This is a genomic window from Pseudonocardia sulfidoxydans NBRC 16205 (assembly GCF_007989085.1).
In the GTDB taxonomy this organism is placed as follows: domain Bacteria; phylum Actinomycetota; class Actinomycetes; order Mycobacteriales; family Pseudonocardiaceae; genus Pseudonocardia; species Pseudonocardia sulfidoxydans.
Genome location: NZ_BJVJ01000038.1, coordinates 1 through 57671 on the forward strand (window position 1 = coordinate 1; position 57671 = coordinate 57671).

Consider the following 57671-nt stretch of genomic DNA (forward strand, 5'->3'; position numbering starts at 1 on the left):
ATAGCGACTATCGCCACTCACAGGCTTCACGTGAGTCCGGACGCGGCCAGCGGGTCGTAGCCCGGAGCGGCGAGCATCGCCTGCAGCTGCCGGCGACGCACACCGACGTTGCTGCCCTCGATCACCGGGTAGGCCAGCGCCTCATGCAGCCGGCGCAGCAGCGGGAACGCCGTGTCGTAGGCGGTGACGCCGACGACCTGCACCAGGTCGTTGATCACCGACACAGCCGTCTCCGAGCCGAACACCTTGGCGTGCAACGCGAGCTCCGGCCCGGCCGGATCGCCGGACAGCGCGGCGTCGAGCGCCCGCCACGACAGCAGCCGGACCGCCTCGATGCGGCCCTTCGCGTCGGCGAGCAGATCGGCGACGGCCTGGTACTCGATGATCGGGACGGCGCCGCCGCGGGTCTGCGTCGTCGCGAACCGGTGCGCGACCGCGAACGCCTCCCGCATCGCCGCCGTCGCGAACGCGCCGATCGACGCCCCGCTGGCGACGAACGCGTTGCGCGTCAACGCCGCCCCCTGCCCCTCCTGGCCGAGCAGGTTGGCCCGCGGAACACGGACGCCGTGCAGCCGGACCCGCGCGGTCATGCACCCGGCGAGGCCGGGCAGGTCCAGGTACTCCTCGACCTCGACGTGCCCGGCCAGGTGCTCGCGCTCGGCGACCAGCAGCGAGATGCCGCCGGGTGTGCGGCACACGATCGTCATGAGGTCCGGGCCGTCGCCGTCCCAGCCGGGCAGGTGCGACGCCCACTGCTTGCGGCCGTCGACGACGAAATGGTCGCCGTCGGGGACCGCGACCGTCAGCGTGCCCCCGGCCGGGGGCGGGGCGTCGAAGTTGGCGCTGCCGTCGGGCTCGGAGAAGGCCATCGCCGCGACGGGCGCCCCGGAGTCGGCGAGGAACGGCGCGACGAACCGCTCGATCTGCTCGGGCGTGCCCACCTCGTAGACGGGGGCGAGCGCGATCAGCGGACCGGCCATGGAGATGACGAAGTCGGGGCTCTTCGCGGCCCACTCCTCGACGAGGATCGCGGCGTCCACGCCGTCGCCCGCGGCGCCGCCGAACGGCGCCGGGATCAGGCCCTTCAGGAACCCCGCGGCGACGGCCTTCTCGAACACCGGGCGCGCGAGCAGCGACCGGCGCAGGGGGTCGGGCTCCGCGCGCACGGCGTCGGCGAGCGGGCCCAGGTGCTCCTCGGCGAACTGGCGCGCGGCCTTCGTGAGCTGCTGCTGGGCGGGGGACAGGGTGAAGGAGACGGCCACGGGTGCTCCCTTGCATCGGCGTGGGGACCACTGTCCGGCGGTGCTCGCGCGCGCGTCCCGGCCGGGCGTGCGCCACCACTGTGCAGAACGTGCGGCCTCGTCGGGAGTCAGCGGCGGCGCAGCTCGCGCGGCGCGATGCCGTACTCGCGGCGGAAGGCGCGGCTGAACGCCGACGGGTCGAGGTAGCCGTAGCGGGCGGCGATCGCGGTGACCGTCGCGGTCTCGGCGGGGTCGCGCAGCGCACGGGCGCAGCGCTGCAGCCGCATGGTGCGCACGGCCGCGGCGAACGTCGTGTCGTGCTCGGCGAACGCCGCGTGCAGCGTGCGCGGCGACACGGCGAACCGGCGCGCCACCGACGCGACCGACAGCCCGGGGTCGGCGAGGTTCGCCGCGACGTGGCGCAGCACGGCGGCCCGCAGCACGTCGTGGCCCGGTTCCTCGCCCGGGGCGCCGAGGAACGCGGCCACGGCCGCCGCGAAGGACCGTTCCAGATCGTCGAGCGCCCCCGAACCGGGCGCGGCGACATGATCGTCCATGCGCCACAACGCCTGCACGAGCGTCGCGACGACGTGCCCGGTGCCCGAGCCACCGTCGACGGCGCGTCCCAGCAACGCCTGCCGTGGCCGCCCACCCAGGCCGCGGTGGGGGACGCGGAACGACAGCATCCGCCAGGGCTCGTCGAAGCGCAGGTGGTACGGCTCGGTGGTGTCCAGGACGACGAACTGGCCCGGCGCCACGACCGCGTCCACGTCGTCGGACCCGACCCGGTGCCGGACGTGGCAGTGCCCGCTGACCTGCAGGTTGACGAAGACGTACTCGCCGTCCGAGCGGGCCACCTCGCGCGGGCCGTGCGCGGTGAGCTGCGGCTGGGAGTCGATGCGGGCCCGGTTGACCGTCCCCAGCTCGCGGGTCTCCACCCGCGCCGGGAAACCATGCGCGTCCGCGGCGGTGCGGGTCGGGGTCAGCGGCACGAACGCACGGCAGATGACGTCGTGCCACACCGCGAACTGCTCCGCGGGCGGTCGCCGCGCGATGTCCCAGACCGGCATGTCACCTCCCGGGGTGCCGCGTCGAGGATGCTCCACGGCAGTGCACCGGACAAGGCAGTGCACCGGACAAGGCAGTGGACAAGGCAGCGCACCGGACAAGGCAGCGCACCGGACGAGCGGTCAGCCCGACGCCAGCTCCTTCTCCAGCGGCGTGCGGAAGCGCGGCACCACCCGCGTGCCGTCGACGTGCGCCGCGACGCGGTGGGCCGCGGCGTCGACCGCGGCGGCGGCCTCCGTGCCCACGTCCTCCAGCAGCCGGACGACGACCTCGCCGCCGTCGCGCTGCGCCCACCCGCCGACGACGCGACCCTCCCACCACACTGTCGGCCCGATGTTGCCGGTCCGGTCGAACAGCAGGTCGCGGTGCGCGCCGAGGAACCAGTCGCGCGACTGCCAGCCCATGGGTGTGGGGTCGAGCGCGGGGAGCAGCACCGCCTCGGCCGGCGGCTCGGCCTCGGGAACGGGGTCGTCGGCGAGCCGGATGCCGGGGGTGGCGCCGAGGTCGACGTCGACGACGTCGAGCGCCGCGAGCGCCCGGGTGGTCTCTCGCGCGGTCCAGCCGGTGAACCAGCGCAGGTCCGACACCGGGGCGGGTCCGAACACCGTGAGCCACCGGGCGGCGAGCCCGGCCTGCGCGGCCTCGACCGACGGCGCGGCGAGGGGGTCGCCCAGCCACGTCGCGGCCGGTGACCAGCGGTACTGCGTCGACGTCCACGACCCGCGCGGCCTGCCGCGGACGATGTGCCCGTCGACGGCCAGCTGCAGCAGCACCCGGGCGGTCGCGTTCTGCCCCGTGGCCGCGATCCGGGTGCGCAGCCGCGGGACGTCGGTGGCGAGCTCGGCGGCGAACGCCTCGCCACGGGTGTGCAGCGCGGCCAGCGTCTCGGCCTCGACCTCGGCCAGCCACGCCGCGGCATCGGGGATCCCGGACCCGTCGAGGTGCCCGACCAGCCGCCTGCGCTGCGTCGCGGCGACGGTGTGCGCGCAGCCGTGCTGCACGAGCGCCGCCGTGTCGCGGTCGAGGACCCACACCGTGCGCCGCATCCCGAGCATCCGCACGAGCGAGCGCTTCGTGTAGAGGGCGTCCTCGACGTCGGCGACGACCGCGCCGTCGGTGCGCGCCAGGGCGGACAGGTGCACCGTCGCCGGGTCGGTCGCGTGCAGGCCGAGGACCGCCGACGCCGCCTCGACGACACCGGCAGGGTCGCCCGATGCGCGGGTCGCGGTCGGCTCGCGCGACGCGCGGGTCGCGGCCGAGAGCCGGTGCCGGGCGACGAGCCGCGCCCGGCGCGCGGCGACCGTGATCCGTTCCACGGGCGACAGTCCATCACGACCCACCGACGGTCCCGCCCGATCACCCCGATCAGCCACGATGACGTCCGTACGGCCGTGTCCGACGCGACGTTCGTCTCCTACAGTCCGATTCGTGCAGCTGCTGGAACGCGAGCACCACCTGGGCGTGCTCGGTGACGGCGCCCGGCGTGCCGCCACCGGCGCGGGCTCGGTCGTCCTCGTCGCCGGCGAGGCGGGGATCGGCAAGACCGTCCTGCTGCGGGCGTTCGCCGAACAGGCGCGCGAGCAGCTGCAGCCGTTGTGGGGCATGTGCGACTCGCTGAGCACCCCGCGCCCCCTCGGGCCGCTGCGCGACGTCGCCCACGACCTCGGCGACCCGGTGCCCGACCTGCTCCGCGGTGCCGCCGCGCCGCACGAGGTCTTCACCGCCGTCCTCGACGCGCTGCGCGGCCGGCCGCGGATGCTCGTCGTCGAGGACGTGCACTGGGGTGACGAGGCGACACTCGACCTCGTCCGGTTCCTGGGCAGGCGGATCGCGGGGCTGCCGCTGCTGCTGGTGCTGTCCTACCGCGACGCGCTCGGCGTCGACCACCCGCTGAGCCCGGTCGTCGGCGACCTCGTCAGCACCCCCGACGCGCGGCGGCTGCAGCTGACCCCGCTGAGCCGCAACGCCGTCGCCGAGCTGTTCGCCGGCTCCGGCGCCGACCCGGCGGACGTCCACCACCGCACGGCGGGCAACCCGTTCTTCGTCAGCCAGATCCTCGCCCAGCCCGACTCCCCGCTGCCCGCGAGCGTGCGCGACGCGGTACTGGCCCGTGTCGCGTCGCTGGACGCGGGGGCCCGGCAGTGCCTGGAACTGCTGTCGTGCACGCCCGAGCCGGTGACGCGGGAGCTGCTCGGCGCGCTCGCGGTGCCGACGGCGACGGTGGGGGTGCTGGCTGCGACCGGCCTGGTCGACCGGCACGGCGACGGCGTCGCGTTCCGGCACGAGATCGCCCGGTCCGCGGTGCTGGAGGCGATCGCACCCGGCAGCGAGGCAGCCCTGCACGCGGTGATGATCGAGGCGCTGGAGGCTGTCGGCGGCGACCCGAGCGTGCTGGCCCACCACGCCGCGGCCGCGGGCGACGCCGAGCGGGTGCTGACGTATGCGCCGGTCGCGGGCGAGGACGCCTCGCGTGCCGGAGCGCACCGGGAGGCCGTCGCCTTCTTCGAGACGGCGCTGCGCCACGTCGCGGGTGCGCCGCGGGAGACCGCCGTCCGGGCGTGGCTGCTGGAGGCCATGGCGCTCGACCTCTACCTCTCCGATCGGCTACGGGACGCCATCACCGCCCGGGAGCAGGCGATCGAGCTGCGGGCCGCGGCAGGCAACACCGACGCAGTCGGTGCCGGGCACACCGCGCTGGCCGGCTTCTTCTGGGGCGCGGCCGACCGCGCCTCCGCCGAGCACCACGCCGACGCCGCGGTTGAGATCCTGGCGGCCGGCGACAACCGTCGCGCGCTGGGGTTCGCGTTGTGCAAGCAGGGTTTCCTCGCCGCCTGGCGCGGTGACGCCGGGGCGGTCGCACGCGCGGGGGAGCAGGTCGACGTGATCGCCGCGGAGCTGGGCGACGACGTGGTCCTGCGCAGCACGGCGTCGATCGGCACCGCGGTGACCCGGCTGCTGCAGGGCGACGTGAGCGGGCGCGCCGACCTCGTCGCGGCGATGCAGGTCGGCATGCGCCACCGCCTCGACGACCTGACGACGACGCCGATGGCGAACCTGTGCCACTACGACGTCGACCACGGGCGGCTGGCCGAGGCGGAGGTCTCGGTGGCCGACGGGCTGCGGATCAGCGAGGAGCGTGACGCCCCGATCTGCGTGGCCTACCTCAACGCGGTCCGGGCCCGGCTGAGGCTGCTGCAGGGCCGCTGGGCCGAGGCCGAGGACGACTCCCGCATCGCGCTCGCCGCGACCGACATCAGGCTGGGCTGGCTGTGGCCCAACCTCGTGCTCGGGCTGCTGGCCGCCCGCCGGGAGGCGCCGCCGCGCAACCCACACCTCGACGAGATGTGGCGGATCGCGAACCTGGTCGCCAGCCCCGGCATGGTCGCGGCCGCCGCGGAGGCGCTCGCGGAGAACGCGTGGATCACCCGAACCCCCGACCCGCGCCTCGACGGTCCCTTGGTCGTGGACCTGTACTGCCGCGACTACGCCGGCCGCGACGTCGTCGTCGCGCCGCTGAGCCGGTGGTTGCGCAGGCTGGCCGCCGCGGGTGTGCAGGAGAGCGCGGCGCCCGACCCCGGCCCGCTGCAGGCACCCGACGACCAGCCCTACGCGCAGGCGGTCGCCCTGTGGGACAGCGGGTCCACCGACGACCTGCTCGACGCCCTGCGCCGCCTCGACGCCCTCGACGCCCGTGCGGTCGCCGCGCTCGTGCGTTCCCGGCTGCGGGAGTCCGGGGTCAACGCGGTCCCGCGTGGCAGCTCGTCGACGACGCGGGCCAACCCGGCCGGTCTCACCGCGCGTCAGCTCGACGTGCTGACCCTGCTCGTCGACGGGCTGACCAACGCCGACATCGCCGCGCGGCTCGTGATCTCACCGAAGACCGCCGACCACCACGTGACGGCGATCCTCGCGAAGCTCGGGGTGCACTCGCGCAGCGAGGCCGCCGCGATCGGGCGCCGGCTCGGCGTCGTCGGAACCGCGCCGGCCTGAGCTCAGCTCCAGGCGCGCGCCGAGCGGGCCGCCCAGTACTGCTCGGGCGGCTGGGCGAGGTCGGAGAGCTCCTCGAGTACGGCGGTGTCGACGCCCCGCAGGTCGACGTTGGCCGCGGCCGCGTTGCTGCGGACCTGCGCAGCGTCGACACCGCCGGAGAGCACCCGCCACGCCCACGGCCGGGCCAGCGCCACCGCGATCGCGAGCCTGTCGAGGCCGACGCCGGCCTTCTCGGCGAGCGCCGCCGCCTTCTCCGCGACGGGCGAGCCGTCCTGACCGCCGGGGGCAAGCAGCCCGTTGGCCACCGGCTCCTTGACGATCACCCGCGCGCCCGCGGCCGCCGCCTCGGCCAGCGCCGGCCCGGCCGAGGGCTCCAGCACGTTCCACGTCGACTGGATCGAGGTGAACAGCAGCCGGCCGGTGACCCGGATCTCCAGGGCGCGCCGGATCGCGTCGGCCTGGCGGGGGCCCGACGTCGAGATGCCGACGCGGACGCCCTCGTCGCGCAGCGCCGCCAGTTGGGTGTGCATCGACGAGTCGGTCAGGATTCCGGTGTCGAGCGTCGCGGAGTGCACGTGGTAGACGTCGAACCGGTTGCCGAGGGTGGCGCGGGTGAGCGCCAGCTGCTCGGTGAACGCGGTGATCGAGTGGTCCTTGACCTCGTGGATGGCGGCGTCGGTGCGCCAGTCGCCGACGTAGCGGTACCCCCACTTCGACCCGACCTCGACCCGCGCGCCGGGGTGTGCGTCGAGCCAGCCCGCGAGGAACTCCTCGGCGCGCCCGTAGGAGCGGGCGACGTCGACGTAGTCGACCCCGCAGGCCACAGCGGCGTCGAGGACCTCCCAGGTGCGCTCGCGCAGCGTCTCGACGCTGCGTTCGGTGCCGAGGTCACGCGCGCGGCCCGAGGTGATGTAGGCCGGTCGCGCGACGGCGGCCAGCCCGATGCCCAGCTTGGCGGTCATGCGCTCGCCGCCGGCCGCTCGGTGACCGCGGGCGGCCAGGACGCGGCGCCGAGCTCGCGGGAGATGCTGCGGGCGGTGGCGCGCAGGGCGTCGGCGGCGGCGGGGTCGAGCGGCCAGTCGGCCTGTGTCACGACGAGCCCGATCGCGCCCACGACGGCGCCGCTGTGGTCCCCGACCGGGGCGGCGACGCCGTACTCGCCGAGCACGGCCTCCTCGGCCTCGGTGGCGATGCCGGCGGCGCGGACGGCGGCCAGCTCGTCGCGCAGCCGCGCCGGATCGGTGATGGTCTCGCCGGTCATGCTGCGCAACGTATCCGTCTCGGGCAGGGCGGTGTCGTCGAAGGCCAGCAACGCCTTACCGAGCGCACACGCGTGGGCGGGGACGACGATACCGACCTCGTTCATCTGGCGACCGCCCCCCGGCCTGGGCTCGTGGGCGACGACGATGACGTCGCGTTCGGGGAGGTCGCGGTCGACGCCGGCCAGGAGCACGGCGGTGCGCACGGCGACCCCGGTGCGGGCGGCGAGGTCCTCGGCCCACGGCACCGAGCGCGACCGCAGTTCGAGGGTGTCGAGGTAGACGTTGCCCAGCCGCAGCGTGGCGGGGCCGAGCCGGTAGCGGCCGGAGTCGCGCTCCTGGGCGATCATCCCGTGGTCGAGCAGGGTGCGGACGATCCCGTGCACCGTCGACGGCGCGAGCTCGAGCTGGGTGGCGAGCTCGCCGAGGCCCATCCGTCGGGCGCCCTGCAGCGCGGTGAGGATGCGCACCGCGCGGTCGACGGACTGGATCACGCCGGCCTCCTGCCACGTCGTTGCGGTCGGGTCTTGCCCTGTTCCGCGGGCGAGCGTAGCTTCCGATGCGCGTTCGGCATAGTCGAAATGTGTTCAGGTCGCCTGCACGTGCCGCCAGACCACGGTCGCGCCCAACGGAGGGCCCACGATGAAGAAGCTGATCAACGATCCGGCCGACGTCGTCGCCGAGGCGTTGCGCGGCATGGACGCCGCCCACCCCGAGCTGCGCGTGGACCACTCCGACCGCGTCGTCTACCGCGCCGACGCGCCGGTGCGGGGCAAGGTCGGGCTGGTCTCCGGCGGCGGGTCCGGGCACGAGCCGATGCACGGCGGCTTCGTCGGCCCCGGCATGCTCGACGCCGCCTGCGCGGGCGAGGTCTTCACCTCCCCGGTGCCCGACCAGATGGTCGCGGCCACCAGAGGTGTCGACGGCGGCGCCGGCGTCCTGCACGTCGTGAAGAACTACACCGGCGACGTCATGAACTTCGAGATGGCCGCCGAGCTGGCCGGCGCCGAGACGGGTGTCGAGGTGGCATCGGTCGTCACCGACGACGACGTCGCCGTCCAGGACAGCCTCTACACCGCGGGCCGCCGGGGGGTCGGCGTCACGGTGCTGCTGGAGAAGATCGCGGGCGCCGCCGCCGACGAGGGGCGCGACCTCGCGGCCGTCGCGGCGGTGGCCCGCAAGGTCAACGACCGGGGGCGCAGCATGGGCATGGCGCTCACCTCGTGCACCGTGCCCGCGGCCGGGCAGCCGACGTTCGAGCTGCCCGAGGACCAGATGGAGATCGGCATCGGCATCCACGGCGAGCCGGGCCGGCGCCGGGTGCCGATCGCGCCGGCCCGCGAGGTCGCCGCGATGCTCGTCGAGCCCGTCCTCGCCGACCTCGACTTCACCGGCCCCGACGGGGTCATCTGCTTCGTCAACGGCATGGGCGGCACACCGCTGCTGGAGCTGTACCTGATGTACAACGAGGTCGCGGCCCTGCTCGACAAGGCCGGCGTACGCATCGCGCGCTCGCTGGTCGGGCCCTACATCACGAGCCTGGAGATGGCGGGCTGCTCCGTCACCCTCGTGAAGGCCGACGACGAACTGATCCGGCTGTGGGACGCACCGGTGAACACTCCCGGACTGCGGTGGGGAGCATGAGCGCGAGCATCGACCAGCTCACGGACTGGGTACGACGCTTCGCGGCGGCGGTGCACGAGCACCGCGACGAACTGACCCGGCTGGACTCCGCGATCGGCGACGCCGACCACGGCTCCAACCTCGACCGCGGCATGACGGCCGTCGTCGCCGCGCTCGACGCCGAGCCGCAGCCCAGCGCCGCGGCGCTGTTCAAGAAGGTCGGGATGACGCTGGTCAGCACCGTCGGCGGGGCGAGCGGACCGCTGTACGGGACGTTCTTCCTGCGCGTCGCGACCGCGTCGGGCGAGGTCACCGAGCTCGACGGGCCCGCGTTCGCCAAGGCCCTGCGTGCGGGGCTGGAGGGTGTCGTCGCCCGCGGGAAGGCCGAGGCCGGTGACAAGACGATGTTCGACGCGCTCGCCCCGGCCGTCGATGCGCTCGACGCCGCGCTGGCCGACGGGGACCCGCTGGGGGAGTCGCTGCGGGCCGCGGCGACCGCCGCCGCGTCGGGCAGGGACGCCACGATCCCGCTCGTCGCCCGCAAGGGCCGGGCCAGCTACCTCGGCGAGCGCAGTGCGGGACACCAGGATCCGGGTGCGACGTCGGTGACGCTGCTCGTCGTCGCCGCGGCCGAAGCGCTGGCGTGACCGGCCCCGCCGGGGGGCTCGTCGGGATCGTCGTCGTCTCCCACTCGCGGGCGCTGGCCGACGCCGCCGTCGCCCTCGCCCGGGAGATGGTCCACGACGGCGGCCCGCGCATCGAGGTCGCCGCCGGCCTCGACGAGACCACCTTCGGCACCGACGCCGCCGCGATCACGGCGGCCGTCGAGGCCGCCGACGACGGCGCCGGCGTCGTCGTGCTGATGGACCTCGGCAGCGCCGTGCTCTCGGCCGAGCTGGCGCTGGAGATGGTCGATCCCGACCTCGCCACCCGTGTCGTGCTCTGCGCGGCGCCGCTGGTCGAGGGGCTGGTCGCGGCCGTCGTGACCGCCGCGGGAGGTGCCGGCGCCGCCGCCGTCGCCGCCGACGCGACCGACGCCCTCACGGCGAAGACGGCGCAGCTGGGCAGCGCCCCGGCCGGGGCGGACGAGGCCCCGGCGCCGCCCGACGTCGAGGGGCCGACCGTCACGCTCACCCTGCGCGACCCCCACGGCCTGCACGCGCGCCCGGCGTCGCGGCTCGTCGGCGCGGTGCGTGGGCTCGCCGCGGACGTGCAGGCGCGCAACACGTCCACGGGATCGGGCTGGGTCCCCGTCGCGAGTCTGTCGCGGCTCGCGACGCTCGGCGGGCTCGCCGGCCACGTGATCGAGGTCCGCGCGACCGGTCCCGACGCCGCCACCGCCCTCGACCGGGTGGTCGCCGCCGCAGCGGACTCGGGCCTGACCGGGGCCTTACTCGCTGCGCCGCAAGAGCTTCTCGTACCCGACACCCCGGCCCGCCCCCTGGGCGCCTCGCCCGGGATCGCCGTCGGGCCCGCCCGCCCGCTGCGCGCGGCAGCGTTCGAGATCGACGAGGACCCCGCCGGTGACCCCGCCGCCGAACAGGCCCGGCTCGCGCGTGCCCGCGCCGACGCCGCCCACGCGATCGAGGCCGTCCGCGACCACACCGCCACCACCGCGGGCGCCGACGAGGCCGCCATCTTCGACGCCCACCTCGCACTGCTCGACGACCCCGACCTGCTCGACGACGCCCACGCCCGCATCGCCGCAGGTCGCGCCGCGGGGCGGGCCTGGGCCGACGCCGTCGACGCCGCCGCCGCCGCGTTCGCCGCGCTGCCGAGGGAGTACCTGCGTGCGCGGGCCGGCGACGTCCGCGCCGTCGGCGACCAGGTGCTGCGCGCCCTCACCGGCGCGGACGGGCCCGCCGCCACACCCGGCGACGGGGTGCTCGTCGCCGCCGACCTCACCCCCGCCGACGCCGCGGGCCTCGACCCCGCCACCGTCACCGGCGTCGTCCTCGCCGCGGGCAGCCCCACCGCCCACGCCGCGATCCTGCTGCGCGCCAAAGCGATCCCGGCCGTCGTGGGGGCCGGGATGCACGTCCTCGACGTCGCCGCCGGGACCGTCGTCGCCGTCGACGGCACCACCGGCGAGGTCCTCGTCGACCCCACACCGGCGCAGGCCGAGCGGTTCGCCGCCCGCGCCGCCGAGCAGGCCGACCGCGCCCGCGCCGCCCGCGCCCGCGCGTGCGAACCCGCCGTGACCCGCGACGGCACGACCGTGCTCGTCGGCGTCAACGCCGGGTCGGCCGCCGACGCCGCCACCGCGACCGGCGCCGACCTCGCCGGGCTGGTCCGCACCGAGTTCCTGTTCCTCGGCCGCGACGACGCCCCCGGCGTCGACGAGCAGGAGGCGGCCTACCGCGACGTCGCCGCCGCGCTGGGCGGGCGCCGGATCACGCTGCGCACCCTCGACGTCGGCGGGGACAAACCGTTGCCCTACGTCCCCGCAGCTGCCGAGGCCAACCCGTTCCTGGGCGTGCGGGGGCTGCGGCTCGCGCTGCGCGCCCCCGACCTGTTCGCGACCCAGCTGCGCGCGATCGTCCGGACCGCGCACGCGACACCGGTCAGTGTCATGTTCCCGATGGTCTCGACGGTCGCCGAGCTGCTCGCCGCCCGCGCCGCCCTCGACGCGGCGATCGCCGCGGAGGGCAGGGGAGTCCCGCCGCAGCTGCAGGTCGGGATGATGGTGGAGGTGCCGGCGGCGGCGCTGCGGGCCGCGGCGTTCGCCCCGCACGTCGACTTCCTGTCGATCGGCACCAACGACCTCACCCAGTACACGCTCGCCGCCGAACGCGGCAACGACGCCGTCGCCGCCCTGGCCGACCCCCTCGACCCGGCGGTCCTCGCCCTGGTCGCGGCGACCTGCCGCGGCGCCGGGGACGACGTCCTCGTCGCCGTGTGCGGGGAGGTCGCCGCCGACGATGCCGCCGCGGCCCTGCTCGTCGGGCTGGGGGTGCGCGAGCTCAGCGTCGCCGCCCCCGCGGTGGCGGGGGTCAAACAGTCGGTCCGGGGGATCGACCTCGCCGCCGCCGCGGCGCTGGCGGAACAGGCCCTGCGCGCCCCCGACGCCGAGACGGTCAGAGCCCTGGCCGCCCCCGGGCACTGACACACCCGCGCGCAACCTCACCGCTGTCGACGGCGCTCCCGACAACCGTGAGGTTGCGGCCGGCTCTTCGCGCGCAACCTCACGGCTGTCGACGGGCCGGATCACGACAGTGAGGTTGCGCGCGGATGATCGCCGCACCTCACGGCAGCCCGACTGCTGCCCGCGAGGCTCAGACCTGCGGGGTGATCGCCTGCAGCGCGGCCGAGCCCCGCACGGCGCGGGCCAGGTCGGCGAGCGCGGAGCCGTGGGCCGCGGCGAGCGTCGCGCTCTCCTCGGTCAGCGTCGTCCGGTCGACGTAGGCGCCGTGGTCGAAGTAGAGACCCGGCGAGAGCACCTGCACCGCGAAGAACGACGCCAGCACGTTGCGCAGGTCGTTCACCGCGAGGAAGTGGTGCGCGCTCGCGCCCGTCAGCACCGTCGCGGCGACCTTGCCCTGCAGCGGCGCCGTCTTCTCGCCCCAGCGGCCGCGCTCGGTGCCCTCCAGCGCCGTGCGCAGCAGCGCGCTGAACGACGCCCGGTACACCGGGCTGCCCAGCACGACGCCGTCGGCGGCCTCGAACGCCGCCGCGATCTCCTCCTGCGAGACCTGGCTGATCTCCAGCAGCGACGTCGTCGCCCCCGCCTTCGCCGCGCCCGCGAGGATCCCCTCCACGGCGGTCGTGGTCCGGCCGCCGACGTCGGGCCCACCGACGAGCCCCACCAGCACCGGCGTCATCGGGCCTGCTCCGTCTCGGCCGCCGGCGCGATCAACGTGTAGGCGCCGCGGTGGAACAGCAGCGGCGAGCGGGACTCGTCGGCACCCAGGTGGTGGACGCGGCCGACGACGATCGTGTGGTCGCCGCCCTCGTACTCGTGCTCGAGCGAGCAGTCGATCCAGGCGGCGACGCCGTCGAGGATCGGCGCCCCGGACGGTGCGGCGCTCCAGGTCACGCCGGCGAACTTGTCGGTGCCCGACCGCGCGAACCCGGCGCTGTAGTGCTGGTGGTCGGAGGCGAGCACGTTCACGCAGAAGCGGCCCACCTCCCGGATCCGCGGCCACGTCGACGACGTCCGGGCGGGGCAGAAGTTCACCAGGGGCGGTTCCAGCGACAGCGACGCGAACGACTGACAGGTGAAGCCCAGCGGCCCGTCGGGGCCCGCTCCCGTCACGACGACGATCCCGGACACGAAATGGCCCAGCACGTCCCGCATGGTCGCGGAGTCGACCGGGTCGGGGTGGGCACCTGTACTCGAGAGCGAACCTGTCACCCGATCAACCCTAGGTGGCGGAGCGCGCCGCGACCATGGCAAAGCGTCACACCACGACGTCGACGGAGTGTGACGGCGGTCATTGCGGCCGACCCGGGGGTGGTGCCCGCAGGCGTGGCCGTGCCCGCCCGGGTCTCGTAGCGTTGCCGCGGAACGCCCGGCGACGTCGAGGAGGACGGTGGAATGGCGGATCTCGAGCACTTCCGGATGGTGATCGGCGGCAAGGCCGTCGACGCGATCTCGGGGAAGACGTTCGAGTCGGAGAACCCCTACACCGGGCAGCCGTGGGCGGTGCTTCCCGACGGCGGTCCCGACGACATCGACGCGGCGGTCGCCGCGGCGCGGGCCGCGCTGGACGGGGAGTGGGGTGAGCTGACCGGGTTCGCGCGCGCGGCGCTGATGCGCCGCCTCGGCGACCTCATCGCGGAGAACGCCGAACGGCTGGCCCGCCTGGAGGTCAACGACTCCGGCAAGCTGTACCGGGAGATGATCGGCCAGCTCAACGGCCTGGGCGGCTGGTTCCACTACTACGCCGGCATCGCCGACAAGCTCGAGGGCCGCCAGATCCCCTCGCCCAACCCGAACTTCCTCGTCTACACCCGCCGCGAGCCGGTCGGTGTCGTCGCGGCCATCACGCCCTGGAACTCGCCGCTGCTGCTGCTCACGTGGAAGGTCGCGCCCGCGCTGGCGGCGGGCTGCACGATCGTGGTGAAGCCGTCGGAGCACGCGCCGTCGTCATCGCTGGGGCTCGCGGAGCTGTTCGAGAAGGCGGGCTTCCCGCCCGGCGTCGTGAACGTCGTGACGGGCAACTCCCGCGAGGTCGGGGCGCACCTGGCCGGGCACCCCGGCGTCGACAAGGTCGCGTTCACCGGCTCGACGGCCACCGGCCGGGCCGTCGCGCACGCCGCCGCGGAGAACCTCAACAAGGTCACCCTCGAGCTGGGCGGCAAGTCGCCGCAGGTCGTGTTCCCCGACGCGGACCTCGAGGCGGCGTCCAACGGGCTGGTCGCGGGCGTGTTCGCGGCGACGGGCCAGACCTGCATGGCGGGGTCGCGGCTGATCGTGCACGAGTCGGTGCACGACGAGCTGGTCCGGCTGGTGGCGGAACGGGCGTCGCGGATCCGGCTGGGCGACCCCAACGACCCCGGCACCGAGATGGGGCCGGTCGCGAACCGGCCGCAGTACGAGAAGGTCCTCGGCTACCTGGAGACGGCGAAGGGGGAGGGGGCGACGGTCGCCTACGGCGGCGCGGCCGACACCGGGATGGGTGGGCTGTTCGTGCAGCCGACGGTGCTGACCGGCGTCGGGCCGGAGTCGACGATCGTGCGCGAGGAGGTGTTCGGCCCGGTCCTGTCGGCGTACACGTTCACCACCGAGGACGAGGCGATCACGCTGGCCAACGACACCCAGTACGGCCTCGCCGGTGCCGTCTGGACCAAGGACGTGCACCGCGCGCACCGGGTCGCCGCGAAGATCCGGGCCGGCTCGGTGTGGATCAACGCCTACCGCGTCGTCGCACCCAGCGTGCCCTTCGGCGGCTTCAAGAGCTCCGGGCTCGGCCGCGAGAACGGCATCGATGCGGTCAACGAGTACACCGAGAACAAGTCGGTGTGGGTCGAGCTGTCCGGCGGCACCCGGGATCCGTTCACTCTCGGCTGACGCCTGGTCACCCTCCGCCACTCGAACGGGGTGCCTGTCGCCCGCGGACGGCCGGACCCTGCGCGGTACAAAGACGCCGGAAGTCGTCGCCCGTCACTCGTGGGGAGCCCGGTGGGCGGCGGCGACCCGACGGTCGGCGACCGGGGGAACCGGTCGCCGACCGCGGCCTCGTCTCGAGAGGTCCTCGGGATCGCGCCGCAGGTGCGAGCGGTCAGCTCGCGTAGGCGCGCAACCGGTCGGCGCGCTCGCCGACCCGCAGCTTGCCCATGACCTCGCGCTCGATCTGGCGCACCCGCTCGCGCGAGAGACCGAACCGGCGGCCGATCTGGTCGAGCGTGCGCGGCTGGCCGTCGTCGAGGCCGTAGCGCATCCGGATCACGTTCTGCTCCCGCTCGTCGAGCGTCGCGAGCACGCGGCGCAGGTCGTCGTGGAGCAGGTGCGAGATCACGGTGTTCTCGGCGTCGGCGGCCTCGGCGTCCTCGATGAAGTCCCCGAGCGGGGCCTCCTCCTCGGCGCCGACCGGCATGTCCAGGCTCACCGGGTCGCGGGCGTGGTCGAGGAGGTCGGCGATCTTCTCCTCGGGCAGGCCCGACTCCTCGGCCAGCTCGGCGTGCGTGGCCTCCCGGCCGAGACGCTGGTGCATGTCGCGCTTGATTCGCGCCAGCTTGTTGACCTGCTCCACGAGGTGCACCGGGAGCCGGATCGTGCGCGCCTGGTCGGCCATGCCGCGGGTGATGGCCTGCCGGATCCACCACGTCGCGTACGTGGAGAACTTGAAGCCCTTGGCGTAGTCGAACTTCTCGACGGCGCGGATCAGGCCGAGGTTGCCCTCCTGGATCAGGTCGAGCAGCGGCATACCGCGGCCGGTGTAGCGCTTGGCCAGGCTCACCACGAGGCGCAGGTTGGCCTCGAGGAGGTGGTTGCGGGCGCGGGCGCCGTCGCGGCCCACTGCCCGCAGGTCGCGCGCGTAGTCGGCGTCGAGCTCACGGCCCTCGGCGGCCGCGGTGTCGAGCACGTGGCGGGCGAAGACGCCGGCCTCGATGCGCTTGGCGAGGTCGACCTCCTGGGCCGCCGTGAGCAGCGCGGTCTTGCCGATCCCGTTGAGGTAGACGCGGACGAGGTCGGCCGCGGGGCTCTGCGCGTCGAGCTCGTCGACCCGCGGAGCGGCGACGGTCGGCTCGGTGTCCCACACCTCGCGCTCGGGGGCGGTACGCTGCGACGGAACTGCCTTCGGCTTACGGGCGGTGGCTGCGGTCATCGTGGAATCCCTCCCTGCGCTGCCGGGGGGTACGCTGTGGCGTCTGCCGCCCCGGCTTCTGTTCGTTCCAACGCAAGGTCGTGGACAATCGTTCCCGGCCCAGCGCATCCGCCGTGCGGGTGACAACGTGGGTCTCGTCACTCCGGGAACGTCCGGGACCTCCCGCGGTGGTGGCCGGGAGCATCGGGGGCGCGGGTGGGGAAGTTGCACGACGTGGTGTCCCCGTCGTGGCTCGCGGCCCGGTTCGACCCCGTCGACGTCGTCGGCACCCTCGCCGAGACCGCGCGGTCGGTCGTGGCCGAGCCCGCCACGGCAGCGGCCGCGACGGCCCGGCTCGCCGGGGACAGCCTGCGTGCCCTGGCCGCCGCCGCCGCGCCGGGCGCGACACGAGAGCTCGATCCGCCGCCCGACCGTCGCCACTCCCACCCCTCGTGGGGCACCAACGCCTGGTACGCGCTGTGCCGTCGTGAGCACGCGCTGCTGGCCGAGTGGGCCCGCGCCGTCGCCGCCGGCACCGAGCTGGGGCCGGTCACCACCCGCAAGCTGGCGTTCGTCGTCGACCAGGTCGTCGCCGCCACCGACCCCGTCAACTGGCCGCTCACCAACCCCGAGGTGCCCGCCACCGCCCTGCGCACCGGCGGGCGCAGCCTGCTGCGGGGGCTGCGCAACCTCGCCCGCGACGTCGTCACCAACGGTGGGGCGCCGCTGCAGGTACCGCGCGGCGCGCTCGTCGTCGGCCGCGACATCGCCGCGACCCCCGGGAAGGTCGTGTACCGCAACGACCTCGTCGAGCTCGTCCAGTACGCGCCGACCACCGACGCGGTGCACCGCACGCCGCTGCTGCTGTCGCCGCCCTGGATCAACAAGTACTACGTCATGGACCTCGCCCCGGGCCGCAGCTTCGCGCAGTGGGCCGTCGACCACGGGCGCACCGTCTTCGCGCTCAGCTACCGCAACCCCGGTCCCGAGCACCGCGACCTCACCATGGCCGACTACCTCGACTCGGGCCTGCTCACCGCGCTCGACGTTGTCGAGGACGTCACCGGGGAACCACGCACGGACGTCGCCGCACTCTGCCTGGGCGGCACCCTCGCCACCGCGGGCGCGGCGTGGCTCGCCGCCCGCGGCGACCGCCGCATCGGCACGCTCACGCTGCTCAACACGATGCTCGACTACAGCGAGCCCGGCCCGCTGGGCGTGTTCACCGATCCCCGCGCCGTCGAACGCCTCGAGCGGCGGATGCGCGGCCCCGGCTATCTGCCCGGGTCGGCGATGCGCGCCACCTTCGACGCGCTGCGCCCCGACGACCTGATCTGGCGCTACGTCGTCGACGGCTGGTGGTTGGGCAACGAGCCGCCGGTGTTCGACCTGCTCGTCTGGAACGCCGACTCGACCCGAATGCCCGCGGCGATGCAGACGGAGTACCTCACGGGCCTCTACGTCGAGAACCGGCTCGCCACCGGCCGGATGGAGCTGGCCGGCGTGCGGCTGGACCTGGGCGCGGTCCGCCACGACACCTACGTCGTGGCGGCCGAGTCCGACCACATCGCGCCCTGGCGTTCGGTCCACGCCGGCGCGCGGCTGCTCGGCGGCGACGTCCGCTTCGTGCTGACGACGTCGGGGCACATCGCGGGCGTGGTGAACCCGCCGTCGCCGCGGGCCGCGCACCGCGTCGGCACCGGGCCCGTCCCCGCCGACGCCGACGCGTGGCGCGACGCGACCGGGCAGCGGCAGGGCAGCTGGTGGGAGGACTGGGCGGTGTGGTCGGCGGAACGGGCCGGCCCGATGCGTCCGCCGCCTCCGATGGGCAGCGCCGACCATCCGCCGCTCGACGACGCCCCGGGGCGGTACGTGCGCGAGACCTGAGGCGGGATCAGGGACAATGGGCGTGACCCGAGGAGAGTGATGAGCGCAGGCGAGCGAACGGACAGCGGGCCCTGGACCGAGCAGGTCAACGCGCTCGGCGACTTCATCCGCGGGCAGCGACGCCTCGCGAACCTGTCGCTGCGGGAGATGGCGTCGCTGACCAGCGTCTCCAACGCCTATCTGTCGCAGGTCGAGCGCGGGCTGCACCAGCCGTCGCTGAAGGTGCTGCGGTCGATCGCCGACGCCCTGCAGCTCTCCACCGAGCAGCTGCTGTCGCAGGCCGGGTGGTCCACGGCCGAGCCCGCCGCCGCGGCCCCCGAGCCGGAGCCGGTCGTGACCGGGACCGAGGACGCCATCCGCGCCGACCCCCGGCTCACCGACGACCAGAAGGCGGCCCTGCTCGGGGTGCTGCGCAGCTTCGTCGAGGGCGCGGCCCCCGCTCGGTAGTCGGAGCGCGGTGGTCAGACCTCGACCAGCACGGTGAACGGGCCGTCGTTGACCGACTCGACCTCCATCGGCGCCCGGAACACCCCGGTCTCGACGCTCGCGCCGCGCCCCCGCAGCTCCGCCACCACGGCCTCCACCAGCGGTGCGGCCGCCTCGGGGCGGGCCGCGGCCTGCCACGACGGGCGCCGGCCCTTGCGGGTGTCGCCGTAGAGCGTGAACTGGCTGACGACGAGCAGCGGCGCGCCCGTGGTCGCGCACGACTGCTCGTCGCGCAGGATCCGCAGCTCGTGCAGCTTGCGGGCCATCGTCGCGGCGTGCTCGGCGGTGTCGTCGTGGTGCACCCCGAGCAGCACGAGCAGGCCCGCGCCGATCTCGCCGACCGTCTCGCCCTCGACGCGGACCGCGGCCCGGGTGACGCGGGCGGCGACGGCCCTCACGCGCCGGTCCCGTCGGCGGGGAGCAGCAGCCCGTGCCGGACCAGCTCACGCACCGCGGGCAGCGTCGCGTCGACCAGCGCGTCGTAGGGGCGGTCGTGGGCGAACGACAGCAGGTGCAGCAGCTCGTCGAGCGGCAGCTCACCGCGACAGCCCGCGAGCAGCGCGGCGGCCGGCTCGTCGACCTCGTGGCGCCACGGCGGCCCGTCACGACGGCTGACCGCGGCCCCCGCGTCCTCCCAGCCCTGCGCGCCGGGCACCGCGAACCGTTCCAGCGTCGCGGCCGGGGTCAGCCGCAGCGTCGCGGCGAGCAGCGCCTCGTCGCGGGCGTGGGCGCGCAGCCAGTCGACGCGGTCGAGCCAGCCGTCGGCCTCCGGCCCGAGCGGCCCGCCCGCCTCACCGACGAGGTCCTCGACGACGATCGTCGGCTCGGCGTCGGTGCGCCGCAGCAGCAGGTGCCCGAATCCGATGCCCTCGACGTCACGGCTGTCGGCCCAGTCCAGCCACTCACCGGCCTGCGCGCGGGCCGCCGGGGAGGTGAGGTCGAGCCCGGCGTCGCGCTGCCACGTCCCGACGTGCATCGCCGGGTCCACGGCCTCCCGCTGCAGGATCCAGGCGTCGCAGCCCGGCGGCAGCCACCTCCGGACCCGGTCGGGCCAGTCCTCACCGCGCACGTGCAGCCACGACCCCAGCAGCTGCGCCACCCCGCCCGGCTCCAGCACCGAGGGCAGGTCGGCCAGCAGCGCGGCGAGGGCGTCGTCGCCGTCGGCGCCGGAGTCGCGGTAGACGTAGTCGACGCGCGCCGGGCCCGGGACGAACGGCGGGTTGGACACGACGTGGGAGAACCGCCTGCCCGCCACCGGCGCCAGCCACGGCCCCTCGAGCAGCTCGGCGCGGACCCCGGACAGTGCGAGCGTCGCCGCGGCCATCGCCAGCGCCCGCGGCGCCAGGTCGGTCCCGACGACGGCGCCGGAGTGCCTGCTCGCATGCAGCGCCTGCACACCGCAGCCGGTGCCCATGTCGAGCGTCGACGCCGTCGGCCGGCGGATCGCGGCGGCCGCCAGCGTCAGCGACGCCCCGCCGACACCGGTGACGTGGTCGCGGTCCTGGCGCGCCGCGGGGGTGTCGAGGTCGGACACCACCCACCAGGCGTCGTCGGCGTCGCCGGACCCGGCGTCGTCGGCGTAGGGGCGGACGTCGAGCGCCGCGGCGAACCCGTCCCCGTCGCGGCGCAGCAGCCCACCCGCGACGAGCGGCTCCGGGTCGCCGAGCGCGGCACGCACCGCCGGCGCGGGCTCGGTGCCGCCGAGCAGCAGCAGCCGCACGACCACCCCCAGCTCGCCGCCGTCGCGGCTCGCGCGGAACGCGGCCTCGGGCTCGCCGCGGGTGAGCGCGTCGTGCGCGGCGTTGCCGAGCAGGGCCCGCACACCGTCGACGGTGTAGCGGTGGGTCAGGAACGACGCGCGCAGGCCCGGCGCCGCCGGGACGAGATCGGGGAGCACCCGCCCATCCTTCCTCCCCACCCGTTCGGGCCGGTCGGCGCCGGTCCGAACGGCGCTAGGCTCATCCGTGTGACGCTCTGCCTGGCCCAGGACACCGACGCCGACGCGCTGCTCGACCGCGACCCGCTCGCGCTGCTGATCGGGATGCTGCTCGACCAGCAGTTCCCGATGGAGCGGGCCTTCGCCGGGCCCGCGCTGGTCGCGCAACGCCTGGGCGTGGACCGGCTCGACGCGCGCGAGCTGGCCGAGTACGACCCCGACGCGCTGGTCGCGGTGTTCACCGGGCCGCCCGCGGTGCACCGCTACCCGAAGTCGATGGCGCAGCGGGTGCAGGCGCTCGCCTCGACGATCGTCGACCGCTACGACGGCGACGTCACCGCCCTCTGGTCCGACGCCGCCACCGGCAAGGAGCTGTTCACCCGGCTCGCGGGCCTGCCCGGGTTCGGCACCCAGAAGGCGCAGATCTTCACCGCGCTGCTGGGCAAGCAGCGCGGCGTCACCCCCGACGGCTGGCGCGAGGCCGCGGGTGGCTACGGCGAGGACGGGGTGCACAAGTCGGTCGCCGACGTCGTCGACGCCGCCACCCTGGGCAAGGTCCGCGACTACAAGCAGGCCGCCAAGGCAGCGAAGAAGGCCGCGGCGGGCTGAGCGATCGGCCGGATCGGACGAGCGCCACACCGCAGGTGTGCGCATACATTCAATCGGACCGACTAGCATCGGCGACGTGCACAAGGTCCCCAACGATCGCCAGGGCCTGCGCGTCGTCGACCCGGACCAGGTCTGTGACGCCACGGCAGTCCTCGCCGACCACGACGAGCTCGCCCGCGCAGCCACCGTGCTCGACGCGTTGGGCGAGGTCAACCGGCTCAGCATCCTGCTCGCGCTCTACCACGCGGGCGACCTCTGCGTGTCCGATCTCGCCGTGTCGGTCGGCATGAGCGACAGCGCGGTCTCGCACGCCCTGCGGCTCCTGCGCGCCCACGGGATCGTCACCGCGCACCGCGAGGGCCGCCTCGTGCGGTACCGGGTCGCCGAGGGCACGGCGCGCAAGCTCCTCGAGGTCGTCTCCGAGGAGGCCGTCGCTCCCATGACGCTGCACGCGCACGGCCACACCGACCCGCAGGACGTCGTCATCGGCTGACCGCCGCGCACCACCCGCGCCCTGTCCGGTTCACCTACCGACAGGCGTTTCGTCCCTGCCGCCGGGCGAAGATCCCACCTGTATCTGCAGATGGACGGGCGCCGACGCCGTCGCGGTGCAACCATGGTGCAGGTCGCCGGAGAACATCCCCGGCGACAGCGAGGGAGATGTCGTCGTGACCGAGCCGCAGCGGAGCAGCCAGGACCAACCAGTACTCATCACCGACGCAGCGATGTCCTACGAGCAGGAGCTCGCCGTCCGCAAGCGCCGCTACAAGGTCATGATGCTCATGCGGATCCCCTGCATGATCGCCGCGGCCGCCTGCTACCAGATCCCGTGGCTCGCCGTCGGGCTGCTCGTCCTGTCGATCCCGCTCCCGTGGATGGCCGTCCTCGTCGCCAACGACCGGTTGCCGCGCAAGGCCGAGAAGCCCAACCGGTACGCGGCCGACCGGCGCGCCATCGAACCCGGCGAGCGGCCCGTCATCGAGGGCTGAGCCGGGCGCGGTCCACGGCCGCCAGCGCGACCGCGACGTCGGCGGCCAGCCCGGCGTTGGCCGTCACCAGGGCGACGTTCGTCGCCAGGCTCGCCCCGCCGCTGCCGGTGTGGAAGTGCTCCAGCAGCGCCGGCGTCACGTCCTTGCCGACGATCCCGCGCTCGGCCACCATCGCCAGCCCCCCGCCGAGCAGCCGGTCGTGCAGCGCCTCGTCGAGCTCGTCGGCCACCGGGACGGGCTGGGCCACGACGAGCCCCGACCCCGTCGCCCGGTGCGCCGCCCACACCGCCGCCACCTGGGCCGGGGTGTCGGCGCGCCACGGCACCGGGTGCCCGGAGTCGCGGCGGTAGAACCCGGGGAAGGTGTCGGTCCGGTAGCCGAGCACGCCGACCGAGTCCGTCTCCAGCACCTCGAGGGTGGCGCCGACGTCGAGGAGCGACTTCACCCCCGAACACACCACCGCCACCGGGGTGCGGGCCAGCACCCCCAGGTCGGCCGAGACGTCCCACGACTCCCGGGCGCCGCGGTGCACCCCGCCGAGCCCACCCGTCGCGAACAACGCGATGCCGGCCGCCGCGGCGAGCCACGCCGTCGCCGCCACCGTCGTGGCACCGTCGCGGCCCAGCCCGGCGGCGGCGCCGAGGTCGCGCACCGACAACTTCACCAGGTCGCCCGCGCACACCCGGTCCAGCGCGGTGGCGTCGAGCCCGACGCGGGGCCGGCCGTCGAGCACCGCGACCGTCGCCGGGACCGCGCCCCGCGCCCGGACCGCGCGTTCCAGCACGTCGGCGGTCTCGCGGTTGCGCGGCGCCGGCAGCCCGTGGGCCAGCAACGTGCTCTCCAGAGCGACGACGGCCCGCCCCTCGGCGAGGGCGTCGGCCACCTCCTGCGACACGACAGGAGCCAGAGGGGAACGGGGGACGACGTGCTCGGTCACGTGCGGCATCATGGAGGACATGGCCACCCAGACGCTGCCCGAGGTCGACACCCGCCCGGAGGGCACCGACTCCACGGGTAACGACGAGCCGAAGATGTTCCACTACGTGAAGAAGGCCAAGATCGCCGAGAGCGCGGTCATGGGCAACCTCGTGGTGGCGCTGTGCGGCGAGACGTTCCCCGTCACCAAGTCGCCGAAGCCCGGTTCCCCGGTGTGCCCCGACTGCAAGAAGATCTTCGAGTCCCTGCCTCCCGGCGGCGACGACTGAGCAGGTCAGTCCGCGGTCCCGGTCTCGCCCTCCTCGGGTGAGGCCAGGAACGCGTCGACGACCGGGGCCAGCTCATGGGGCTCGGTCAGCAGCGCCAGGTGCCCGCCCGGGTGCACGTGCAACCGTGACCCGGCGATGCCGCGGTGCAGGATCCGCGCGTTGACCAGCGGCACGATCGGGTCGTCCTCACCGGCGACGACGAGCGTCGGCACGCGCAGCAGCGGCAGGAACGGCAGGCTCGTCCAGCTCGCCGCCGCCAGCAGCTGGTAGCGGTAGCCGCGGTCGCCCGGCCCCGCCGAGCGCGCCGCGCCCAGCACCTCGGCGGCCTGCTCCGGCCGGGTACGCATCGTCCCGCCGTAGATGCGGCCGGCGACCTCCCGCGCGTGGTCGGGGTCGCGGTAGCGCCGGCCCGTCAACATCCGCGCCAGCACCGACGGCGGGCCCGGCACCATCAGCGCGCCCGTCCCCGTCGCGACGAGCACGAGACGCCGCACCCGGTGCCGCGCCGACAGCGCGAGCTGCTGCGCGAGCGCGCCGCCCCACGAGAACCCGAGCACGTCGACGCGCCCGTGGCCCAGCCTCGTGAGCAGGTCGTCGGCGACCGTCGCGAGCCCCGCCAACGGGTACGGCAGCACCGGGGCCGGGGAGCCGCCCACCCCGGGCGGGTCGAACCGGATCGTCTCGAGGTCGTCGGGCAGCGCGGCGACGAACGGGTCGAACAGCCCCAGCTCCGCGCCGATGCCGTTGACCAGCAGCAGCGGGGTGCGCCGCGACCCGGCGCCGGCGTGGCGCACCGACACACGCAGCGTCAGCCCGTCGACGGCGACGTCGGCGACGTGCTCGGATCCGCCGGCCGGGGTGCTCACCGGGCCGAGACGTACTCGCCGGGCGACGGCGCGAGCGCGTGCATCCCGCGCCCACCCAGCTCGGCGGGAGCCTCGCACCGTTCGCCGGTCCGGGTGTCGAGCCACTCCGCGAGCGTGGCCCACCAGGAGGCCGGGGGCGCGACGAACGCCTCCGCAGGGGCGTCGACGACCTCCACCGCGCCCTTTCCGGCCAGCCCGGCCCACGCGCCGGCGTCGGACGACGCGACGACGAGGGTGTCGCGGTCGACGACCGCGGAGTCGAGCGGAGTGCCGAGCAGCTCGCCCGGCAGCTCCACCGCAGCGGCGGGGGCAGCGCCGGCGGCGTCGGCCAGCCACTGCCGCAGGTCGCGCGGCACAGCCGTCCCGGGGCCGGCGTCGCGCGGGTCGAGCCCGACGAGCACCGCGCCCGCGACCCGTTCCTGCAGCCCGACCGCGGCCAGGTGGGCCAGCACGGCGGCGGTGAGGACGGCACCGTCACCGATCCCGAGCAGCACCGTCGACCCGGCGCGGGAGATCCGTTCGACGGCGTCGAGGGCGTCGAGGAGTGCCTGTCCCCGCGCGTCGGCGCCGGCCGCCGCGGGGTGCCAGCTCACCAGCAGCACCTGTGTGCCGCCGTGGACCAGGTGCTCGACGAGGCTGCGGCCCGGGGACAGGTCGGCGAGGTAGCCGGGCAGGCCGGGCGCGGGCACGACGAGGACGGGGAGCTCGTGGACCTCGCGGGTCTGCGGCAGGTAGTGCACCAGCTCGAACGCGTCGGTGCGCAGCACGACGGCGCCGGGGGAGGCGGCGACGTCGTCACCGAAGGCGAGCCGCCGCGTCGCCGGGGCCGGTGGGGTGGGCAGCGGGACCTCGACGTCACCCGGCTCCCGCGGGGCGGCTGTGAAGCGGCGGGCCGCCAGCGCCCGCAGCACCGGGTTGTTGCTGGGCGCCACGACGTCGGCGACCGACTCCACGACGGTGCGCAGCAGCGCGTCGTCGGCCGGGTCGAGGCCCGCGTCGTCGAGCATCGCGGTGGCCGCACCGGTCGTCGCGAGATGGGTCTGGACGGCGCGGCGCAGCAGGGGATCGGCCGACCACGCGGGGGCGGCGAACCGGTCGTCGCCGGGGTCGGGGGAGAGCGCCGAGCTGCCGAGGCCGATGCGGGCGAGCTCACCGGCCAGCGCGACGGTGTGACGGGCGACGTCGACGGGCCGGGCCATCAGCGCCGAGGCCAGCCGTGACCCGGCGGCCGCCAGTGTCGGGGCGCCGGGGTCGAACCGGTCGGCCCCTGACTCGGTGCTCACATGATCTCCTGACGTGCTCGGTCACCGCCCGCCGTCACGGCCGGCCGGTGTGATCGTCCCCCGTCAGCATGGGGGGACGGCTCGGGGGCGGGCAACTCGCCCGCGCCGATGTCACGAACCGTCGCCTGCGCGGGGACCACCGTCGTCTGGCGGACCGCCGCGACGGCCCGCGCCCCGGCGTCCCGGGCGGCCGCCGTCCCCACCGCCGCGGCCCGCGCCGCCCTCCGCGCCGCAACGGCGCGCATCGCCCGCAACCGCCGCAGCCGGCGCTGACGCCGTGTCGGGCGGGCCGGCCACGTCTGCTCGACCGCGTTGTTGAGCTGTGCCCCGAGCACGATCGCGAAGCCGAGCAGGAAGCCGAACAGCAGGAACGCGATGGGCGTCGCCAGCGCGCCGTAGGTGTAGCCGGTCGCCGTGATCAGCGTGAGGTAGACGCGCAGCCCGGTCGTCGACACGACGAAGACGACCATCGCGAGCAGCGCGCCGGGCAGCAGCCGCCGCCACGGCGGGCTGTGCGGCAGCGCCACCTTGTAGAGCGTCGTGAGGCCCAGCACCAGCCCGACCCCCACGGCCGGGTAGTAGAAGGCGTCGACGGCCGAGGTCACGGCGGGCTGCCACGCGACGGGGAACACCCGCGGGAGCAGGTCGGGACCGAGCGCGACGACGGGCAGTGCGAACACCGCCACCACCAGCGCCACCAGGTACACGCCGAGGGCGACGAGCCGCTGCCACACCGGGTTGCGGACCTCGTACTGGCCGTGGGCCTCGGTGACGGAGTCGACGATCGAGGCCACCGCCGACGAGCCCGCCCACAGCGCGATGAGGAACCCGAGGGAGACGATGTCGGCGCGGCCACGGGTGAGGATCGCCCCGGCCGTCGGCGCGATGATCTCCTCGACGACCTCGGGGGTGAACACCGTCCGGGAGAAGGCGACGATCGCCGCCTCGACGCTGTCGACGGTCCGCGGCCCGAACCAGTCTCCGACGTAGCCCAGCGACCCCAGCAGCGCCAGCAGCAGCGGCGGCAGCGACAGCGCCTGCCAGAACGCGGCCTGCGCCGACATGGAGAAGATGCCGTCGTCCCACGCCTTCACCACCGTGCGCCCCGCCACCCGGCGCACGAGCCGCCGGCGCCGGGGCGCGGCGGCCGCGGGGGAGGCAGCGGCGGCGGAGTCGGCGGGGGAGTCGCCGGGCGGGTCGTCGCCGTGGGGGTCGGGGGACGTCATCGCCGCTCAGCATGGCCCGCGGGCTCCCGACGGCGGGTCACGACGCGCCGCCGCAACCGCGCGGGCTACCCTCGTCATGGTCCGCGAGCGCGGGGGCCCCGACCCCGTCCCATCCCCGACGTGGACCCGGAATGACCGTCCGACCAGGGAGTTGTGTGTCGCAGGCAGTTGAGCGCAGCCCCGGGATCCCCCTCGAGCAGCGTCCCCTGCGGGCCTGGCAGCGCAGCGCGCTCGCCCGCTACCTCGCCGGATCGCCGCAGGACTTCCTCGCGGTCGCGACGCCCGGCGCGGGCAAGACGACGTTCGCCCTGAGGGTGGCCGCGGAGCTGCTGAGTGACCGCAGGATCGACCGGGTCACCGTCGTCACGCCGACCGAGCACCTGAAGTACCAGTGGGCGGAGTCGGCCGCGCAGGCCGGGATCCCGCTCGACCCGGAGTTCCGCAACTCCACCGGCGGCACGTCGGCCGACTACACGGGCATCGCCGTCACCTACGCCGGTGTGGCGGCGCACCCGATGCTGCACCGGGCCCGCACCGAGACCCGCCGGACGCTGGTGATCCTCGACGAGATCCACCACGCGGGCGACGCGAAGTCGTGGGGCGACGCGGTCAAGGAGGCGTTCGACCCGGCGGCGCGCCGGCTCACCCTCACCGGGACGCCGTTCCGCTCCGACGACAACCCGATCCCGTTCGTCGACTACCTCCCCGACGCCGAGGGTGCGCTGCGCAGCCGCGCCGACCACGCCTACGGCTACGCGGAGGCGCTGGCCGACGGCGTCGTCCGGCCCGTGGTGTTCCTGGCCTACTCCGGCACGTCGAGCTGGCGGACCAGCGCGGGCGAGGAGATGACCGCGCGGCTCGGTGAGCCGATGACGGCCGAGCACACCGCACGGGCGTGGCGCACGGCGCTCGACCCGGGCGGCGAGTGGATCCCGGCGGTGCTCGCGGCCGCGGACAAGCGGCTCACCGGGCACCGGGCGGGCGGCATGCCCGACGCCGGTGGGCTCGTCATCGCCTCCGACCAGACCGCGGCCCGCGCCTACGCCGCGATCCTGGAGAAGATCACCGGCACCGCGCCCGCCGTCGTCCTGTCCGACGAGAAGGGCTCGTCGAAGCGCATCGCCGACTTCTCCGCCTCCGACGCGCGCTGGATGGTCGCGGTCCGCATGGTGTCCGAGGGTGTCGACGTGCCACGCCTCGCGGTCGGGGTCTACGCCACGAGCGCGTCGACCCCGCTGTACTTCGCGCAGGCCATCGGCAGGTTCGTGCGGTCGCGGCGGCAGGGCGAGACGGCGTCGGTGTTCCTGCCGAGCGTCCCGGTGCTGCTCGGGCTGGCCAGCGAGCTCGAGGCCCAGCGCGACCACGTCCTCGGCAAGCCGCACCGCGCCGCCGAGACGTGGAACGACGAGGAGCTCGCCGCCGCGCAGCGCGTCGAGGACGAGCCTGGTGAGGACGAGAAGGCGTTCACCGCGCTGCACGCCGACGCCGAGCTCGACCAGCTCATCTACGAGGGCACCTCGTTCAGCGCCGACGAGGAGGACTACCTGGGGCTGCCCGGGCTGCTCGATCCCGACCAGGTGCGCACCCTGCTCAACCAGCGCCAGCAGGACTGGATGCAGCGCGGCAAGACCCGGTCCGGCGCGCAGGCCCGCGCCACGCCGGCGCCGCCGCAGCCCCCGGCCGAGCGTCCGCAGCTGTCGGTGCGCGAGCAGCTCAACGCGCTGCGCAAGGAGCTGAACACGCTGGTGGCGATGTATCACCACCGCACGAACAAGCCGCACGGCGCGATCCACAACGAGCTGCGGAAGTCGTGCGGGGGGCCGGTCACCGCGATGGCGACGATCGAGCAGCTGGAGGAGCGCATCGCGACGCTGCGTTCGTGGCGGTGACTCCCGTGACAGGACCGCGCTCGTGACGGGTTTCGACGTCACCCGGGTCAGGGCCCAGTACCCGGCGCTGGGCGACGGCCGGGCGTGGCTCGACGGCGCCGCCGGCACCCAGGTGCCGGAGCAGGTGGTCGAGGCCGTCGCCGCGGCGATGCGGGGCGGGCTGGCCAACCAGGGCGGGGTTTTCCCCGCGGCGCGGCGCGCCGACGCGGTGGTCGAGGCGGCGCGGCGTGCGTTCGCGGCGTTCACCGGCGCCCCCGACCCGGCCGGTGTCGTACTGGGTCCGACGTCGTCGGCGCTGTTGGTGCGGCTGGCCGCAGCGCTGGAGCCGACGTGGGGGCCCGGTGACGAGATCGTCGTGACCGAGGCCGACCACGAGGCGAACGTCGCCCCCTGGACGCGGGCCGCTGCGCGGGCGGGCGCCACGGTGCGCACCGCACGCCTCGGCGCCGACGGCGGGCTGCCCGCCGAGGCGGTGACGTCGCTGATCGGGCCCCGCACCCGGCTGGTCGCCGTCACGGCGGCGTCCAACCTGACGGGGGCGCGCGTCGACGTCGCCGCGGTCGCGGCCGCTGCCCGTGAGGCCGGGGCGACGAGCGTCGTCGACGGGGTGCATCACGCCGCGTACTCCCACGTCGACGTCCGTGCCCTCGGTGCCGACCTCTACGCGACGAGCGCGCACAAGTGGGCGGGCCCGCACGTCGCCGCGCTGGTGGCGGCCGACCCGGCGGTGCTCGAGACGCTCGACCCGCCGCGCCCGGCCGGGGCACCCACGGCGGGGCCGGCCCGGTTCGAGCAGGGCACCAACCCGTTCGCGGCGCTGGCCGGGGTGGCGGCCGCGGTGGCGCACTGGGCCGCGATGACCGACGACGACGACCCCCGCGCCGCACAGCGGACGGCGGCCGCGCACACGGCGGCGCTGGGGGACCGCCTGTGGTCGGCGCTGGGCGGGATGGCGCACGTGCGGCGCTACGGACCCGACGGCTCGGCGGACGTGCGCACCCCGATCGCGGCGTTCCGCGTCGCCGGACGGACACCGGCGGAGGTGGTCGCCGCGCTGGACGCGGCGGGGGTCAACGCCTGGGCCGGGTGGGCCTACGCGTGGGGTGCGGCCGGGGCGCTGGGCGTGCGCGACGACGGCGGCCTGGTGCGGCTGAGCCCGAACCACTACTCCCGGGCGTGGGAGGTCGACAGGGCCGCCGAGGTGCTGGGCAGCCTCGCGCCCTGACCCGGTCCCGGACGTGCCGCAGGGCGGGAACCGAGGTGGTTCCCGCCCTGCGCTGGACGACTGGGTGACCGGCTACCGCCGCCGGTGTGTCAACTGCCGGACTGGACGTCCGCCTCGAGCTCGCGCAGCTTGTCCGCGTGGGCCCGGGCGTGGTGCCCGCAGAAGAGGAGCTCTCCGCCGGTGGGGAGTACGGCGCGAACCTTGGCTGCCGCTCCGCAACGGTCACAACGGTCGGCGGCGGTCAACTCGGGGCGGGTAAGGGTTCCGGGCTGCATGGCGGTCTCCCTCCGTCGCGACACCGGAACATCCGGTGCCCGTGCACTGGACGCCCGCTCGCGCGGTGCGCCCCACTCTCTTGCAGACGTACAGAACCCCTGTACGTGTTCCCGACCCGGAAGCGACGACCGTCACGTTCGACCACTCGGGGCCGGTGAGACGTCGTTCCGGTGTACGCCGGGGAACCTCTGCGCATTCAGTTGACGACGAGTGAATGATGCGGTGCCGCTGGTGGCCTCGCAAGGTCAGGTGCGTTAACTCTCGTCGGGTCACGACTACTCTTCGCAGTCGTGGTGAACGAGCGTCCGGCGTGACGTCGACGGGCCTGCGCCGGGTCCCGGCGCCTGTCCTGTTCGTCGTCGGCGGCGCCTCGATGTACGTCGGGGCGGCCGTCGCCGTCGGCCTGTTCGATGATCTCTCGCCGGCCGTGGTCGCCGCGTTACGGATCATGGCGGCGGCGCTGGTGCTGCTGGGGTGGCGACGGCCCGGCCGGGAGGCGTGGCGGGGCCGGCGGGTGGTGTGGGCGGGGGTGTTCGGGCTCGCGACGGCGGGCATGAACGTCGCCTTCTACGAGGCGGTCGCGCGGCTGCCGCTGGGCACCGCGGTGGCGGTGGAGTTCTGCGGCCCGGTCGCGGTCGCGGCGCTGGCCTCGCGCCGCCCACGGGACGTGGCCGCGGTGGTGCTCGCGGCGGCCGGGGTGGCGTGCATCGCCGATGTGCGCTGGTCAGGAAGTCCCGCCGGGGTGGCGTGGGGGCTGGCGGCGGCGGCGCTGTGGGCGGCCTACATCGTCGTGGGGAAGCGGGTGGCGCTCGCCGGGAACGGTCTGGACGACATGGCGGTGGGCTTCACGATCGCGTCGGTACCCCTCGTCGGGGTGCTCGTCGCCGACCGCGGGGGCGTGGGCGCGCTGTCGTCGCCGTCGGTCCTGGCGCTCGCGGTGGGGGTCGGTGTGTTGTCGAGCGTCGTGCCGTATGCACTCGATCAGGTGGTGCTGCGCAGGCTCGGCCGGGCCCGTTTCGCGGTGCTGCTCGCGCTGCTGCCGGTGACGGCGACCGTCATCGGTCTGGTGTTCCTCGGGCAGGTTCCGGGGGCTCTGGAGGCGGTGGGGATCGTCGCCGTCGTGGCGGCGGTCGCGCTTCGTTCGCGGGACGGCGACGAGCCGGCGGCGGACGCTCCGCCCCCCTCCTGAGCGGCCCATTCTGCTACGCACAGTGATAACCCAACGTGTGACGTCGCGTGACCATCGGTCGCGCGAACGGGTGATCTCACGATCTCCGTCCGTCCGATTTCGCCCATATTGTCGCGTTGACGGGACCTCTGGTGAGGAATTCGGCCTCGTGTGGCGGCGCGATCGGCTCAATGCCGGGTCGCGCGACGGGTCGGTCGCCGAACGGCACGGCAACGGCCCGGAACCACACTGTCGGCTCCGGACCGTTCGGGCGTGTCGCACTGCGGCCCCGCTCGGTGACCGGGTTCACGACATTCAGCGGTCGTCGACAACAAATTCCGCGGAGCGTGACCTAAATGTGATGATCGGTGGCGACCTGGACCGATCCAGTGTGCTTCCCGTCACCTGGGTCCGGGTCATACGTTGTCGCTCGCAACATTCGGGCGCCGCGACGGCGGCCCACGACGACGTGGAAGGACATCGATGCGCATACGGAGAACGGCCCTCGCCGTCGTCGGCGCGGGCCTGGCGTTCGCGCTGGCGGCATGTGGCCAGAACGCCGCCCCGTCCACCGGAGGCAGCACCGGGGACAGCACCGCCCCCGCGGCCGGCGGCGTGAAGGTCGGCGTGATCCTGCCGGAGACCGACTCGTCGGCCCGCTGGGAGGGCTTCGACAAGCCGATGCTCGAGAAGGCCATGAAGGCGCAGGGGCTCGACCCCGACATCCAGAACGCCCAGGGTGACGAGCAGAAGTTCTCCACCCTCGCCGACGGGATGATCTCCAGCGGGGTGAAGGTCCTCGTCATCGCCTCCATCTCGTCCGACGGCGGCAGCGCCGTCGCGGCCAAGGCCAAGGCGCAGGGCATCCCGGTCATCGACTACGACCGGCTCAACCTCGGTGGCACCAGCGACTACTACGTGTCGTTCGACAACGTGAAGGTCGGCGCCCTGCAGGGCCAGGGCCTCGCCGAGGCGCTGCAGAGCAAGCCGGGCGCCCAGGTGATCGAGATCGAGGGCGCGCCCACCGACAACAACGCGACGCTGTTCTACAACGGTCAGCAGACCGTGCTGAAGCCGCTCTACGACTCGGGCGCGCTCAAGCTCGTGCAGAAGCAGGCCATCGACAAGTGGGACAACCAGGTCGGTGGCACCACCTTCGAGCAGATGCTCACCGCCAACGGCGGCCAGGTCGACGGCGTCGTCGCGGCCAACGACGGCCTCGCCGGCGCGATCATCACCGTCCTCACCAAGAACGGCCTCAACGGCAAGGTCCCCGTCACCGGCCAGGACGCCACCGCCGACGGCCTGCAGGCCATCCTCCGCGGCGACCAGTACATGACGGTCTTCAAGCCGATCCAGGAGGAGGCCGACGCCACCGCCAAGCTCGCGGCGGCACTGGCCAAGGGTGACACCGCGGCGGCCGACGCCGTCGCGACACAGACCACGGACGACCCCAAGGGCAACCGCCAGGTCAAGTCCGTCCTGCTCACCCCGCAGCTGATCACCAAGGACAAGGTCAAGGTCGTCACCGACGCCGGCTACGTGAAGGCGAGCGAGATCTGCGTCCCCGCGACGCAGGCCGCCTGCACCGAGCTCGGGATCAAGTGACCCGCTGACCCGTCCGGCCGAGCACGCGGCGCCGGCGTCGAGACCCGACGCCGGCGCCGCGTCCCGGCCCCGACCACGAGAGGAGCGCGAGTTGTCCGAACCGATCCTGCAGCTGCGGGCGGTCTCCAAGAGCTTCGGCGCCGTGCGGGTCCTGCACGACGTCGACTTCACAGTGCGGGCCGGCGAGGTCACCGCGCTCGTCGGCGACAACGGCGCCGGCAAGTCCACCCTGGTCAAGTGCGTCGCCGGCATCCACCCCATCGACGGCGGGGAAATCCTGTTCAACGGGGAACCCGTCACGATCCACGCGCCCGCCGACGCGTCCGCGCTCGGCATCGAGGTCGTCTACCAGGACCTCGCGCTGGCCGACAACCTCGACATCGTCCAGAACATGTTCCTCGGCCGCGAGCGCGGCAAGCCCTGGCTGCTCGACGAGTCCGACATGGAACAGGCGGCCCGTCGCACGCTGGCGTCGCTGTCGGTGCGCACCGTCACCTCGGTCCGGATGCCCGTCGCGTCGCTGTCCGGCGGGCAGCGCCAGACCGTCGCCATCGCCAAGGCCGTCCTGTGGGACTCGAAGGTCGTGCTCCTCGACGAGCCGACCGCGGCACTCGGCGTCGCCCAGACCCGGCAGGTCCTCGATTTGGTCCGCCGCCTCGCCGAACAGGGGCTCGGCGTCGTGCTGATCAGCCACAACATGGCCGACGTCTTCGAGGTCGCCGACCGGATCGCGACCCTCTACCTCGGCCGCATGGTCGCCGAGGTCCCGACCAAGGACGTCACGCACGGCCAGGTCGTCGAGCTCATCACCGCCGGGCGCTCCGGCGAGCTGGGCCTCGCCCGCCCCGAGGCGGCGGGGGCGGGCCGGTGAGCAACCACTCCGGCGGCGGCGACTCGCCCGTCGACATCTCCAAGGACGCGCCGGCGGCCGAGACCGCCACCACCACCTCCACCGAGCACCCGCCCGGCGCGGCCGAACGGGCCGGGCCCGGCGGGCGCCAGGGCGACTTCGGCATCGACACCACCGCCCGCACCACCGGCCAGGCCCTGCGCGACTACGTCGTGCGGCTGCGCTCCGGCGAGCTCGGCTCGCTGCCCGCGCTGCTCGGCCTGCTCGCCCTGTTCATCCTGTTCACCGCGCTCGACCGCGCCGGCGTCTTCCCCAGCCTGCTCAACCTCGCGAACCTGCTCCAGCAGGGCGCCGGGCGCACCATCATCGCGATGGGCCTCGTGTTCGTGCTGCTCACCGGTGAGATCGACCTCGCCGCCGGCACCGCGTCCGGCCTGGCCGCCTCGCTGATGGCGCTGCACCTCGTGTCGGGCGGCAACATGCTCGGCGCGATGGGCACCATCGTGTTCGTCCTGTTCGTCGTCGTCATGCTGGCCGCGGCCGCGCTCGCCGCGTACCTGCGGATGTGGTGGGCAGTCGCGTTGAGCGTGCTGGCCGCCCTGCTGCTGGTGGTCGGCTTCCCGCAGAACGCCTGGCTCGAGATGCTGCTCGCGGTCTGTGTCGGCGTCGTCATCGGCGTGCTCACCGGATTCCTGGTGGCCAAGGTCGGGATGCCCTCGTTCGTCGTGACGCTCGCGCTGTTCATCACCTGGCAGGGCGTGATCCTGCAGCTGATCGGCGACGGCGGCACCCTCGGCCTGCGCGACCCCGTCATCAACGCCGTCGCCAACGGCAACCTGTCGACGCTGGGCAGCTGGCTGCTGTTCGTCGTCGGCGCCGGCGGGTACGCGGCCGTCCTGCTCAACCGGCAACGCACCCGCCTCGCCAAGGGACTCGTCGCCCAGCCGACGGGCCTGGTGCTGCTCAAGATCGGCGCCGTCGTCGTCCTCGGCGCGGTCGCCACGTACCTGTTGACGCGCAACAGATCAGCCGGTATCACCGAGATCGCGGGCGTGCCTTATGTTGTGCCCGTGGTCCTCGTGCTGCTCGTCGCCGGGACCTACGTGCTCGACCGGACCCGCTTCGGCCGCCACGTCTACGCCGTCGGCGGCAACCGCGAGGCCGCCCGCCGCGCCGGTATCGACGTCGTCCGCATCCGGGCCAGCGTGTTCGTCATCAGCTCGGCATTCGCCGCCATCGGCGCGATCGTCTACTCGTCGAAGGTCGGCTCGGTCTCGCCCGCCGCCGGTGGCGGCAACACGCTGCTGTTCGCCGTCGGTGCAGCCGTCATCGGCGGGACGTCGCTGTTCGGTGGCCGCGGCCGGATCAGCAACGCCGTCATCGGCGGTGCCGTCCTCGCGACCGTCGAGAACGGCCTCGGCCTGCTCAAGCAGCCCGCGGCCGTGGTCTTCGTGATCACCGGACTCGTGCTGCTCGTCGCCGCCGGCGTCGACGTGCTGTCCCGGCGTCGATCGGCCTCCGCAGGCCGGTGACCGCCCCCACGTCCGGAACCCGGCCCGACGACGCGCGACGGCACAACCGCTCGGCGCTGCTGCGCCGGCTGCACGTCGACGGGCCCTGCACCCGGGCGACCCTCGCCACCGAGCTGGGGCTCAACCGCAGCACGATCAAGGCGGTCGTCGACGGCCTCGCCGAGGCCGGCGTCGTCACCGAGGCCGTCCCGTCCCAACGCAGCGGGGCGGGACGGCCCTCCCTGATGGTGCTGCCGCAGCCGCAGTCCGCGGTCGTGCTGGCCGTCGACATCCGGGTCGACCAGGTCGCCATGGCGATGGTCGGCATCGGCGGGCAGATCCTCGGCAGGCACAGCTGGAACCTGCACCGCACCACCCGGCTGCCCGGCGAGGTCATCACCCACGTCGTCGAGTCCGCCCAACTGCTGCGCGACGAGCTCGCCGTCGTCGTGTCCGCGGCCGGGGTGTCGGTGCCCGGCGTCGTCCGGCGCGCCGACGGGTTCGTCCACGAAGCCCCCAACCTCGGCTGGCGCGACGTCGCGCTCGGCCGCCGGCTCGGGTCGGTACTGCAGCTGCCCACCCTCGTCGGCAACGACGCCGAGCTGGGCGCGCTCGCCGAGCACGTCCGCGGCGTCGCGCGGGACTCCAGCGACCTCGTCTACCTCTCCGCCGACGTCGGCCTCGGCGGTGGCGTCATCGCCGGCGGGCGACCGCTGCGCGGCACCGGCGGCTACGTCGGCGAGATCGGGCACATCCAGGTCCGCCCCGGCGGACGCGCCTGCTTCTGCGGCGCCCAGGGCTGCTGGGAGACCGAGGTCGGCGAGCCCGCGCTGTGCCGGGCACTCGGGCTGCCCGAGGACACCCCGCGCGGCGCGCTCGTCGCCGAGCTCCGGACCCTCTCCGCCGCGCCCGACCAGATCGAGCGCAAGCTCGGCGAGTTCACCGAATGGCTCGCCACCGGCCTGGTCACGCTCGTCAACATGCTCGCGCCCGAGCTCGTCGTCCTCGGTGACCTGCTCACCGCGCTGCCGCCGCGCGTCGTCGACCGGGCCCGCGCGATCGTCCACGAGCGCAGCCTGGTCAGCCGCGCCGTCGGCGGCACCCGGATCACCATCTCGCCGCTGGGCCGCGACGCGCGCCTCGTCGGTGCCGCCGAGCTCGCGTTCGAACAGATCCTCGAGTCGATCTGAAACCGGGGGCGTGCCCCGGCCGTCCGGGGGGCCCACCCCCTCGTCCCTGCGCGCCCGCCGCGGGAGCCTGCGGTCACCCGGGCCAGCGCCCGCGCCCGGGCCGACCCGGGGGAGACGACCATGGACCCGACCGCCGAGCTGCCCGAACGTGCCCGCAACTGGGAGAACGTGTGGGACGACGCCGTGCGCCCCGACCTGCTGCCCCACGGCGCCGAGCTGCGCCGCCTCGACTCCTGCGGCCCCACCCGCCCCGACCCGTACGTCCTCTGAGCTACTCCTGCCGTCGGATACGGCGTGGCACTCGGCGGTCGGCGCGTGGGTTTCGCGCTCGCCGCGCGGTCAGCGCGAGGTGCTGCGACCTGACAACCCGCGCGGGGACTCTCGCGGGAGGCGCGACCGCCGTCGCGGCGCGTGGGTTCCGTGGGCGGCGCGTGGTGTCGAAGGTCGACGCATGGCCTCCAGGACGTGCCCCGATCCGACACGGTGCGCGGCGACGGGCGAGTTGGCATGGTCCTGACCGCTCGGACGCGGGGCGACCTGGGCGCACGCGGCGACGGGCCGACTCCCCACAGCGCGCGGACTCTGCGGTCGGCGCGCGGGGATCGCATTCGGTGCGCTGCCAGGAGGCGGGGCGTTGACTCAAGAACCTGCGTGGCGACGAGAGGCTGCGCGCGTCGACCTGGACGTGCTCGCGGTGACGGACCACCGTCACGGCGCGCGGGCACCAGGGTCGGCGCGTGGGTTTCGCGGGCGGCGGGCGGGTGTCGCGGTGGGTTTCGTGGGCGGCGGGCGGGTGTCGCGGATGGTGCGCGGCCTGCGTGAGGTGCATCGACTCGACAACTTGCGTGGGGACGAGGGCGCCCGCGCGCCGACCTACCCACGCGAGCGATGCCGGCCGACTTCGTGGCGCGGGCTCCCGCGGCGCGCGGGCTCTCGGGTCGGCGCGTGCGTTTCGCGATCGGCGCGCGACCTGCGCGGGGTGTTCCGACCCGACAACCCGCGCGGCGACGGGAACGTCGACGCGAGCTCGCGGCGCCGGGGGCGTCCGCGCGCTGCAGAGGCAGCGCGGGCTCTGCGGTCGGAGCGAGCCCCTCGCGGTCGACCCGCGTCGTGCAGGACGTGTGCCGACCCGAGACCCTGCGCACCGCCCCTGAAGACCGCGCCGACCTCGAGCGCGCCGACCCCGAGCGCGCCGACCCCGACAACCATCGACGTCGACCCCGCCGGGTGGCCGAACAGGAGGGGCCCGGCGGAACAGGCGGAAGGGAGTGCCCTACCCGAGGTCGGGGGAGGACACCCGGACCGCGGGGGATCGCACCATCGCCGCGGACCGGTCGTCGGCCGCAGTCTCGATCCCGAGTCCCGGACAGACCGGGCGGGGGGACCATCGAGGAGAAGTCATGGCAGCGCGAAGGAGCGGGGAGTCGGCACCGCGATCCATCAGCGGGCCGCAGGCGCCGCTGGTCTGGAAGTTCGGCGGCACGTCCGTCGGCGACCAGGAGCGGGTGCGCGCGGTCGCCGAACGGATGGTGGCCGCCCAGCGCAGCGGTCGCGGCGTGGTCGCGGTGCTGTCGGCGATGGGGAAGTCGACCGACGCACTCGTCGCCCAGGCCGCCGCTATCTCGTCGAACCCGCCGCTGCGCGAGCTCGACGCCCTGCTCTCGGTCGGTGAGCAGATCTCCTGCGCGCTGACCGCGATGGCGATCGCGTCGCTGGGCGGTCACGCCGTCTCGCTGACCGGGGGCCAGGCCGGTATCCGCACCGACGCCACCCACGGTAGCGCCCGCATGCTGGGCATCGACCCCTCCCGGATCCGCGCGGCCCTCGACGAGGGCGCGATCGTGCTGGTCACGGGCTTCCAGGGGGAGTCGGCGAACGGTGACACGACGACGTTGGGCCGCGGTGGCTCGGATGCCTCGGCCGTCGCCGTGGCCGCGGCTCTCGGGGTGCGGGAGTGCGAGATCTTCACCGACGTCGCGGCCGTCCACACCGCCGACCCGCGTGTCGTGCCCGACGCGCGCCGGCTCACGACGATCCGCCCGCAGGAGATGCTCGAGCTCGCCGAGGCGGGCGCGGGTGTGCTGCAGCCGCGGTCGGTGGAGCTGGCGATGGCGCACGGCGTCGACATCCATCTGCGGTCGAGCTTCGGCACCGAGGAGGGCACCTGGATCCGTGGCGGCGCAGGTGATTTCGAGGTCGCGGGGACCGCGTCGGTGGCCGGGGTGGCGCACCGCCGCGACGAGCATCTCTACACCGTCGACGCTCCACTGACCGCGGTCGCGGCGGCGCTGGCCGGGCGCGGGCTGGCCCTGGGCACGGTCGTCCCCGGCGCGTCGACGGCCGTGACCGTCCCCGGCGCGGACCCTGCCGCGGTGGCCGCTGCGCTCGACGCGGCGGGTATCACGGTGCGCGACCGGGAGGATCTCGGTTCGGTCGGTGTGGTGAGCCTCGGCCTGGCGCGCGCGCCGGAGGTGCTGGCCTCGACGCTGGACGTCCTCGCCGCGGCCGGGATCACCCCGCGCCTGGTGACGACGACCCCGTCGCGGGTGGGCGTGCTCGTCGCCGCGGACCGGGTCGACGACGCGGTCCGCGCCCTGCACGCCGCGCTCGTGGGCGGCGAGTCCGCCGGAGCGGGCCGCACCGCCGCCTGAGGACGCGTTCCCGCAGGCCAGACCCTGTGAGTGGCAATAGTCGCTATAGCGACTATTGCCACTCACAGGTGTATCGGGGGGAGAACCCCACACCTCCTCGGGGGGCGGCCCCGCCGGCTCGGGGGAGCGCACCATCGAATCGGACATCCGCGGTCGGCAGGCTTGTGACCAGCAGAGAAAGCCCCCAACTCCAGCCAGGAGCGGATCGTGACCACGCTGCAGGAACCCGATGCGCCGCCCACAGCGGCGTCCGACGCGCCGGCCCTTCTCGTGGCCGCCGACTACGCCCAGGGCTCACGGGCCCGCACCGGTGAACGCCTCGACCACGTCTTCGAGGAGCAGGCCGACTGGATGCGGGCCTACGGCCGCGCCGGTCACCTCGCCGTCGACACCGGCGACGTCGCCCTGACCTACTCCGAGCTCGACGAGCGCGCCAACCGCCTCGCCCGCCAGCTGCTGGCCTCCGGAGCCCGCGCGGGCGACCGGATCGCGCTGCTGTTCGACCAGGCCGTGCACTCCTACGTCGGCATGCTCGCCGTCATGAAGATCAACGCCGCGTACGTGCCGCTGGACGTCGCGTTCCCGGCCGACCGGATCGCCTACATCCTCTCCGACGCCGGTGTGAGCACGGTGCTGTCGCTGTCGCACGTGCCCGAGCGCGTCGTCGGCCTGGAGGACTTCGCCCCCGGCCTGATCTACGTCGACCGGCTCGCCGCGCAGATCGAGGCGCAGTCCGGTGCCCGGCTGACCGAGGCCGAGCGCGGCACGACCGTCGAGGACCTCGCCTACCTGATCTACACCTCCGGGACGACGGGCCGCCCCAAGGGCGTCGCGATCGAGCACGCCAGCATCTGCAACTTCGTCCGTGTCGCCGCCGAGGTCTACGGCCTGCGGGCGAGCGACCGCGTGTACCAGGGCATGACGATCGCCTTCGACTTCTCCGTCGAGGAGATCTGGGTGCCGTGGATGGCCGGTGCCACGCTGGTCCCGAAGCCCGCGGGCATGTCGTTGCTGGGCATGGACCTGCACGCCTTCCTGACCGAGCGCCGCGTCACCGCGATGTGCGTCGTCCCGACGCTGCTCGCGACGATCGAGGAGGACCTGCCCGCGCTGCGGTTCCTGCTCGTGTCGGGCGAGGCGTGCCCGCAGGACCTCGTCGCCCGCTGGCACCGCGACGGCCGCCGCTTCCTCAACGTCTACGGCCCCACCGAGGCCACCGTGACCGCGACGTGGACCGAGGTCCACCCCGACCGGCCCGTCACCATCGGGCAGCCGCTGCCCACCTACACCACCGTCGTCCTCGACCCGGACAACCCGTACCGGGCGCTGCCGCACGGCGAGGTCGGCGAGATCGGCATCGCCGGCATCGGCCTCGCGACGGGCTACCTCAACCGCGAGGACCTCACCGACAAGTCGTTCATCGAGGACTTCCTGGGGATCGCCGGCAACCCGTCGGGGCGCATCTACCGCACCGGCGACCTGGGCCGTGTCAACGACCAGGGCGAGATCGAGTACATGGGCCGCATCGACCTGCAGGTCAAGATCCGCGGCTACCGCATCGAGCTCACCGAGATCGAGTCCGTGCTGCTGCAGGTGCCCGGGGTGTCGGCGGCGGTCGTCGACACCTTCGAGCCCACGCCCGGCCAGGTCGAGCTCGTCGGCTACTACAGCCTCAAGACGGGCGTCGCCCCGCTCGACACCGACGCCGCCCACGCGCACCTGCGCGAGCGGCTGCCCGCCTACATGGTGCCCGCCTACCTGGAGCACCTCGCCGCGATCCCGATGACGACGTCGGACAAGGCCGACCGCAAGGCCCTGCCGCCGCCCACCATGCGCCGCGCCGGCGGGCCCGCGGGGGAGATGGTCGCCGCCGAGACCGCGACCGAGGAGATCCTCGCCGCGACCCTGGCGAGGACGATCGGCCTCGACACCGTCTCCGTCGACTCCAACTTCTTCGACGACCTCGGCGCGAACTCCCTGCTCATGGCCCGCTTCTCCGCGGCGCTGCGCAAGGAGACGTCGCTGGCGGCCCCGTCGATGCGCGAGATCTACGCCCACCCGACGATCCGCGAGCTCGCGATCCACCTCGGCGGGGAGGCGCCCGGCGCGTCCGCCGCGGTCCGCACCGGCCCGCTCGTGCGCACCAGCACGATCGGCTACCTGACGACGGGCCTGCTGCAGCTGCTGGCGTTCCTGGGCGTGACCTACGGCGGGATCTTCCTGCTGGAGAACGGCTTCATCTGGGCCACCGAGGCCCCCGACATCACCCAGATCGTCGAGCGCACCGTGCTCTACGGGGTCGGGGTCTACCTGGCTGCGTGCCTGTTGCCGATCGCGCTGAAGTGGTTGCTCGTGGGCCGCTGGAAGCAGCGCGAGATTCGGCTCTGGGGCCCCGCCTACCTGCGGTTCTGGCTCGTGCGGACGCTCGTCCGGGTCAACCCGCTGGTGCTCTTCGCGGGCTCGCCGCTCTACACCCTCTACCTGCGTGCCCTCGGCGCGAAGATCGGCCGGGGCGCAACGGTCCTGTCGCGGACCGTGCCGGTCGCCACCGACCTGATCACCATCGGCGAGGGCGCGATCGTCCGCCGCGACAGCTCGTTCACCGGCTACCACGCTGTGGCGGGCGCCATCCGGACCGGGCACGTCACCATCGGCCGTGACGCGTTCGTCGGCGAGGCCACCGTGCTCGACATCGGCACCGCGATCGGTGACGGCGGCCAGCTCGGACACTCGTCGTCGCTGCACACCGGGCAGGCGATCCCGGCGGGCGAGCGCTGGCACGGCGTCCCTGCCGAGCCGACGACGACCGACTACCGCACGGTCCAGACCGGCCGCCCGGCCACCCTGCGCCGCGTCGTCTACAGCGCGCTGCAGCTGCTCGTCGTGCTCGTCGTCGGGCCCGCCGCGCTGACCGGGGTCGTGCTGCTCGCCAGCTCCGTCCCGGCCGTGACGACGGCCCTGACCACCTACTCGCTCACCGACCCGGCCTTCTACCTCGTCGTCGCGCTGCTCTCCCTGGCCGTGTACGTGATGGCCCTGCTGCTCGCGGTCCTGGTGATGGTGACCGTGCCGCGGCTGCTGCGGCGCGTCGTGCGGCCCGGGCGCACCTACCCGCTCTACGGCGTCCACTGGGCCGTGCAGCGCACGCTCACCCGGCTGACCAACTCGCGGTTCCTGATGCTGTTGCTCGGCGACAGCTCGTTCATCGTCGGTTTCGTCCAGGCGCTGGGCTACGACCTGCGGCGCGTCGACCAGACCGGGTCGAACTTCGGTACCGAGATGCACCACGACACCCCGTACCTGACGACGATCGGCTCCGGCACGATGGTCTCCGACGGGCTGTCGGTGATGAACGCAGACTTCTCCACGACGTCGTTCCGGGTCTCGCCGGTCACGGTGGGGGACAACAACTTCCTGGGTAACAACATCGCCTTCCCGACGGGGGCCGCGGTCGGCGCGAACGTCCTGCTGGCCACCAAGGTCATGGTCCCGATCGACGGGCCGGTCCGCGAGAACGTCGGCCTGCTCGGCTCGCCGCCCTTCGAGATCCCCCGCGGTGACGCCCAGGACGTGCCGCACCCCGCGATCACCGACCTGGCGCTGCGCCGCCGCGTGCTCGTCCGCAAGAACCTGCACAACGCGTCGTCGATGCTCGTGGTGCTGCTGCTGCGCTGGGTCGCCTTCACCGCGACGATCCTGTTCGCCGCCGCCGGCCTGCGGCTGTTCGCGACGTACGGCACCGCGGCGCTGGCCACGAGTGTCGTCGCGAGCCTGCTGTTCACGACGCTGTACGGCGCGCTGCTCGAGCGGGCGACGCTCGGGTTCCGGCGGCTGCGTCCGCGCGTCTGCTCGATCTACGACCGCTACTTCTGGCACCACGAGCGGCTGTGGAAGCTGTATGTGACGCCGCGCTTCACCGGCACCCCGTTCGGCAGCCTCGTGTGGCGGCTGGCGGGCGTGCGGATGGGCCGGCGGGTGTTCGACGACGGCGCCGCAATGCCGGAGAAGTCGCTGGTCACGATCGGCTCGGACGTCGTGCTCAACGCGGGCAGCGTCATCCAGTGCCACTCACTGGAGAACGGCTCGTTCAAGTCCGGCGCCACCGTCGTCGGCGACGGCGCAACGCTCGGCGTGAAGGCGTTCGTCCACTACGACGTCACGATCGGCGACGGCGCGATCCTCGAGGCCGACGCGTTCCTGATGAAGGGCGAGGTCGTCGAGCCGCACGCCGTGTGGCGGGGAAACCCGGCCACCGAGCTGCGGGAGCGCCGCACCCCGGCGCCGCCGGCCGCCGCACCTACCGCCGCCGTGCCGGCCGCGGTCGTGCCGGTCGTGGTGACGCGCTCCGACGCCGACAAGGCCGCCATGCTCGCCGCCTACGCCGCCGGTTCGGTGCCGAACCTGGACCTGGACCGCCCGGCGCCCGGCCCGGTGTTCACCGGCCCGGCCCGGCACGTGGCCGCCGTCGAGGCGACGGTCGTGCTGCCGACGCGCCGCATCCCGGTCGGCGCGCTCCCGGCCGGCGCACCCCCGCCCGCCCCGCAGCACCGGCCGGCCCCGCGGCACCGTCCCGCCCCGCAGCACCGTCCCACCCCGCCGGCACCCGCCGCGCGGCCCGTCACCGCGGCCGTGCCGCGCGACAACCAGGAGTCCGTCATGACCAGCACCACCACCGGCACCGCCCGCCCGCCCGCCGCCGTCCCGGCCGTTCCCGCGCCGACGGCCCCCGCGCCCGCCGCCCCGGTCACCCAGCCCGGCTTCGTGTCCGGTCCCGCGACCGGGCCACGCCCCGTGCCGCGTGGCGCACCCGCACCCCGGCCGCCGGTGCAGCCCGTCCGGGCCGCCGCACCCATGACCGGCCCGTCGGTCACCACGCCGCTGCCCGGCCCGCGCTCGGCCGAGCTGCTCGCCCGCCAGGCCCGCCGCGAGTCCAACGCCCGCGTCTACCCGCGACACTTCCCGTTCGCCGTCGCCGAGGCGCAGGGCTCGTTCATCCGCGACCTCGACGGCAACGTCTTCGTCGACTTCCTCGCCGGCGCCGGCGTGCTCTCGCTGGGGCACAACCACCCCGAGCTCGTCGCGGCCGCCACCGAGCAGATGGGCGTGTTCACCCACGGCCTCGACATGGCCTCGCCGGCCAAGGACGCCTTCACCGACGCGCAGCTGTCGATGCTGCCCGTCGCGATGCGTGACCGGATGCGCATCCAGTTCTGCGGCCCCACCGGCGCCAACGCCGTCGACGCCGCGATCAAACTGTGCAAGACGGCCACCGGCCGCGGCCAGGTCGTCTCCTTCCAGGGCGGGTTCCACGGGTCGTCGCACGCCGCGATGGCCCTGACCGGCAACGTCTCGCAGAAGCGTCCGGTCGCCAACGGCATGCCCGGCGTCCAGTTCTTCCCCTTCTCCTCGTGCAGCCGCTGCCCGCTGGCGCTGGACCCGCAGACCTGCCAGACCAACTGCGTCTCGTTCCTCGAGCGCGCCCTGAACGACCCCAACGGCGGCCTGGAACTCCCGGCGGCGGTCATCATGGAGCTGGTCCAGGGCGAGGGTGGCGTCATCCCGGCCCGGCTGGAGTTCGTGCAGCGCGTCCGCCGGCTCACCCGCGAGCTGGGCATCCCGCTGATCGTCGACGAGGTGCAGACCGGCTGCGGGCGTACGGGCACCTGGTTCGCGTTCGAGCAGTACGACATCGAGCCCGACGTCGTCGTCGCGTCGAAGGCGTTGTCCGGCATGGGTCAGCCCGTCGCGATCATCATGTACGACGAGAAGCTCGACACCTGGGCGCCCGGTGCCCACACCGGCACCTTCCGCGGCAACCAGCTCGCCTTCGCGGCCGGCGCGAGGACCGTCGAGATCGTGCGGCGCGACGGCGTGCTCGGCAACGTCGTCGAGCGCGGCCGCCAGGTCGCTGCGCGGCTGGGGGGCTTCACCGCCCACCCGGCGGTGCTGGAGGTCCGGGGGATGGGCCTGATGTGGGGCATCGAGCTGGTCGCCCCCGCCGACGGCCGTACCGTCACCGAGCTGGCCGAGGACGTCCAGGCGCGGGCCCTGCGCGCCGGGCTGATCGTGGAGCTCGGCGGCCGTGACGACTGCGTCGTCCGGATGCTGCCGCCGCTCAACGTGACCGCCGAGGTCATGGACGTCGCCCTGGCGATCCTGGTCCGCTCGATCGAGGCGGCCTGGGCGAACGCCTGACCCCAGCCCCTGTGAGTGGCGATAGTCGCTATAGCGACTATCGCCACTCACAGCTGTTCGGGGAGCATCCCGGCCAGGACGAGGCGCAGGACCCGGGCGAGCTGGTCGTCGGGGGACTCGCCGGTGTGGGTGGGCGGCTCCGCGAGCACGGCGGCCAGGTGCGGGTACCGGCCGCTCGCGACGGCCTGGCGCATCAACTGGACCTGCACGGCGAGGAAGTCGTCGTCGAGGATGCCGCCGCCCGGGCGCTCGCTCGCGGCGTAGGTCTGGATCATCCCGAACAGCGTGCCGACGACCTCCATCTTGCGTGCCCCGGGCGCGGGGTGGCCGGCCATGCGCGCCAACGTGTTCTCGACGACCAGCGTCCCGTTGGGGCCCGCCGCGGGCCGGGAGCGGACGATGTCGAGCAGCCACGGGCGTGCGCGCAGCAGGTGCAGCACTCCGATGTGGTCGGCCACGAGGTCGTCGCGCCAGTCGCCGCTGTCGGGGGCGGGCGTGAACGCTGCGAGGGCGGCATCGGCCATCAGGTCGAGCAGGTCGTCGCGGGTCGCGACGTAGCGGTACAGCGACGCCGCGCCCGTCCCGAGGCGGGAGGCGACGCGGCGCATCGTGACAGCGGCGAGCCCGTCGGCGTCGGCGACGGCGAGCGCGGCCTCGGTGATCTGGGCGCGGCTCCACTCCGCGGGCCGCCCGGTGCGGGCGGGTTCCTCGGGTTCGAGCCAGATCGAGCGGTAGGTCATCGCACACCCGGCCGAGGGCGCGCGGCATCCATCGCGTACATTGTTCGCGAACAGGGTTTGCGAACTGTCCACCACGCGACGAGGGGGTCGACGATGGCTGGTACGGAGCTGTCGGCAGCGGCCGAGGTGCAGCCCGGCGAACACTGGACGGGCACCTGGCTCGGCATGACGGTCAACCTCGACACGATCGTCGCGACGCTCGTCGCCGCGGTGATCGTCTGCGGGCTCGGGCTGTACATGGCGCGCCGCGCCGTCGCGGGCCGGCCCAGCGTGGCGCAGGTGGCCTTCGAGGCCCTCGTCGGCTGGGTGCAGGGGCAGAGCGAGCAACTCATGGGTTCACGGACGCCGCGCGGCGTCGTCGGCCTCGCGGTGTCGTTGTTCGCCTTCATCCTCGCCTGCAACTGGCTCGCGGTGCTGCCCACCGAACACGTCCTCCCACCGCCGACGGCCGACGTCAACCTGACCTACCCCCTGATGCTGCTGGTCGTCGTCTGGGTCAACGTGGCCGGCATCCGCGCCCAGGGCCTGCGCGGGCACCTCGTGGCCATCGTGCGCAAGGGCCCGTTCGAGATCATCTCGCAGTTCTTCGGCCGGCCGGCCTCGCTGGCGCTGCGGCTGTGGGGCAACATCTTCGCGGGCGGGCTGATGGTGGGCATCATCGGGCTGCTCCCGGTCTACGTGCTGTGGCTGCCCACCGCGGCGTGGAAGCTCTTCGACCTGTTCATCGGCGGCCTGCAGGCCGTCATCTTCGCCCTGCTCACGCTCATCTACTTCGGTGAGGCGGTCGAGGCCCGGGAGGAGCACTGACCGTCGGCGCCACGCGCAGGAGCCCGGCCGTCGGGTGACGGCCGGGCTCCTGCGTCGTGGTGAGGGAGGCGGTCAGGGGTCGGTGACCAGCTCCGCTCCGATCTCGCGCAGCCGGGGTGCGTGCCGGCGGGCGTGGTGGCCGCAGAACAGCAGCTCCGCGGACGTCGGGAGGACGACCCGGACGCGGGCGGCGGCACCGCAGGCGTCGCAGCGGTCGGCGCGGGTCAGCGGGCGGGTGACGGCCTCGGCGACGGCGGAGGTGGTCGCGGTGGCGGCGGCGAATGCGTTCATCACGATCACGCGGCCGCGAGGACGGCGACGCCGGTCGGGGTGAGTGCGGCCGGGCCGGGCCGGTCGAGGATCAGGCCGGCGGTGGTCAGGCGCAGCCCGGCGAACTGGTCGCTCAGTTGCAGGCCGTCGACGACGAGGCCACCCCCGGCGGGGGAGAACTCGGCGCGACCGGCGGCGACGGCTCGCAGGACGGCGCGGTCGCGGCCGTTGATGGGGGTGACGGTGGCGTTCATGACGTTCTCCCTTCGGCGTGGTGACCGCTGTGATGCGGACCACTGAAGGATGCGCCGATCCCGGCGCCCGATACATGACGCCTACCCCCGACGTGCAAGGGCCACCCCTCCGGATTCCGGTGGGGTGGCCCCTACTCCCGCGTGCTGCCGCGGGGACGCTCAGCCGGCGAGGTTGAGCATGGTCAGCGTGCCGTCGGTCAGGTTCGTGACGTAGCCGGTCTTGCCGTCGGGTGTCACCGCGACCGACGTCGGCGACGCGCCGACGGGCAGCGTGGCCGTCACCGAGTTCGAGTCGGCGCTGATCACCGACACGGAGTTGTCGGCGACGTTGACGACGTAGGCGAACCGGCCGTCGGGCGCCCAGCTGATCTCCTGCGGGTTCTTGCCCACCGGGATCCGGGCCACGACCTGGTCGTTGTCCGTGTTGATCATCGTGACGGTGTTCGAGTCGTAGTTGACGTTCGCGACGAGCGGCCGCTGGTGGTTCACCGCGAGGCTGTGCGGGCTCTTGTCGACCGGGATCTGGGCGATCTCGGTCTCGTTCGCCACGTCCAGGACGGAGATGACGTTCGACTCGTGGTTGGCCGTGTAGGCCTTCGTGCCGTCGGTGCTGAACTCGATCCAGTGCGGGTTGGGCGCCACCTTGAGGGTGTTGACCACCGTGTTCGTCGACGTGTCGATGATCGAGATCGAGCCCGAGTCGTGGTTGGGCACCCACAGCTTGGAGCCGTCGGGGGTGACCGCCGCGAGGAACGGACGGGTGTCGACCTTGATGTCGGCGATGATCGAGTTCGTCGTCGTGTCGATCACGGCGACGTCGGCGATGGTCCGCGCGTCGTCCCACACGCTGACGTAGATCTTCTTGCCGTCGGGCGCGAACGCCAGGTACTGCGGCGGCCCGGCGTCGACGGGGATCGTCGCGGTGATCTTGTTGACCGACGTGTCGATGACGGTCACGGTCTTGGTCGCCCGGTTGGCGACGTAGACCTGGCGGCCCGAGGGGGAGACGACCGCGAACCCGGCGGGCGTGCCGCCCGGGATCGTCTGGCCCAGCGACGGGATCGGCACGCTCGCCGCGACCGTGACCGTCGGGGTGGTGTCGCCGCCCGCGGCGGAGGTGTCGGTGGCCGCGCCGGCCGACGACGAGGCGCCGCCGTCGGTCGCGGTGCTGCCGGTGCGGCTGAGCGCCCACCACGTCCCGCCACCCACGAGCGCGAGGAGCACGACGACTGCGGCGACGATCGCGAGGACCTTCTTGTTGCCGCCACCCCCGGTCGAGCCCGGCGAGCCGGGCGCACCGGGCGCCGGGGGCGGCCCGGGGGGCGCGCCCTGCTGGAACTGGTTGGGCTGGGCCTGCTGACGCTGCTGCTGTTGCTGCTGCGGGGGCGGCGGCCCGGCCGCCGCGCGCTGACCCTGGCCGGCCTGCGGCGGTGGGGCGCCCCAGCCGTTGCCCTGCGGAGCGGGACCGCCTTGCTGCGGGGCACCGGGAGCACGCGGCGGCAACGTCGCCGCGCCCGCCTGCGGACCGCCGCTCGCGGCGTAGGCGCCGAAACCGGCGCCCGCGGCCGCCGCGGCGGCCGCGCCGGGCAGTGCGCCGCCCTGCTCGGGCGCGGCCGAGACGACGACGCCCGGCCAGGCGACCGCGCCGTCGGACCCGCGACCGGCGCCCGAGGCGCTGGCGGCGGCGAGGGTGGCCGCGCCGAGCGCGACCGCGTACTTGGGGTGGGCGTCGACGACCGTGGGCCGGCCGAGCTCCTCGGAGATCATCCGCGACACCAGCGGGATCCGCGACGACCCGCCGACGAGCAGGACCGCGGACAGGTTGGTGGGCTCCACCTGGGCCGAGCGCAGGGTCCGCGACAGCGTCCCGATCGTCGACTCGATGGGTGCGCGGATCATGTCCTCGAACTCGGCGCGGGTGATCCGGATGTCGAAGTGCCGACCGGGGAGGAAGACCGGGATCGTGGTCTCCGAGTCGATCGACAGCGCCTCCTTGGCCAGGACGCAGTCCTGGCGCAGCCGGGCCAGCGCGATCGCGGTCTGCGGGTCGCCCATGTCGAGCTCGGCGAGCGCACCGCCGGACGAGTAGTTGACGTGCGACAGGATCGCCTCGTCGAAGTCGACGCCGCCGAGGCGCTCGATCCCCTCGGGCGAACCCAGGATCTCGATACCGCCCGGATGCTTGCGCAGCACCGTGGCGTCGAACGTGCCGCCACCGAGGTCGTAGACCGCGATGACCTCACCGTCGGCCAGGTGCCGCGACGCGGCGTAGTGCGCGGCGGCGGCCTCCGGCTCGGTGACCGTCTCGGGGCCGGTCAGGCCCGCGAACTGCGGGACCTCCTCGAACAGCTCCCGGCGGAACGGGCCCCAGTTGGCGGGATGGGTGAGCACGACGCTGTCGGGTTTGCCGCCCTCGGTCTCGGTGACCCGGCCCAGTACGTCGCCGAGGAGGGTGCCGAGCAACGTCGTCACCGCGTAGGGCGAACCGCCCAGCACCACCGGTGTCGGGTCCCCGAGGCGGCGCTTGAACTCGCGCGCCACCCGGTCGGGGTTGCTCACCGCCCGCCGGTTGGCCGCGTCACCGGTGACGAGGTTGCCGTCCTCACGCAGGAAGACGACCGAGGGGGTGACGACCGTCCGGTCCCCGAGCGTGAACATCTCCACGCGGGAATCGCGGGCGACCGCAGCTGCCACGAACGTCGTCCCCAGATCGACTCCGAGGTTGTAACCCACCGCCGCCTCCCCTGCAAACCGGCACACATGGTAACGAGCCGTCGCCGCCGGATCGAGATACCTCCGGGTGGGATTTCCCCTGGTCGGGCCAATTCGTCACTCGCCGGGACAGCGCGGAACGTTACCGAGCGCAGGCGCGTCGACACGACGGGGGAACACCCCGTTTCGAGGTGGGGTTTGCCCCATTCCTCGGCGGCGCGGTCGGGGGCAGGCTGCGACGATGATTGTCGAGCCCGCGCACCGCCCCGGCGGTGCCCCCGGCGCGGGTCCACGCTCCGAGCGGCAGGAGGCCCCGATGGCGACCGACCCGGCGCCCGACGCCGTGGTGCCGACGGTCCGGCTGCTCTCGCCCGGCCCCGACGAGCTGCTGCGCTCGCACCGGGCCCATTGGGCACGCCGCCGCCGGCTCGAGCGCCAGCTCCACGACGGTGCGTCGCTGCGCATCTCGGCGCTCGCGCTGCGGATCGGCGTGATGCGCCACCGGATCGCGCAGTCGGCGCCGGACCTCGACGAGACGATCGACGAGCTGCAGGAGCAGCTGCACGCCGTGCTGCAGGAGCTGCGCGACGTCGCCGGCCACATCTACCCGACGCTGCTCGACGAGGCAGGTCTCGGCCCGGCCCTGCGCGAGGCCGCCGACCGCAGCGAGGCCGTCGTCCGGGTCGTCGCCCCCGACGGCCGGTTCGACCCGGCGGCCGAGGGCGCCGCCTACTTCGCCGTCGCCGACGTCCTGTCGAGTCTCGGCGGGGTCTTCCGCGACGTCACGGTCACCGTCACCGCCGAAGAGCGGGCGCTGGTGGTCGTGCTGGACGAGGTCCCGGTGGACGCAGGAGGGCGGATGCTGGACGAGGTCGCCGGCCTGGGTGGGACGATCGACGTGACCGGCGGCACCGGCGTCGGCACTATCACTGCGAGGATCCCATGCGCGTAGCCCTGGCCGAGGACGGCGCCCTGTTCCGCGAGGGCCTCCTCATGCTGCTGCAGGCGACCGGTCACGAGGTCGTCGGCGCCACCGCCGACGGCGACTCCCTGCTCGACCTGCTCGCCACCGAACCGTGCGACGTCGCGATCCTCGACATCCGCATGCCCCCGGAACCCGACGGCGGGCTGATCACCGCGGAACGGCTGCGCGCCAAGTACCCGGACATGGGCCTGCTGTTCCTGTCGCACTACGCCGAGTCGCACTACCTGATGCGGATCCTCAACATCGGTACCGACGCGATCGGCTACCGGCTCAAGGAGAAGGTCGGCAGCGTCGACGTCCTCTCCGACACCCTCGACCGCATCCGCGACGGCGAGATCGTCATCGAGCCGTCGCTGGCCAAGCGGCTCGTCGAGCGCCCGCGCGGGGAGAAGAAGGGCCTGGTCGCGTCGCTGTCCGAGCGCGAGACCGACGTCCTCAAGCTGATGGCCGAGGGCCGGTCCAACAACGGCATCGCGGGCCAGCTGTTCGTGACGCCCAAGGCCGTGGAGAAGCACATCGCGAACATCTTCGGCAAGCTCGGGCTGCACGCCGACACCTCGGAGAACCACCGGCGCGTCCTGGCGGTGCTCGCGTTCCTACGGTCCCAGCGTGACGACGACTGAGCACCCGCCGGGGCTGTTCGGCGGGGTCGCCGTACCTCTAGCGTGACCGTCTCGAACCCGGGCGAGTCCCGGCCGGACGGGCATGGTGGGCGATGAACCGGACGACACTCGCACGGCTGGTGCGGGGCCTGATCGTGGCGGCGGCGGTGGTCGTGGTGGTCGTCGTCCTCGTCGACGGCGTGGGACTGGCGCTGCGCCCCACCGACAGCATCGGTGTGCTGCTGCCGTTCGCGGCCGCCGCCGTCTGCGCGGTCGGTCTCGCGCTGCTCGCGCCGCGCATCACGCGGCTGGTCACCCGGCTGACCCACCACCGGGAGACGACGCCCTACAGCGCGCTCGCCGACGCCGCCGCCCGGATCCGCGCCGGCTCGCTCGAGGAGGCGCTGCCCGGGCTCGCCGAGGTCGTCGCGGAGGGGACGTCGGCGGCGCGCGGGGAGGTGTGGCTGGCGGTCGGTGACCGGCTGGTGCTCGCCGCCCAGCACCCCGACCGGCCCACCGCGCCCGCCTCGACCCGGCCCGGGAACCTCGCCGTCGACAACCTCGCCGTGCTGCTGACCCGCGACGACACCGACCACGTCGTGCCGGTCCTCGACGGCACCGAGCTGCGGGCGGCGCTGACCGTCGGCAAACCGGGCGCGTCGATCACCCCGGCCGACCAGCAGCTGATGCGCGACGTCGCCAACGGTGCCGCGATGCTGCTGCGCGGCGTCGCGCAGAACGCCGAGCTGGCCGAGCGGGTCCGCCGCGCCGACGAGCTCGCGACCACCCTGAAGGCCTCCCGGGCGCGGCTGGCGCGCGCCCGCGACATGGAACGCCGCCGCCTCGTCGTCGAGCTGTCCCACGCCACCACCGACCGGCTGTCCGGGCTGCGCGCCGACGTCGTCGCCGCCCGGAACGCGGTACTCACCGAGGGCTCCGAGGACGGCGCCGCGGCCGCCCGGCACCTCGCCGACGCCCGTACCGGCCTCGACGAGCTGCTCGACCGCTTCCGCGTGATCGCCCGCGGCGTCTACCCGAACGTCCTGCGCGACCACGGTCCCGTCGGCGCCCTCGACGAGGTGGTCGCCGACCTCCCCCGCGCGGTCACCCTCGGCGGCACCATGGACGAGCGGCTGAGCTGGGAGATCGAGTCCGGCATCTACTACGTCGCCGCCGCCGTCCTGAAGGGGCTGGCCGAGCAGGCGGCCGACGAGGAGCTGGGCATGACGCTCGACCACGCCGACGGCCGGGTGAGCCTCGCCGTCGACGACGCCTGCGCGCCCGTCGGGCTCGCCGCGATGCGGGAGGCCCTGGCCGACGAGGCCGAACGGCTGTCCGCGCTCGGCGGTGCCGTCGAGCTCGACGGCACCGAGCTGCCACCCGGCGGCGGCCCGGCCCACGTCGTCGTCCGCGCGTGGATACCCGACCGGCTCGAACCGCTGGTCGACGTCGGTGGGGCCGTGAGCTCCGCGGTCCGGGGCTGAGCAGTGGACGAGCGCGAGAACGACCTGTCGCGGCCCGCCCGCGAACACCACGCCGGGCACGAGCTGCCCCCGTTCCGGATGACCGGGGGGACGTTGGGCCGCAACGTGTCCGGCCACCGCCCGGGCCCCGACGCCACCACCGCCGTCACCGTGACCGACGTGTTGACCGCCGCTGGACCGCCCGCCGCCGGACCGCCTGTCGCCGCACCGCCCGCCCGGGGCTGGGAGTCGCCGACGGTCGCGCTGCCCACCGGCATCTCCTGGACCCGGCCCGCGCCCGGACCCGCCGCACCCGAGCCGCCCGCCCCCACCGCGCCCGGCCGCGGCGCCCGGCCGTGGCTGCTCGCCGGGTACTGGGTGCTGCTCGTCGCCTGCGGGCTGCTGTCGCTGGTGTGGCTCGCCGTCGGCGCCGTCGTCGGGATCGCCGCCGTCATGCCCGGTGTCGCCGCGTCGCTCACCGCGTCCGCCGCGGGCGGGGGCGGCTGGGCCGCCGGCATCCTCGACGCCCTCGGACACAGCGAACCCGGCGCACAGGCCCTGCTCGACTACGCGCTCAGCGCCGTCTCGCTCGGGCTCGCCGTCGCCATGTCGGTCCGCCCACCCGCCGGCGGACGGACCTGGTCCTCGCGGCTGCTGGTCCTCGCCCTCGTCGGCTCCGCGGGCGCGTTCAACCTGCAGGCCCACGCCGCCGCCGCGGCCGTCGAGACCGCGACCGGCCTGCAGATCGGTGAGCTGCACCAGGTCCTGCTCCACGGCGTCGCCTGCGCCGCCTACATCGTCGCGCTGCTCGTGTTCCCACCCGGGTCCGACGAAGGACCCGACGGCGTCCGCCGCAGCCCCGGCCTGGTCACCGTCGGTGTGGCCGCCGTGGCGCTGCTCGCCGCCGGGTTCGGCACCGCGCTGCTCCCGCACACCGTCAGCTGCGTGCTGTTCTTCGGCTTCCTCGTGCCCGCCGCCGGGCTGATCGCGTTGCCGCGCAGGGTCCGCCGCGGATCCAGCGACGTCCAGCGCACCCAGGCCCGGCTGCTGTTCAGCGTCCTGCTCGCCGCCGGGGCGGTCACCGTGGTCCTCGCGGCGGTCAGCTTCCTGGTGTGGGGGCTGGGCTGGAACGGGCTCACCCTCACCGACCCCACCGCGGGCGGCTCCGGCGACCTGCCCCTCGCGCTGCTGTTCTGGTTCTCCCGCGTCGCCTGCATCGCGGTCGCCGCGGCCGTGCTCGTCGCCGTCCGCAGCAGCGACCTCCAGAACGCCGAACGACGCTTCAGCCGCGGCCTCGTCGTCGCCGTCGACACCGCGGTCGTCGGCGGCCTCTACGTCGTCGTGCACACCGCGCTCGCCCTGTTCCTGCCCGACCCGATGTCGACGGTCGTGTCCGCCGTCGCGGCCTGCGCCGTCGCCGCGATCGCGTTCCTGCCCGTCCACACCCTGGCCGAACGTGTCGTCGACCGGCTCCTCTACGGCACCCGGCCCACCCCCTACAGCGTGCTCGCCGGTATCGCCGCACTGTCGCGGTCCACCGTCGCCGACGCCCCCGACCTCGCCCGCGTCGCCGAGGCCGTGGGCCGCGGGCTCGGCGCGTCGACGTGCCGGCTCACCGTCGTGCGCCCCGGGCTGCGCGACCGCACCTACACCTGGTCCGAACCCGGCGGCCACGTCTCCGACGAGCTCACCGAGGTCGCCGTCCGCCACGGCGAGGAACGCATCGGCACCATCGCCGTCGACCGTGCCGCCGTCGCCGGGCTCGGCCCGCAGCGCCAGAACCTGCTCACCGACATCGCCGACAGCCTCGGCGCTGTCCTGCAGGCCAGCCGCTACGGCATCGAGCTGGAACGCCAGCTGCGCGCCGCGCTCGCCCACGCCGGCGAGATCGCGGTGTCGCGGCGTGCGGCCGTCGCCGAGATGGACGGCGAACGCCGCCGCATCGAACGCGACCTCCACGACGGCGCCCAGCACCACCTCGTCTCGCTGCGGCTCGTGATGGGCCTCGTCGAACACCTGGTGAAGACGGCCAAGTACGACCAGGCCCGGGAACGGCTCGGGCAGGTCGTCGAGCAGATCGGCAACGCCGAGTCGATCCTCGCCGAGACCGCCACCGGGGTCGTGTCGCCGCTGCTGTCCGAGCACGGCCTCGCGGGCGGGCTCGCCCTGGAGCTCGACGAGGGGACCTCGCCCGTCACCGTCGACGCGCCCGGCCTCGCCGGGGTCCGGTTCCCCGCCGATGTCGAGGCCGCCGTCTGGTTCTGCTGCCTCGAGGGCGTCAACAACGCCCGCAAGTACGCGGGCGGGGCGCCGGTGACGGTGCGCCTCGTGGTCCAGGGTGGGCTGCTGCGGTTCCGGGTGCGCGACGAGGGCCCTGGCTTCGACCAGGCCTCGCTGGGGCAGGGCCCCAACCGTGGGATGCGGAACCTGTTGGCGCGCATCACCTCCGTCGGCGGACGCATCGACGTGCACTCGCGCCCGGGGGAGGGGACGACCGTCGAGGGATCGGTGCCGGTCCCGTCACACCATGAGGAGACGATGCCGCTCGACGCCGCCCAGGCCACGGCGTGGGGCCTCGCGTCACGCCCCGCGCAGCCGGCTGCTCCCCTTGTGTCGCAGGCTGTTCCGCCCCACCCACCGGTTCAGCAGGTTCCGTCCGCGGGTCCTGGGCCGGTGGTCGCCGGGGCAGCGGGTGCGGTCGTGGCAGGGGCGGTGGCCGGGGCAGCCGCGCTGCGCGACGGTGACACGGAGCAGCCCCGGGAGGAACCGGGTGCGGAGCCCGTCGACGACACGGTGGGGGACAAGGCCCCTGTCGAGGACCCGGCGGTCGACGACCAGGCGGTGGCGGACGAGGCTCCCACGGCCCTCGGCGAGGCGGCGGGCAGTGGGCGCGGCATGTGGAAGTCGACGCCGCGCCACGACGACGAGGAGGACGAGGACGAGGTCCGCTCCGAGGAGATCGTCTCGGACGACGTCCAGGGTGCGTCGTCTTCTGTCGCTGCCGACGACCTCGAGTGGTTCGATCCCCGCGCGTCGGCCGAGTCTGCGCAGACCGTGCAGGAGACGGGCGACGACCCCGGGTTCGGCACGGGTGCAGGCGAGTCCGCGGAACCGGCCGGCCGGCATCACCGGGAGGACCCGGAGCCGGAGCCGGACCCGGTGACGGACCCGGAGACGGACGCTGTCGAACCGGTCGGGGAGACCGTCGCGCCCGTCGCCGAGCCTCCTGCCGAGGCGGTCGCGGACGAGCCGGAGCAGGTCGTCGCGACGGCTCGGCACGCGGTGGCCGACCCGGAGCCCGCGACCCCGGACGAGGCCCCCGACGCCGAGGCCCCCGACGCCGAGGCCCCCGACGCCGACGCCCTCGACGCCGAGGCGGCCGACTGGACGGCCCCCGACCCCGAGACGACCGGCCCGATCCCCGTCGTCCGCGCGGAGCCCGACGACCTCACCGACCGGCCCGAACCGGAGGACACGGGCTGGACGGCCCTGACCCGCGCGGCGGACCCGGCCCCGCCGGTGCCGCCCGCCCCGGCGCCGCCGGTCGTGGAACCCGGCGTGGTCCTCACGAACGCACTCACCGAGCCGGCCCGGACTGCACCGTCCGCCGCACCGTCCGCCGCGCCGCCTGTCGTGCCGGCCGGTGGCGCACCACGCCGCGCGACGTCGGACGGCCGGCTGGTCGGCAGGGTCCGCGAGGTCCTCGCCGTCGCCGACGAGTGCTACCGCGGCACCCCGCACACCGCCCGGCTGGCCGCGCTGTCCGCGCGCCTCGACGAGCCCCTGCGCATCGCGTTCGCCGGCCCACCCGGGATCGGCACGTCGACGCTCGTCGAGGCGGTCCTCGGCCGCCCCGGCGGCCCCCTGCCGCCCCCGCCGACCCGCGTCCCGGTCTGGTGGCGCCACGGCGACCCGGTGGCGCTGGCCGTCGACACCGCCGGCCGCGCCGCGCCCTACGCCGGCCCGTGGCCGCCCGACCCGGCGGCGCCGCTCGACCGGATCGAGCTGCACGTCGCCGACCCGCTGCTCGCGGAGGCGACGATCGTCGACACCCCCGGGCTGGGCACGGACGGCCGGACCGAGACGCTGCTCGACCCCGGCGACCCGGTGCCCGACGCGCTCGTCCTGCTGCTGAGGCCCGCCGAGGGTTCGGCGGCGGCTTTCGGGATGCTGCACTCCGGTGTCGTCGCGCACTCGCGTGCCAACGCCCTCGGGGTGCTCGCCCGCGCCGACGAGCTGCCCGGCGGACTGGACCCGGCTATCGCGCAGCGCGCGGCGGCGGAGCTGTCCGGGCGTTCGGACGTGCGGCGGCTGTGCCGCACCGTGCTGCCCGTCTCGGGTTCCCTGGCCCGCGCCG

General features: G+C 74.5%; 45 protein-coding genes (1 of these 45 running past the window's edge). 26 read left to right on the forward strand and 19 right to left on the reverse strand.

What is annotated here, in order from left to right; translation table 11 throughout:
- Positions 1-26 precede the first annotated feature (26 nt).
- The 3 genes from PSU4_RS18125 to PSU4_RS18135 form a co-directional block, all read right to left on the reverse strand.
- Positions 27-1262 (reverse strand): acyl-CoA dehydrogenase family protein, encoded by a 1236-nt coding sequence (locus PSU4_RS18125; protein ID WP_147109831.1) that lies wholly within the window; start codon positions 1260-1262, stop codon positions 27-29.
- 107 nt (positions 1263-1369) lie between these two features.
- Complete coding sequence (locus PSU4_RS18130) at positions 1370-2311, reverse strand: AraC-like ligand-binding domain-containing protein (RefSeq protein ID WP_147109833.1); 942 nt, start codon at positions 2309-2311, stop codon at positions 1370-1372.
- A gap of 120 nt (positions 2312-2431) precedes the next feature.
- A complete protein-coding gene (locus tag PSU4_RS18135) occupies positions 2432-3625 on the reverse strand; it encodes a winged helix DNA-binding domain-containing protein (RefSeq protein ID WP_147109835.1) in 1194 nt (397 codons plus the stop codon).
- A gap of 112 nt (positions 3626-3737) precedes the next feature.
- Between PSU4_RS18135 and PSU4_RS18140 the strand changes: the two genes are divergently transcribed.
- The gene (locus PSU4_RS18140; protein ID WP_186817034.1) at positions 3738-6299 is read left to right on the forward strand and encodes an ATP-binding protein; all 2562 of its coding nucleotides are present in this window, start codon (positions 3738-3740) and stop codon (positions 6297-6299) included.
- Positions 6300-6301: 2 nt separating this feature from the next.
- Here the strand turns inward: PSU4_RS18140 and PSU4_RS18145 are convergent, their stop codons facing one another.
- Positions 6302-7261 carry an aldo/keto reductase gene (locus PSU4_RS18145; protein ID WP_147109839.1) on the reverse strand — a complete coding sequence of 320 codons (960 nt, stop codon included), beginning with the start codon at positions 7259-7261 and terminating at the stop codon, positions 6302-6304.
- Positions 7258-8052 carry an IclR family transcriptional regulator gene (locus tag PSU4_RS18150; protein ID WP_147109842.1) on the reverse strand — a complete coding sequence of 265 codons (795 nt, stop codon included), beginning with the start codon at positions 8050-8052 and terminating at the stop codon, positions 7258-7260. The genes PSU4_RS18145 and PSU4_RS18150 overlap by 4 nt, the downstream gene beginning before the upstream one ends.
- 148 nt (positions 8053-8200) lie before the next feature.
- Here PSU4_RS18150 and dhaK point away from each other — a divergent pair, with 148 nt between their 5' ends.
- The 3 genes from dhaK to ptsP are packed head-to-tail and all read left to right on the forward strand — an operon-like array spanning position 8201 to position 12287.
- Positions 8201-9202 carry a dihydroxyacetone kinase subunit DhaK gene (gene dhaK, locus PSU4_RS18155; protein ID WP_147109844.1) on the forward strand — a complete coding sequence of 334 codons (1002 nt, stop codon included), beginning with the start codon at positions 8201-8203 and terminating at the stop codon, positions 9200-9202.
- Positions 9199-9828, forward strand: a complete 630-nt coding sequence (gene dhaL, locus PSU4_RS18160; RefSeq protein WP_147109846.1) for a dihydroxyacetone kinase subunit DhaL — start codon at positions 9199-9201, stop codon at positions 9826-9828. The genes dhaK and dhaL overlap by 4 nt, the downstream gene beginning before the upstream one ends.
- Positions 9825-12287 carry a phosphoenolpyruvate--protein phosphotransferase gene (ptsP, locus tag PSU4_RS18165; protein WP_246115191.1) on the forward strand — a complete coding sequence of 821 codons (2463 nt, stop codon included), beginning with the start codon at positions 9825-9827 and terminating at the stop codon, positions 12285-12287. The genes dhaL and ptsP overlap by 4 nt, the downstream gene beginning before the upstream one ends.
- A 169-nt stretch (positions 12288-12456) precedes the next feature.
- Here ptsP and PSU4_RS18170 read toward each other — a convergent pair whose 3' ends face one another.
- Complete coding sequence (locus PSU4_RS18170) at positions 12457-13002, reverse strand: NAD(P)H-dependent oxidoreductase (RefSeq protein ID WP_147109848.1); 546 nt, start codon at positions 13000-13002, stop codon at positions 12457-12459.
- The gene (locus tag PSU4_RS18175; RefSeq protein WP_147109908.1) at positions 12999-13478 is read right to left on the reverse strand and encodes a flavin reductase family protein; all 480 of its coding nucleotides are present in this window, start codon (positions 13476-13478) and stop codon (positions 12999-13001) included. The genes PSU4_RS18170 and PSU4_RS18175 overlap by 4 nt, the downstream gene beginning before the upstream one ends.
- A 240-nt stretch (positions 13479-13718) precedes the next feature.
- Between PSU4_RS18175 and PSU4_RS18180 the strand changes: the two genes are divergently transcribed.
- Positions 13719-15194, forward strand: a complete 1476-nt coding sequence (locus PSU4_RS18180) for an aldehyde dehydrogenase (protein WP_147109850.1) — start codon at positions 13719-13721, stop codon at positions 15192-15194.
- Positions 15195-15405: 211 nt separating this feature from the next.
- Here the strand turns inward: PSU4_RS18180 and PSU4_RS18185 are convergent, their stop codons facing one another.
- The gene (locus PSU4_RS18185) at positions 15406-16452 is read right to left on the reverse strand and encodes a sigma-70 family RNA polymerase sigma factor (protein WP_246115193.1); all 1047 of its coding nucleotides are present in this window, start codon (positions 16450-16452) and stop codon (positions 15406-15408) included.
- Between the two features lie 213 nt (positions 16453-16665).
- On the opposite strand from PSU4_RS18185, the gene PSU4_RS18190 reads away from it, so the two are divergent.
- Together PSU4_RS18190 and PSU4_RS18195 are read left to right on the forward strand one after the other, a co-directional pair.
- Entirely contained in the window at positions 16666-18318 is a 1653-nt protein-coding gene (locus tag PSU4_RS18190) for a PHA/PHB synthase family protein (RefSeq protein ID WP_246115194.1), read from the forward strand.
- A 39-nt stretch (positions 18319-18357) separates the two neighbouring features.
- On the forward strand, positions 18358-18765 hold the full coding sequence (locus tag PSU4_RS18195) for a helix-turn-helix domain-containing protein (RefSeq protein ID WP_147109855.1): 408 nt from the start codon (positions 18358-18360) through the stop codon (positions 18763-18765).
- Positions 18766-18779: 14 nt separating this feature from the next.
- On the opposite strand, the gene dtd is transcribed toward PSU4_RS18195, so the two are convergent.
- Positions 18780-19202 (reverse strand): D-aminoacyl-tRNA deacylase, encoded by a 423-nt coding sequence (dtd, locus tag PSU4_RS18200; RefSeq protein ID WP_147109857.1) that lies wholly within the window; start codon positions 19200-19202, stop codon positions 18780-18782.
- Positions 19199-20701: a DUF7782 domain-containing protein gene (locus PSU4_RS18205; RefSeq protein ID WP_147109859.1), complete on the reverse strand. Its 1503-nt coding sequence runs from the start codon at positions 20699-20701 to the stop codon at positions 19199-19201. The genes dtd and PSU4_RS18205 overlap by 4 nt, the downstream gene beginning before the upstream one ends.
- 63 nt (positions 20702-20764) lie before the next feature.
- Here PSU4_RS18205 and PSU4_RS18210 point away from each other — a divergent pair, with 63 nt between their 5' ends.
- From PSU4_RS18210 to PSU4_RS18220, 3 genes are all read left to right on the forward strand, one after another.
- Positions 20765-21349 carry an HhH-GPD-type base excision DNA repair protein gene (locus PSU4_RS18210; protein ID WP_147109912.1) on the forward strand — a complete coding sequence of 195 codons (585 nt, stop codon included), beginning with the start codon at positions 20765-20767 and terminating at the stop codon, positions 21347-21349.
- A gap of 76 nt (positions 21350-21425) precedes the next feature.
- On the forward strand, positions 21426-21842 hold the full coding sequence (locus PSU4_RS18215) for an ArsR/SmtB family transcription factor (protein ID WP_147109861.1): 417 nt from the start codon (positions 21426-21428) through the stop codon (positions 21840-21842).
- 175 nt (positions 21843-22017) lie between these two features.
- Positions 22018-22338, forward strand: coding sequence for a DUF3099 domain-containing protein (locus PSU4_RS18220; protein WP_147109863.1), 321 nt, complete (start codon positions 22018-22020; stop codon positions 22336-22338).
- Here PSU4_RS18220 and PSU4_RS18225 read toward each other — a convergent pair.
- A complete protein-coding gene (locus tag PSU4_RS18225) occupies positions 22325-23284 on the reverse strand; it encodes a pseudouridine-5'-phosphate glycosidase (protein WP_246115196.1) in 960 nt (319 codons plus the stop codon). The two genes, PSU4_RS18220 and PSU4_RS18225, sit on opposite strands and share 14 nt — an antisense overlap.
- A 10-nt stretch (positions 23285-23294) precedes the next feature.
- Here PSU4_RS18225 and PSU4_RS18230 point away from each other — a divergent pair, with 10 nt between their 5' ends.
- Entirely contained in the window at positions 23295-23543 is a 249-nt protein-coding gene (locus tag PSU4_RS18230) for a DUF3039 domain-containing protein (RefSeq protein WP_147109866.1), read from the forward strand.
- Positions 23544-23548: 5 nt separating this feature from the next.
- Here the strand turns inward: PSU4_RS18230 and PSU4_RS18235 are convergent, their stop codons facing one another.
- From PSU4_RS18235 to PSU4_RS18245, 3 genes are read right to left on the reverse strand one after another with little or no spacing between them, the layout of a single operon-like run.
- Positions 23549-24409 carry an alpha/beta fold hydrolase gene (locus PSU4_RS18235; protein ID WP_147109868.1) on the reverse strand — a complete coding sequence of 287 codons (861 nt, stop codon included), beginning with the start codon at positions 24407-24409 and terminating at the stop codon, positions 23549-23551.
- On the reverse strand, positions 24406-25692 hold the full coding sequence (locus PSU4_RS18240) for a polyhydroxyalkanoate synthase family protein (protein ID WP_147109870.1): 1287 nt from the start codon (positions 25690-25692) through the stop codon (positions 24406-24408). The genes PSU4_RS18235 and PSU4_RS18240 overlap by 4 nt, the downstream gene beginning before the upstream one ends.
- Positions 25689-26918, reverse strand: coding sequence for a YihY/virulence factor BrkB family protein (locus tag PSU4_RS18245; protein WP_147109872.1), 1230 nt, complete (start codon positions 26916-26918; stop codon positions 25689-25691). The genes PSU4_RS18240 and PSU4_RS18245 overlap by 4 nt, the downstream gene beginning before the upstream one ends.
- 155 nt (positions 26919-27073) lie before the next feature.
- Between PSU4_RS18245 and PSU4_RS18250 the strand changes: the two genes are divergently transcribed.
- Both PSU4_RS18250 and PSU4_RS18255 read left to right on the forward strand, forming a co-directional pair.
- Entirely contained in the window at positions 27074-28807 is a 1734-nt protein-coding gene (locus PSU4_RS18250) for a DEAD/DEAH box helicase (RefSeq protein ID WP_147109874.1), read from the forward strand.
- Positions 28808-28829: 22 nt separating this feature from the next.
- Positions 28830-30032 (forward strand): cysteine desulfurase-like protein, encoded by a 1203-nt coding sequence (locus PSU4_RS18255; protein WP_147109876.1) that lies wholly within the window; start codon positions 28830-28832, stop codon positions 30030-30032.
- Between the two features lie 89 nt (positions 30033-30121).
- Here the strand turns inward: PSU4_RS18255 and PSU4_RS32470 are convergent, their stop codons facing one another.
- Positions 30122-30307, reverse strand: a complete 186-nt coding sequence (locus PSU4_RS32470; protein WP_147109878.1) for a DUF7455 domain-containing protein — start codon at positions 30305-30307, stop codon at positions 30122-30124.
- Between the two features lie 374 nt (positions 30308-30681).
- Between PSU4_RS32470 and PSU4_RS18265 the strand changes: the two genes are divergently transcribed.
- From PSU4_RS18265 to PSU4_RS18295, 8 genes are all read left to right on the forward strand, one after another.
- The gene (locus PSU4_RS18265; RefSeq protein WP_246115197.1) at positions 30682-31497 is read left to right on the forward strand and encodes an EamA family transporter; all 816 of its coding nucleotides are present in this window, start codon (positions 30682-30684) and stop codon (positions 31495-31497) included.
- A gap of 462 nt (positions 31498-31959) precedes the next feature.
- The gene (locus PSU4_RS18270) at positions 31960-33084 is read left to right on the forward strand and encodes a sugar ABC transporter substrate-binding protein (RefSeq protein WP_147109880.1); all 1125 of its coding nucleotides are present in this window, start codon (positions 31960-31962) and stop codon (positions 33082-33084) included.
- 91 nt (positions 33085-33175) lie between these two features.
- Positions 33176-33955 carry an ATP-binding cassette domain-containing protein gene (locus tag PSU4_RS18275; protein WP_147109882.1) on the forward strand — a complete coding sequence of 260 codons (780 nt, stop codon included), beginning with the start codon at positions 33176-33178 and terminating at the stop codon, positions 33953-33955.
- A 35-nt stretch (positions 33956-33990) separates the two neighbouring features.
- Complete coding sequence (locus PSU4_RS18280; RefSeq protein WP_373866073.1) at positions 33991-35466, forward strand: sugar ABC transporter permease; 1476 nt, start codon at positions 33991-33993, stop codon at positions 35464-35466.
- Complete coding sequence (locus tag PSU4_RS18285) at positions 35463-36635, forward strand: ROK family protein (RefSeq protein ID WP_147109884.1); 1173 nt, start codon at positions 35463-35465, stop codon at positions 36633-36635. The genes PSU4_RS18280 and PSU4_RS18285 overlap by 4 nt, the downstream gene beginning before the upstream one ends.
- 120 nt (positions 36636-36755) lie before the next feature.
- On the forward strand, positions 36756-36905 hold the full coding sequence (locus tag PSU4_RS31405) for a hypothetical protein (RefSeq protein WP_186817035.1): 150 nt from the start codon (positions 36756-36758) through the stop codon (positions 36903-36905).
- Between the two features lie 1130 nt (positions 36906-38035).
- Entirely contained in the window at positions 38036-39286 is a 1251-nt protein-coding gene (locus tag PSU4_RS18290; RefSeq protein ID WP_147109886.1) for an aspartate kinase, read from the forward strand.
- Between the two features lie 207 nt (positions 39287-39493).
- On the forward strand, positions 39494-45481 hold the full coding sequence (locus PSU4_RS18295; protein WP_147109888.1) for a Pls/PosA family non-ribosomal peptide synthetase: 5988 nt from the start codon (positions 39494-39496) through the stop codon (positions 45479-45481).
- 47 nt (positions 45482-45528) lie between these two features.
- On the opposite strand, the gene PSU4_RS18300 is transcribed toward PSU4_RS18295, so the two are convergent.
- The gene (locus PSU4_RS18300) at positions 45529-46221 is read right to left on the reverse strand and encodes a TetR/AcrR family transcriptional regulator (protein WP_147109890.1); all 693 of its coding nucleotides are present in this window, start codon (positions 46219-46221) and stop codon (positions 45529-45531) included.
- 93 nt (positions 46222-46314) lie between these two features.
- On the opposite strand from PSU4_RS18300, the gene PSU4_RS18305 reads away from it, so the two are divergent.
- Positions 46315-47028, forward strand: coding sequence for a FoF1 ATP synthase subunit A (locus tag PSU4_RS18305; protein WP_147109891.1), 714 nt, complete (start codon positions 46315-46317; stop codon positions 47026-47028).
- A gap of 72 nt (positions 47029-47100) precedes the next feature.
- Here PSU4_RS18305 and PSU4_RS18310 read toward each other — a convergent pair whose 3' ends face one another.
- From PSU4_RS18310 to PSU4_RS18315, 3 genes are all read right to left on the reverse strand, one after another.
- Complete coding sequence (locus tag PSU4_RS18310; protein WP_147109893.1) at positions 47101-47319, reverse strand: DUF7455 domain-containing protein; 219 nt, start codon at positions 47317-47319, stop codon at positions 47101-47103.
- 5 nt (positions 47320-47324) lie between these two features.
- Positions 47325-47552, reverse strand: a complete 228-nt coding sequence (locus PSU4_RS31410; protein ID WP_186817036.1) for a hypothetical protein — start codon at positions 47550-47552, stop codon at positions 47325-47327.
- 159 nt (positions 47553-47711) lie between these two features.
- Positions 47712-50285: an Hsp70 family protein gene (locus tag PSU4_RS18315; protein WP_147109895.1), complete on the reverse strand. Its 2574-nt coding sequence runs from the start codon at positions 50283-50285 to the stop codon at positions 47712-47714.
- A 295-nt stretch (positions 50286-50580) separates the two neighbouring features.
- Between PSU4_RS18315 and PSU4_RS18320 the strand changes: the two genes are divergently transcribed.
- The 4 genes from PSU4_RS18320 to PSU4_RS18335 all read left to right on the forward strand — a co-directional run.
- Entirely contained in the window at positions 50581-51216 is a 636-nt protein-coding gene (locus PSU4_RS18320) for a histidine kinase (protein WP_186817037.1), read from the forward strand.
- Entirely contained in the window at positions 51207-51872 is a 666-nt protein-coding gene (locus PSU4_RS18325; protein ID WP_147109899.1) for a response regulator transcription factor, read from the forward strand. The genes PSU4_RS18320 and PSU4_RS18325 overlap by 10 nt, the downstream gene beginning before the upstream one ends.
- A gap of 92 nt (positions 51873-51964) precedes the next feature.
- Positions 51965-53335: a hypothetical protein gene (locus PSU4_RS18330; protein ID WP_147109901.1), complete on the forward strand. Its 1371-nt coding sequence runs from the start codon at positions 51965-51967 to the stop codon at positions 53333-53335.
- Positions 53336-53338: 3 nt separating this feature from the next.
- Positions 53339-57671, forward strand: partial view of a sensor histidine kinase gene (locus PSU4_RS18335; protein WP_147109903.1) — the 5' portion only. The gene runs 617 nt beyond the window's last position; 4333 of the gene's 4950 nt are visible here — the first part of the coding sequence; its start codon is at positions 53339-53341; its stop codon lies beyond the right edge, outside the window.

Coding starts and splice junctions, on each gene's coding strand:
- PSU4_RS18130 (WP_147109833.1), bottom strand. CDS start 2,311: ATGCCGGTCTGGGACATCGCGCGGCGACCGCCCGCGGAGCAGTTCGCG.
- PSU4_RS18145 (WP_147109839.1), bottom strand. CDS start 7,261: ATGACCGCCAAGCTGGGCATCGGGCTGGCCGCCGTCGCGCGACCGGCC.
- dhaK (WP_147109844.1), top strand. CDS start 8,201: ATGAAGAAGCTGATCAACGATCCGGCCGACGTCGTCGCCGAGGCGTTG.
- dhaL (WP_147109846.1), top strand. CDS start 9,199: ATGAGCGCGAGCATCGACCAGCTCACGGACTGGGTACGACGCTTCGCG.
- PSU4_RS18170 (WP_147109848.1), bottom strand. CDS start 13,002: ATGACGCCGGTGCTGGTGGGGCTCGTCGGTGGGCCCGACGTCGGCGGC.
- PSU4_RS18175 (WP_147109908.1), bottom strand. CDS start 13,478: ATGCGGGACGTGCTGGGCCATTTCGTGTCCGGGATCGTCGTCGTGACG.
- PSU4_RS18180 (WP_147109850.1), top strand. CDS start 13,719: ATGGCGGATCTCGAGCACTTCCGGATGGTGATCGGCGGCAAGGCCGTC.
- PSU4_RS18185 (WP_246115193.1), bottom strand. CDS start 16,452: ATGACCGCAGCCACCGCCCGTAAGCCGAAGGCAGTTCCGTCGCAGCGT.
- PSU4_RS18195 (WP_147109855.1), top strand. CDS start 18,358: ATGAGCGCAGGCGAGCGAACGGACAGCGGGCCCTGGACCGAGCAGGTC.
- PSU4_RS18225 (WP_246115196.1), bottom strand. CDS start 23,284: ATGCCGCACGTGACCGAGCACGTCGTCCCCCGTTCCCCTCTGGCTCCT.
- PSU4_RS18230 (WP_147109866.1), top strand. CDS start 23,295: ATGGCCACCCAGACGCTGCCCGAGGTCGACACCCGCCCGGAGGGCACC.
- PSU4_RS18245 (WP_147109872.1), bottom strand. CDS start 26,918: ATGACGTCCCCCGACCCCCACGGCGACGACCCGCCCGGCGACTCCCCC.
- PSU4_RS32470 (WP_147109878.1), bottom strand. CDS start 30,307: ATGCAGCCCGGAACCCTTACCCGCCCCGAGTTGACCGCCGCCGACCGT.
- PSU4_RS18265 (WP_246115197.1), top strand. CDS start 30,682: ATGTACGTCGGGGCGGCCGTCGCCGTCGGCCTGTTCGATGATCTCTCG.
- PSU4_RS18270 (WP_147109880.1), top strand. CDS start 31,960: ATGCGCATACGGAGAACGGCCCTCGCCGTCGTCGGCGCGGGCCTGGCG.
- PSU4_RS31405 (WP_186817035.1), top strand. CDS start 36,756: ATGGACCCGACCGCCGAGCTGCCCGAACGTGCCCGCAACTGGGAGAAC.
- PSU4_RS18290 (WP_147109886.1), top strand. CDS start 38,036: ATGGCAGCGCGAAGGAGCGGGGAGTCGGCACCGCGATCCATCAGCGGG.
- PSU4_RS18300 (WP_147109890.1), bottom strand. CDS start 46,221: ATGACCTACCGCTCGATCTGGCTCGAACCCGAGGAACCCGCCCGCACC.
- PSU4_RS18305 (WP_147109891.1), top strand. CDS start 46,315: ATGGCTGGTACGGAGCTGTCGGCAGCGGCCGAGGTGCAGCCCGGCGAA.
- PSU4_RS18310 (WP_147109893.1), bottom strand. CDS start 47,319: ATGAACGCATTCGCCGCCGCCACCGCGACCACCTCCGCCGTCGCCGAG.
- PSU4_RS31410 (WP_186817036.1), bottom strand. CDS start 47,552: ATGAACGCCACCGTCACCCCCATCAACGGCCGCGACCGCGCCGTCCTG.
- PSU4_RS18320 (WP_186817037.1), top strand. CDS start 50,581: ATGGCGACCGACCCGGCGCCCGACGCCGTGGTGCCGACGGTCCGGCTG.
- PSU4_RS18325 (WP_147109899.1), top strand. CDS start 51,207: ATGCGCGTAGCCCTGGCCGAGGACGGCGCCCTGTTCCGCGAGGGCCTC.
- PSU4_RS18330 (WP_147109901.1), top strand. CDS start 51,965: ATGAACCGGACGACACTCGCACGGCTGGTGCGGGGCCTGATCGTGGCG.